Raw genomic sequence first — 57671 nt, forward strand, 5'->3', positions numbered from 1 at the left:
CCGCAAGCTGTCGCCGGCGCATCGGGTGCTGGTGGCCTCGCCGGATTACCTGGCGCGGCGCCCGCCAGTCCTTTCGCCTGAAGACCTGGCCCGCTGCAAGGGCATCCTGATCCGCTCGCCGCAAACCGGGCGCATTCGTTCCTGGCAACTCACCAGTATCGGGCGCGAACAGCGCCCATTGGTGCTCAAGCCCGGCATGACCATGAGCGACTCGGAAGCCGCCTGCTGCGCCAGCGCCCAGGGCCTGGGCATCGCGCTGGTGAGCATGCCGATGGCCGTCCCGTTCCTCGACAGCGGCGCGGTCGTGCGGGTGCTGCCCGACTGGTACGTCGATGACGGCACTATCTCGATCTACTACGCCGAACACAAACTGCTGCCGGGCAAGACCCGGGCGTTTGTGGACTTCATCATCGAGCAATTTGCCGAGCGCCAGCTGGGCCAGCGATTCAGCGCCATTTGACCCGCCCTTGAACCGCGGTGACGCCATCGCGGGCAAGCCCGGCTCCCACAACCGACCCCGTTCCAATGTAGGAGCTGGCTTGCCAGCATTACCCCGACCTCGCCCTACCGACCAAGCCTGCCCGACCGATCTCATTCCAATGTAGGAGCTGGCTTGCCTGCGATACCCCCACCTCGGCCTACCGATCAAACCTGCCCTGTCGACACCATTCCTATGTGGGAACTGGCTTGCCAGCAATACCCCGACCTCGGTCTACCGACCAAGCCTGCCCGGCCGACCCCATTCCAATGTGGGAACTGGCTTGCCTGCGATAGCCCCACCTCGGTCTACCGACCAAACCTGCCCGGCCAGCCGATAACTTTCTTCGGCCGCGGCGTGGCATACGTGCGAATCTTCGACGTCGACAACCCCAGCCGCACCAGGGATTCGGCGATGGTCACCGCCGCCGTCACGCCATCCACCACCGGCACCCCGGTGCGCTGGCGAATCTGCTCATCCAGCCCGGCCATGCCGCCGCAGCCCAGGCAGATCACCTCGGCCTTGTCCTCGCTGATGGCCAACTCTGCCTGGCGCACAATGGCTTCCATGGCCGCCAGCGGGTTTTCTTCCAGCTCCAATACGGCCATGCCACTGGCGCGCACCGAGGCGCAGCGCTGGTACAGGCCGGCGAGTTTCAGGCGGTCCTCGATCAGCGGCACGGTACGGTCCAGGGTGGTCACCACCGAATAGGCATGACCGAGAAACATCGCGGTGCTGGCGGCTGCTTCGGTGATGTCCACCACCGGCACGTTCAACAATTCCTGCAAGCCTTCACGGCCGTGTTCGCCGTAGCCGGCCTGGATCACCGCATCAAACGGCTGGTCGTAGGCCATCACGCGGTCCATCACGGCGATGGCGGCCAGGTAGCTCTCAAAGTTGCCCTCCACCGACTCCGCACCGAAGTACGGCGTGAGCCCGACAATCTCGGTGCCCGGTGCCGCCACAGCGCGTGCCTGCTGGGCAATGGTCTCGGTGATGGATTCGGTGGTGTTGACGTTGACCACGAGGATACGCATGGAAGGTCCTTGATTAATGACTGACGTTATCGACTGCAATGCTTTCGCCGCTGACATCGGCGTAGAACGCCTGGCGCTTGGCGATCAGCAGGTACAGCAACCCTGCAATACCGGCGCCAAACAGCCAGGAAAACGGCGAGACGCTGGCAAATCCCGGCAAGAGCGCCAACAGGATGGCGATCACCGCTGCAGGAATGAACGCCGCGACCGCGCGCATATTCACCCCACGGCTGTAGTAATAAACGCCTTTCGGGTCTTCGCTATACAGCTGCGGCACGTCCACCTGGCTTTTACGGATCAACCAGTAATCGACCATGATCACCCCGTACAACGGCCCCAGCAGCGCGCCCAGGCCAGAGAGGAAATACACGATCACCAGCGGGCTGTTGTAGAGATTCCACGGCAGGATCAGCACCGCCACGGTGGCGCTGATCAACCCGGCGCGGCGGAAGTTCAGGTACTTGGGCGCCAAGTTGCTCAGCACAAAGGCGGGCGCGACAAAGTTGGCCATGATGTTCACCGCCACGGTGACGATCAGGAATGCGAGGCAACCGAGCACCAGGAAAAACGTATTGGGGATGGCCGCGATGATTTCGGTCGGGCTTTCGATCACCCGGCCATTGAGCTGGAACTGCCCGCCGCAGAGCAGCACGGTGATCGCCGCGAACACCAGGATATTCACCGGCAGGCCCCAGAAGTTGCCGACCAGGATGGTCTTGCGGCACGGCGAGGAGCGGGCAAAGTCGCAGAAGTTGAGGATCAGCGTGCCGTAGATCGCCAGCCACAGCGCGCCACCGGCAAAGATATTGCGCCACATCTCGCCGCCGCTCAGCGGTTCACGGATCGACCAGGCAATATTGCCGCCCGCCTGGAAGTACATCCAGCCGGCCAGCGAGGCCACCGTCAGCAGAATCACCGGCCCGGCGAAGCCTTCATAGCGCCGCACCATCTCCATGCCGTAGGCCAGGATCACCAGCTGTACCAGCCAGATCGCGACAAAACACGCCCAGCCAAGGGACGACAGGCCCAGGATCGAGTTGTGGTCATAGGCGGCGAAGCCTGGATGAATGGCGGTAAGCAACACGCGGAAAACGACCGAGGCCAGGTAGGTCTGGATACCGAACCAGGCAATCGCAATCACCGCGCGGATCAGTGCCGGGATCTGCGCGCCATGGATGCCGAAACTGATACGGCTGATCACGGGAAACGGCACGCCGGTCTTCTGCCCCATGTACCCCGACAGGTTCATGAAGAAATACACCAGCGCTGCGCCGATCCCCAGGGACAACAGGATCTGCCAGCCACCCAGGCCCAGGGCGTACAAGCCAATGGCGAACGAGTAGTTGGCGATGTTGTGCACATCGTTGGTCCACAGCGCAAAGATGCTGTAGCGGCCCCAGCGCCGGCCTTCGACCTTGGTGGGCGCCAGGTCCTTGTTGTGCAGGCGCGGGCTCAGTACCAGCGGGCCGGGACCTGTAGTCTCGGGGCTCAGAGAGGAGGGCAGATCCAGTGCGATATTATTGGAGAGACTAGTACGCATTCCGGCAGGCTCCAGCACATCGGCAGGCAAGCCGCCGATGGCAAAGTGTATGTAGGTTTTGCATTTATTGTATACAAAGCGTTTTTCACCTTAAGCCACATGCGTGCCAGTTTTCGTTCTATGAAAACGGCGGGTAATTTCGTTTTTGCAGGGTTGGCAAATAACTAGCTGAATCTAAAGCGATATAAATTGACCGTTCGAACAGCTATTTATTTTTACGCTGCCTGGGGTCGATTCAGGAGGGGAAGGGAAGGGCGTGTCGAGGTGTTACGTTATGGTGCGGGCTCAGAAAGATTGCACACATAAATGGCACCGATGGTTACATCTGTGTGTACATGATTGCTGGCAACAAACAACAAATGTAGGGCGGGCTTGCTACGGCGAGCCCGCTCCCAGATTGTTAACCAAATCGGCCCTCAGGCCTTGCTGATGATGTTCCCGGCGTGCAGCCCGCATTCCTTCTGCGTGGCTTCCTCCCACCACCAGCGGCCTTCGCGCTCGTGCTGGTTCGGCAGCACCGGGCGGGTGCAGGGTTCGCAGCCGATGCTGATGAAGCCGCGTTCGTGCAGGCTGTTGTAGGGCAGTTCGAGCATGCGGATGTAGCCCCAGACTTCTTCGCTGGTCATCTGCGCGAGCGGGTTGAACTTGTACAGGGTGCGTTCGGGGGTGGAAAACGCCGTATCGATTTCGAGTGCCGCCACCTGGCTGCGTGTGCCAGGGCTCTGGTCACGGCGCTGGCCGGTAGCCCAGGCGCTGACGCCCGAGAGCTTGCGGCGCAACGGCTCGATCTTGCGCACGCCGCAGCATTCGCCATGGCCGTCCTTGTAGAAGCTGAACAGGCCTTTCGCTTTGACGAAAGGTTCCAGTTTGCTCTGGTCCGGCGAGATCAGTTCGATATCGATCTTGTAGAAATCGCGCACCTGCTCGATGAACCGATAGGTCTCCGGGTGCAGGCGGCCGGTGTCGAGGCTGAACACCTTGACGTTCTTGTTGAGCTTCCAGGCCATGTCCACCAGCACCACGTCCTCGGCGCCGCTGAAGGAAATCCACAGGTCATCACCGAACTGGCTGAAAGCCAGCTTGAGAATATCCTGGGCGGATTTGTTGGCGTAAGTCGCGGCGAGTTCAGCGACGTCGAAGGCTTGGTTCATCAGGACGGTTCCTACAGGTCAGTGGCGCTGAGCGCTCTATAGGGAAGTGATGGTATCAAAATCCGCCCTGCGTTGCGGCGGCGGGCTTGAATCGCTAGAGTTCGGCAGTCCTTTTTTGCTGGCTCAATTCAATAAAACCAATGGGAGCGTCTTGTGGAAATTGCCTGTCTTGACCTGGAAGGAGTGTTGGTTCCGGAAATCTGGATCGCCTTCGCCGAAAAAACCGGTATTGAATCTTTGCGGGCCACCACCCGGGACATTCCCGACTACGACGTGCTGATGAAGCAACGCCTGCGCATCCTCGACGAACACGGGCTGAAACTCGCCGACATCCAGGAAGTGATCGCCACCCTCAAGCCGCTGGACGGCGCCATTGAGTTCGTCAATTGGCTGCGCGAACGCTTCCAGGTGGTGATCCTGTCCGATACTTTCTACGAGTTCTCGCAGCCGCTGATGCGCCAGCTGGGCTTCCCGACGTTGTTGTGCCACCGCCTTATCACTGACGAAAACGACCGCGTGGTCAGCTACCAACTGCGCCAGAAAGACCCCAAGCGCCAATCGGTACTGGCGTTCAAGACGCTCTACTACCGCGTGATCGCCGCTGGCGATTCCTACAACGACACCAGCATGCTGGGCGAAGCCGACCGTGGGATTTTGTTCCATGCGCCGGAGAATGTGATTCGAGAGTTCCCGCAATTCCCGGCGGTGCATACGTTCGAGGATTTGAAGAAAGAGTTCATCAAGGCCTCGAATCGGCAGTTGAGCCTGTAACGACTATCCCTGGCAAACCGGCGCCTGCAGGTCATGTGTAATCCTTGTAGGCGCCGGCTTCACGGCGCAAGATTCTAGGCCCCGGCCAGCAGCCGCTCGTAAGGAATGCACAGGCCTTCATGCAAGCGCTTGATCATCGAAAGGCTCAGCTTGCGCTTGTGATTCAGCACTTCGGAGACTCGCCCGCTCGTCCCAATGAAGGGCTCAAGATCACGGGCGGTCATGCCCAGTTGCTCCATGCGAAATTTGATCGCTTCCACCGGGTCCGAAGGCGGCATTGGAAAATGCTCCGCCTCGTATTTTTCGATGAGTATGGCGAGAATTTCCAGCTCGTCACCCTCAGGTGAGCCCATCGCTGCTCCCCAGATCTGTTCCACGCGGGCAAGCGCAGCGGTCAGGTCCTCCTGGGAATGTATCGGTTTGATGTTCATCACACGGTCTCCGCATTGATCTGGTCGTAGTGCGAGTGAGTCCCTACGAAACGTATGAACCCAAGCTGTCGCTGATAATCGATCGCCATGATCACTCGATATTTGTTGCCACCCACGTTGAACACCACCCTGCCTCCCTTGAGAATGCTCGCGGTCCTGAGCTCGGCCTTGAGTGCTTGTGGCGTTGGGTAAACGGCCTTTTCCATATGACGATACAACTCGATCAGCGGCGTTTTGGCGTCTGCCTGGGCGGGATGGCTTTCCCAGAATATTCGTAAGGTAGAGAGGGCGATTATCCGCATCGCTGCAACCTCCCAATTTGGGAGATCATAGGTGCAGGTGGGAAGGGATGCAATCGCGGAAATGATTTCTGACGAGCTGGCAGTCGCTTCATGTGATCCTTCACAGTGGGCTGGTGGGCGGTTGACGCTATCCGCCCGCCCATGCGCCGTCCACAACGGCTCTGATTCAGGTTTTTGCCAGGGTGGCCAGGAGGCCGGAAAGACGGCCCTACAGGTTTTCCAAAGTGTGTAACAACACCCGTACCTTGGTCAGCGACTCTTGATATTCGGCCTCCCACTGCGAATCCGCGACGATCCCGCCGCCGCCCCAGCAGCACACCTGGCCGTCCTTGACCAGCAAACTGCGGATGGCGATGGAGCTGTCCATCTCGCCGCGCACGTCCAGGTACACCAGCGAGCCGCAGTACAGGCCGCGTCGGGTCGGTTCCAGCTCGTCGATGATCTGCATTGCGCGAATCTTCGGGGCGCCGGTGATGGAGCCGCCGGGGAAGCTGCCGGCGATCAGGTCGAGGGCATCCTTGGTGTCGGCCAGTTCGCCGGTCACGCTGCTCACCAGGTGGTGCACGTTGGGGTAGCTTTCCAGGCTGAACAGTTCCGGGACATGCACCGAGCCGGTACGGCAGGTGCGACCGAGGTCGTTGCGCAGCAGGTCGACGATCATCAGGTTCTCCGCGCGATCCTTGGGGCTGGCCAGCAGTTCGGCGGCGTTGGCCGCGTCTTCCTCTGGCGTGAGGCCCCGGGGGCGGGTGCCCTTGATCGGACGGGTTTCGACGCGGCGCTCGCTGATGTGCACGAAACGCTCCGGCGACAGGCTGAGTAGCGCGCCGTCATCCGGCAGGCTCTGGAACCCTGAGAATGGCGTGGGGCAGGCTTCGCGCAGCGCGCAGTAGGCCGCCCAGGGATCGCCGCTGCACGGCGCGCGGAAACGCTGGGCGAAGTTGACCTGGTAGCAGTCGCCGGCCTGGATATAGTCCTGGATGCGCACGATGGCTTGGCGATAAGCCTCGGCGCTGAGGTCCGGTGCCATTGGCCCCTGGAGTTTGAAGGTCGCGGCGGTGTCGACAACGCCCTGGCTGAACAGCGCCGTCAGCCGTTGGCGCTCGCTGTCGGCCAGCGAGGGATGAAACACCAGTTGGCTGGTCTGCTTCAGGTGATCACTGATCAGTGCCCAGGCGTACAGCCCAAAGCGGGCGTCCGGCAGGTGCAAATCGTCCACGGCCAGCTGCGGCATGTGTTCCAGGTGCCGGCCAAAGTCGTAACTCAGGTAGCCAATCAGGCCTCCGGCAAACGGCAGCTCCAGACCCTGGGGGATCGCCGCCTCACCCAGCTGTGTCAGGTTTTCGCGTAGACGCTGCAGGAAATCGCTGCCGCTTTCGTCAGGGTGGACCGTCAACGTCGCCAGTGGCCAGGCGCTGAGCACGTCGTAACGACCGCGCTCGGCTGAGGGGCGGCCGCTGTCGAGCAGCACCGCGCCAGGGGCATGGCGGATCGCCGCAAAATACTCGGCGGGGTTGGCCCGGTAGGGCACTGGGTGTACGGAGCAGGTCGACATGCGGGGTGGATCAGCCGTTGGCTTGGGGGGAGGGGATTGTAGTCTTCTGTAGGATCTCGTCCTAGGGGGGATGTCGGGGATAGTTAGATCGAGGACCTATCCTGAGCGCTTCATTGCTACCCAGGCTGCTATCGCCTGCAAGCCGGCGATGATGCCCTCAGCCTTCCACCAGCGGTATATGCCCGAACATCTCCTGCACAAACTTCACTCGCTCCTCGGCGGTTTCCGTCACGCCGGCGGCTTTGAGTGTTTCCAGTCGCGCTTCGACCGCGTGAGTGCGCAGGGTCAGGCCGCAGTCGTTGGCGATCTGGATATTCAGCCCCGGCCGCGCATTCAGTTCCAGAATCAGCGGGCCTTTCTCCTGGTCCAGCACCATGTCCACGCCGATATAACCCAGCCCGCACAGCTCATAGCAGCCGGCCGCGAGCTTCATGAAACCGTCCCAGTTGGGCAGTTGCACGCCATCCACCGCGTTGGTGGTGTCGGGGTGTTTGGTGATGATGTTGTTCAGCCAGGTGCCGCGCAAGGTCAGGCCGGTGGCCAGGTCGACACCCACACCGATCGCGCCCTGGTGCAGGTTGGCCTTGCCGCCGGACTGGCGGGTCGGCAGGCGCAGCATGGCCATTACCGGGTAGCCCATCAGCACGATGATGCGGATATCCGGCACGCCTTCGTAGCTGATGCTCTTGAAGATCTGGTCGGGCACCACGCGGTATTCGATCAGCGCGCGGTCGCGGTGGCCGCCCAGGGAATACAGGCCGGTGAGGATGCTGGAAATCTGGTGCTCGATCTCTTCATGACTGATGATCTTGCCTGACACCGTGCGGTAGCGGCCTTCAAAACGGTCCGCCACCACCAGGATGCCGTCGCCGCCGGCGCCCTGCGCCGGCTTGATCACGAAGTCGCTGCGCCCGCCGATGATCTCGTCGAGCTTGTCGATTTCCTTCTCGGTGGAAATCACCCCGTACATTTCCGGCACGTGGATGCCGGCAGCCATGGCCCGTTCCTTGGTAATGATCTTGTCATCCACGATCGGGTACAGGCTGCGCTTGTTGTACTTGAGCACGTAGTCGGCATTACGCCGGTTGATGCCCATGATCCCCCGCGCTTCGAGGGCCTTCCAGGTCTTCCAGAAGCCGAACATTACGAGTCAGCCTTCAAGAAAGCCTTGAAGCGCACCAGTTCGGTCAGGCGGTAGCCGCGATAACGCCCCATGGCCAGCATGAAGCCCACCAGGATCAGCAGGATCGCCGGGAAGGTGAACACGAAGTAGACCAGCTCCGGCACGCTCATGATCAGGTGCGCCAGGGAGGCGGCGAACAGCGTGCCGATCGCGACTTTCAGCGCATGGTTGGCGCCGCGTTCTTCCCAGGTGATCGACAGGCGTTCGATGGTCATGGTCAGGATCACCATCGGGAACAGCGCCACCGACAGCCCGCGCTCGAGCCCCAGCTTGTGGCTGAACAGGCTGATGGCGGCGATCAGCACCACCACGAAGGTCAGCACCACCGAGAGCCTCGGCAGCATCTGCAGCTTCAGGTGTTCCAGGTAGGAACGCAGCGACAGCCCCAGCGCGGTAATAATGGTGAACAGCACAATCCCGAAGCCCAACTGCGTCTCGCGGAACGCCAGGGCGATCAGCACCGGCGTGAACGTGCCGAGGGTCTGCAGGCCGATCAGGTTGCGCAGGATCAGGATCACCAGCACGCCGATCGGGATCATCACCATGATCATGAAGGTCTGCTGGGTTTGCAGCGGCAAGCCGTACAGCGAGTACTCGAGGAAGTTGGCGTCGGTGTTCTCGTCGGTCAGCTTGGCCAGGCGAATCGCGTTCATCTCGCTGTTGTTCAGGCTGAAGGTGACCATGGCTTTCTTGCCGCCATCCACGGTGATCAGGTTTTCATCGCCGGTCCACCACAGCAGGCGGTCGGCGGGCAGGCCTTGCTCGCCGGTCTCCGGGTTGAAGTACAGCCAGTCATTGCCGTTGAAGCTGCGCAGCCACAGTTCCGGGGCTTGCGGCTGGTCGGCCACCAGGCGAATGGTGTGGACTTTTTCCACCGGCACATGGGCGATGGACAGCAGCAACTCGACGATCTTGGCCTTGTGCGGCGTCGACGGGTCGCCCGCCAGCAGCAGCTTGACGTTGTCGTCGTTGAGGTTGTTGGTGCGCTTGATGGCTTCGCTGATAAAGGTCTCGACGTCGGCCGAGTGCTGGCGAATCGGCGCCAGCAGGGCTTCGGCGGCGATTTTTTCCGGGCCTTCCACGGCAATGCTGTCGCGGAAGGTCGGGCCCTTGACCTTGACCTTTTCGCCGCTGTAGCGCTTGGTCAATACCAGGCGATAGTAGAGGGTCTGGTTGCCCTTGGCCCGACGCGCCGACCAGGTGACCTTGCGGTTGCCGTCGATGCGATTGACGCTCACCCCATAGTTATTGGAGATGAAGCTTTCATTGAGGCTGACGAAGTCGCGGCTCAGCGGCGGCACGAACATCTGGATCTTTACCGGGTCCTTGGGGTTGGCGACGAACTCGACCTTGGCGTCGATGTTCCACAAGTCGTCAGTGGCGTCCTCGGTAACGGGAATCCCCAGCACGAAGATCTGGTAGGCGGTGACCGAAATACCCAGCACCACCAGGATGGTGATGAGGATTTTCAGGTGCAGGGTCAGAGAGCGCATTCGGTTTACTCGGCGGTATGAGCGTCGGCGGCGCAGGCGGGTTTGCCTGCTGCATATTTAAGACTGGGGTCGACCAGCGCATCAAAGCGTTTCAACGCTTCGGAGCCGATCAGCAGCGGGTATTGGAAGGCGCTGCGGTCAGTCAAGTTCACTTCGATGCTGCGTAAAGCGGTGCCCATGCAGATGTCGAGGGCAATCACCGGGCGGGCAGTGTAGTTCTTGTCCTCATCGGGGTCGTAGTCACCGGCGCGGCGCTTGATCTTGCTGACGCGGGCCAGGGGGCGTTCGATGGGATGGGAGTGGGCGGTGTCGATCGCCAGGTAGAAGCGCACCCAGGACTCGCCGTTGCGCTTGAAGCGCTTGATGTCACGGGCGCTGAGGGACGCGGTCTTGGCGCCCGTGTCCAGCTTGGCCGCGACCTCGAGGTCGATGCCGGCCAACTGGGCGTATTCGTTGAGGCCATACACGGTCTTCTCGGCGGCAATGCCAAGACCGGGGACGAACAGTAGGCAAAACAGGGGGAAGGGCTTGAGTCTCATAGATCCTGAGGCGGTGCAGTGCGATGTTCCATTCATGGCGACTGGCATTGCTGCTCAATCTCTGGTGCGCCGTTTCATCAAGCGATGTCAGGCAAATGCGGCGGGCATTCTAACATGATGCTTTTTTGGCGCCAGCGCTGGCAGCCGGCCATGCCGGGGGCGGGTGCATCAGGGGTTATTAGACGATTGTCGACAATGTGGATTTATTCTTTGACTAAGCAGGCCTGATTAGCTAGTTTTTGCGGCATTGCTTTTAAAGGTGTCGACAATATGCTGGGTCAGCCAGAAGCTCCGATAATCGCGTCGGACGAATCCCAAACGATGTCGGAGAACGTCTTTCGCCGTATCCAGGCCGCCATCGTCAAGGGTGAGATCGCCCCCGGCAGCAAGATCTCCGAGCCGGAACTGGCGCGCACTTACGGCATCAGCCGTGGCCCGTTGCGCGAGGCGATCCACCGCCTGGAAGGCCAGCGCCTGCTGGTGCGCGTGCCCCACGTGGGCGCCAGGGTCGTGTCGTTGAGCCATGCCGAGCTGATCGAACTGTATGAAATCCGCGAGTCGCTGGAAGGCATGGCGTGTCGCCTGGCCGCCGAGCGCATGACCGACGCGGAAATCGAGGAGTTGCGCCAGGTGCTGCACACCCATGAGCGCGACGAAGCATTCCAGGCCGGCCTCGGCTACTACCAGCAGGAAGGCGACTTCGATTTTCATTACCGGATAATTCAAGGCGCCGGTAATCGCACCCTGACCCAAATGCTCTGCGGCGAGCTGTACCAATTGGTGCGCATGTACCGCATCCAGTTTTCCGCCACCCCCAATCGTCCACGCCAGGCCTTCGCCGAGCACCATCGCATCCTGGATGCGATTGCCGACCGCGATGGCGAACTGGCCGAATTGTTGATGCGCCGGCACATCGGCGCTTCCAAACGCAACATTGCCCGTCATTTCCCCGACGGCGCCCCCCTGAAGAGGTGAGTCATGAGTTCTAACAACAAAAGCACTCCAGGCCAGCGTTTCCGTGACGCGGTCGCCAGCGAGCAGCCGCTGCAGGTGGTCGGTGCAATCAACGCCAACCACGCGCTGCTGGCCAAGCGCGCCGGTTTCAAGGCGATCTACCTGTCGGGTGGCGGGGTGGCTGCCGGTTCCCTGGGCGTGCCGGACCTGGGCATCACCGGCCTGGACGACGTACTCACCGACGTGCGCCGCATCACCGACGTGTGCGACCTGCCGCTGCTGGTGGACGTGGACACCGGCTTCGGCTCCTCGGCGTTCAACGTGGCGCGCACCGTCAAGTCGATGATCAAGTTTGGCGCCGCCGCCATCCACATCGAAGACCAGGTGGGCGCCAAGCGCTGCGGTCATCGTCCTAATAAAGAAATCGTGTCGCAGCAGGAAATGGTCGACCGCATCAAGGCCGCCGTGGATGCACGCACCGATGACAGCTTCGTGATCATGGCGCGCACCGACGCGCTGGCCGTCGAAGGCCTGGAATCGGCCCTGGAGCGTGCCGCCGCGTGCATCGAGGCCGGCGCCGACATGGTGTTTCCGGAAGCCATCACCGAGTTGGACATGTACAAGCTGTTCGCCTCCCGCGTGAAAGCCCCGATCCTGGCCAACATCACCGAGTTCGGTGCGACCCCGCTGTACACCGTCGAACAGTTGAAATCTGCCGATGTTTCCATCGTGCTGTACCCGCTCTCGGCTTTCCGCGCCATGAACAAGGCCGCCGAGAATGTCTACACCGCGATCCGTCGCGACGGCACCCAACAGAACGTGATCGACACCATGCAAACCCGCATGGAGCTTTACGATCGCATCGACTACCACACCTTCGAGCAGAAGCTCGACGCACTGTTTGCCGCGAAAAAGTAATGCCTGCCAACCCTGCAGGAGCCGGCAAACCGGCTCCTGCAGGGTCGAGGTTGACGAACGCCTCCCGAATAAATTCAAGATTGGAGAACAGACATGGCTGAAGCAAAAGTACTGAGTGGCGCTGGCCTGCGTGGCCAGGTGGCCGGGCAGACCGCACTGTCGACCGTGGGCCAGGCGGGTGCCGGCCTGACCTATCGCGGCTACGACGTGCGCGAACTGGCCGCCGATGCGCAGTTTGAAGAAGTTGCCTACCTGCTGCTGTACGGCGAGTTGCCGACCAAAGCCGAGCTGGCCGCCTACAGCGCCAAGCTGGGCAAGCTGCGCGACCTGCCGCAAGCGTTGAAAGAAGTGCTGGAGCGCATCCCCGCTGACGCACACCCGATGGACGTGATGCGCACCGGTTGCTCGTTCCTGGGCAATATCGAACCCGAAAAAGACTTCAGCGTGCAGCGCGACGTGACCGATCGCCTGCTCGCCGCGTTCCCGGCGATCATGTGCTACTGGTACCGCTTCAGCCACGACGGCAAGCGCATCGACTGCGTGACCGACGAGCCGACCATTGGCGGCCACTTCCTGCACCTGCTGCACGGCAAGAAGCCGAGCGAGCTGCACGTGAAAGTCATGAACGTGTCGCTGATCCTCTACGCCGAGCACGAGTTCAACGCCTCGACCTTCACCGCCCGCGTGTGTGCCTCGACCCTGTCCGACCTGTATTCCTGCGTCACCGCCGCCATCGGCTCGCTGCGTGGCCCGCTGCACGGCGGCGCCAACGAAGCGGCGATGGAAATGATCGAGCGCTTCGGTTCGGCCGAGGAAGCTGTCGAAGGCACCCTCGGCATGCTGGCGCGCAAGGACAAGATCATGGGCTTTGGCCACGCGATCTACAAAGACAGCGACCCGCGTAATGAAGTGATCAAGGGCTGGTCGAAAAAACTCGCCGACGAAGTAGGCGACAAGGTGCTGTTCCCGGTGTCCGAAGCCATCGACAAGACCATGTGGGAGCAGAAAAAGCTGTTCCCGAATGCCGACTTCTACCATGCCTCGGCATACCACTTCATGGGCATCCCGACCAAGCTGTTCACGCCGATCTTCGTGTGCTCGCGCCTCACTGGCTGGGCTGCGCACGTGTTCGAACAGCGCGCCAACAACCGCATCATCCGTCCAAGCGCCGAGTACATCGGCGTCGAGCAGCGCAAGTTCGTGCCAATCGAACGTCGCTGAGTGAGGCACCCGGCGATCCGGGAATGGGTATGAGGTCAAATGTGGGAGGGGGCAAGCCCCCTCCCACATTTTGATCACATTCCAATTCTGGATCTGCTTCGGTTCTTCTTTTGTAACTACCGTGACCGAGTCCTGACGATGAACACTGAATTTCGCAAACCGCTCCCCGGCAGCCGCCTGGATTTCTACGACGCCCGCGCGGCCGTCGATGCAATCAGCCCCGGTGCCTACGCCACCTTGCCCTACACCTCCCGCGTGCTTGCGGAGAACCTGGTCCGCCGTTGTGACCCGGCGACTCTCAACGCCTCCCTGAGCCAATTGATCGAGCGCAAGCGCGACCTCGATTTCCCGTGGTTTCCGGCGCGTGTGGTGTGCCATGACATCCTCGGCCAGACCGCGCTGGTGGACCTCGCCGGCCTGCGCGATGCCATCGCCCTGCAAGGCGGCGACCCGGCCCAGGTCAACCCGGTGGTGCCGACTCAACTGATCGTCGATCACTCCCTGGCGGTCGAAGCCGGTGGTTCTGACCCGGACGCCTTCGAGAAAAACCGCGCCATCGAAGACCGCCGCAACGAAGACCGTTTCCACTTTATCGAGTGGACCAAAAAGGCCTTCAAGAACGTCGACGTGATCCCGCCGGGCAACGGCATCATGCACCAGATCAACCTGGAGAAAATGTCCCCGGTAATCCAGGTGCGCGACGGCGTGGCCTTCCCCGACACTTGCGTCGGCACCGACAGCCATACCCCGCACGTGGATGCCCTCGGCGTGATCGCCATCGGCGTCGGCGGCCTGGAAGCCGAGAGCGTGATGCTCGGGCGTGCATCGTGGATGCGCCTGCCGGAAATCATCGGTGTAGAGCTGACCGGCAAGCTGCTGCCGGGCATCACCGCCACCGACATGGTGTTGGCGTTGACCGAGTTCTTGCGTCAACAGAAAGTCGTCGGTGCGTGGCTGGAGTTCTTTGGCGAAGGCGCCTCGAAGCTGACCCTGGGCGACCGCGCGACCATCTCCAACATGGCGCCGGAATACGGCGCCACCGCGGCCATGTTCTATATCGATCAGCAGACCATCGCCTACCTGAAACTCACTGGCCGCGAAGACGAGCAAGTCACCCTGGTCGAGCAGTACGCTCGCCACACCGGCTTGTGGGGCGATGACCTCAAGGGCGCGCAATACGAGCGCGGCCTGACGTTCGACCTGTCCAGCGTCGTGCGCAATATGGCCGGCCCGAGCAACCCGCACGCCCGCGTCGCCACTCGCGACCTGGCCGCCAAAGGTATTTCCGGCCAATGGGATGAAGTGCCGGGGCAAATGCCCGACGGCGCGGTGATCATCGCCGCCATCACCAGTTGCACCAACACCAGCAACCCGCGCAACGTGATCGCTGCCGGCCTGCTGGCGCGCAACGCCAACAAGCTCGGCTTGACGCGCAAACCGTGGGTCAAGTCGTCGCTGGCCCCGGGTTCGAAAACCGTGGCCATGTACCTGGAAGAAGCCGGCCTGGGCCATGAGCTGGAAAAGCTTGGCTTCGGCGTGGTGGCCTTCGCCTGCACCACCTGCAACGGCATGTCCGGTGCACTCGATCCGGTGATCCAGCAAGAGATCATCGACCGCGACCTGTACGCCACCGCCGTGCTGTCGGGCAATCGCAACTTCGACGGGCGCATCCACCCGTACGCCAAGCAAGCGTTCCTGGCCTCACCGCCGCTGGTGGTGGCGTATGCGATTGCCGGCACCATCCGTTTCGACATCGAAAAGGATGTGCTGGGCTTGGACGCCGAGGGCAAGGAAATTCGCTTGCAGGACATCTGGCCAAGCGATGAAGAAATCGACGCCGTGGTCAAGGCCTCGGTCAAGCCGGAGCAGTTCCGCGCCGTGTACATCCCGATGTTCGCCATCCACGAAGACAGCGGCCCCAAAGTGGCGCCGCTGTACGAGTGGCGCCCGCAGAGCACCTATATCCGCCGTCCGCCGTATTGGGAAGGCGCCCTGGCCGGCGCCCGTCCGCTCAAGGGCATGCGTCCGCTGGCGGTGCTGCCGGACAACATCACCACCGATCACCTGTCGCCGTCCAACGCGATCATGCTCGACAGCGCCGCCGGCGAATACCTGGCGAAGATGGGCCTGCCGGAAGTCGACTTCAACTCGTACGCGACGCACCGTGGCGACCACCTGACCGCGCAGCGCGCGACGTTCGCCAACCCGAAACTGTTCAATGAAATGGTGCAGGAGAACGGCAAGGTCAAGCAGGGTTCGCTGGCGCGTATCGAGCCGGAAGGCCAGGTCACGCGGATGTGGGAAGCCATCGAAACCTACATGGAACGCAAGCAACCGCTGATCATCATTGCCGGCGCCGACTACGGCCAGGGCTCGTCCCGCGACTGGGCAGCCAAGGGCGTGCGCCTGGCCGGTGTGGAAGCGATTGCCGCCGAAGGCTTCGAGCGCATCCACCGCACCAACCTGGTGGGCATGGGCGTGTTGCCGCTGGAGTTCCTGCCGGGCACCGACCGCCACACCCTGCAGATCGACGGCAGCGAAACCTATGACGTGGTCGGCGAGCGCACCCCGCGTGCGCGGCTGACCCTGGTGATCAACCGCAAGAATGGCGAACGTGTCGAAGTGCCGGTGACCTGCCGCCTGGACACCGCCGAAGAAGTGTCGATCTACGAGGCGGGCGGCGTGTTGCAACGTTTTGCCCAGGACTTCCTGGAATCGGCGGCGACCGCCTGAAGAGGATAACCATGGCACACGCAGCGCAAATCAAGATCCCCGCCACCTACATGCGTGGCGGCACCAGCAAGGGCGTGTTTTTCAGCCTCACGGACCTGCCCGAAGCGGCGCAGGTGCCGGGCGCCGCACGCGATGCCTTGCTGTTACGGGTCATCGGCAGCCCCGATCCCTATGACAAACAGATCGATGGCATGGGCGGCGCCACGTCGAGCACCAGCAAGAGCGTGATCCTCGCCAAAAGCACCCGCGCCGATCACGACGTGGACTACCTGTTTGGCCAGGTCTCCATCGACAAGCCGTTTGTCGACTGGAGCGGCAACTGCGGCAACCTGTCGGCGGCAGTCGGCTCGTTCGCGATCAGCGCCGGGTTGGTCGACCCGGCGCGCGTGCCCCACAACGGCGTGGCCGTGGTGCGGGTATGGCAGGCCAATATCGGCAAGACCATCATCGCCCACGTGCCGATCACTGACGGCGCGGTGCAGGAGACCGGCGATTTCGAGCTGGATGGCGTGACCTTTCCGGCTGCCGAAGTGCAGCTGGAGTTCATCGATCCGGCGGCGGAAGAGGAGGGCGGTGGTGGCTCGATGTTCCCTACCGGCAACCTGGTCGACGACCTCGAAGTTCCGGGTATCGGCACCTTCAAGGCGACATTGATCAACGCCGGCATCCCGACGATTTTCATCAATGCCGAAGACCTCGGCTACACCGGCACCGAGCTGCAGGGCGCGATCAACAGCGACCCCAAGGCGCTGGCGATGTTCGAAACCGTGCGCGCTCATGGCGCGTTGCGCATGGGCCTGATCAAACACCTTGACGAAGCCGCCCAGCGTCAACACACGCCGAAGGTCGCGTTTGTGGCTAAACCTGCGGATTACGTGGCGTCCAGCGGCAAGGCGATCAAGGCCAGCGATGTGGATTTGCTGGTGCGCGCACTGTCCATGGGCAAGCTGCACCACGCGATGATGGGCACCGCCGCGGTGGCGATCGGCACGGCGGCAGCGATTTCCGGCACGCTGGTCAACCTCGCTGCAGGCGGCATCGAGCGTAATGCCGTGCGCTTCGGGCATCCGTCCGGCACCTTGCGCGTCGGCGCGGAAGCGACCCAGGTGAACGGTGAGTGGGTCGTGAAAAAAGCCATCATGAGCCGCAGTGCGCGGGTATTGATGGAAGGCTGGGTGCGCATTCCCGGCGACGCTTTCTAACATCAACACCGCTCCCTTGTGGGAGCGGGCTTGCCCGCGATGACGGCGTGTCAGGCCACACTTATCTGAACTGACAAACCGCTATCGCCGGCCAGCCAGCGCCTGCAAAGGGGGCGAGGATTTGCGTAGGACCAAGGCAGGCAATCAGACCTGCCATGACACATCAACCTGACCCTGAGGATGGAACAACCCCTAACTTTTGGAGAACTGCCATGAGCGCCAACGTCGACCAGAACAACCGCCCCGACTACGACCAGGTGTTGCAGGACATCGCCGACTACGTCCTCGATTACCGGATCGATTCCGAGGCGGCACTGGACACCGCCCGCAACTGCCTGATGGACACCCTCGGTTGCGGGCTGCTGGCCCTGCGTTTCCCCGAGTGCACCAAGCACCTGGGGCCGATGGTCGAGGGCACGGTGGTGCCGTTCGGCGCGCGGGTGCCGGGCACGTCGTTTCGCCTCGACCCGGTCAAGGCGGCCTGGGACATCGGTTGCATCGTGCGCTGGCTCGACTACAACGACACCTGGCTCGCCGCCGAGTGGGGCCACCCGTCGGATAACCTCGGCGGCATCCTGGCCGTGGCCGATCACCTCTCGCAGAAACGCGTGGCCAATGGCGATACGCCGCTGACCGTGCGCGCGGTGCTGGAAGCGATGATCATGGCGCATGAGATCCAGGGCGTGATTGCCCTGGAAAACTCCTTCAACCGCGTCGGCCTTGACCATGTGCTGCTGGTGAAAGTCGCCTCGACGGCCGTCACCGCCAAGCTGATGGGCGCCAATCGCGAACAACTGCTGGCGGCGCTGTCTCACGCCTTTGTCGATGGCCAGGCCTTGCGCACCTACCGCCATGCGCCGAACGCCGGCTCGCGCAAATCCTGGGCGGCGGGGGACGCGTCGAGCCGTGGCGTACGCCTGGCGGACATCGCCCTGCGCGGTGAGATGGGCATCCCCGGTGTGCTGAGTGCGCCGCAGTGGGGGTTCTACGACGTGCTGTTCAGCCACACCAACAAGGACCTGGCCCTCAAGCCCGCAGACAAGCGCGCGTTCAGCCTGTCCCAGCCGTATGGCACCTATGTGATGGAGAACGTGCTGTTCAAAATCAGCTTCCCCGCCGAGTTCCACGCGCAAACCGCCTGCGAGGCGGCGGTGACCTTGCACCCGCAGGTCAAGGAGCGCCTGTACCAGATCGAACGCATCGTGATCACCACTCATGAGTCGGCGATTCGCATCATTTCCAAAGTCGGCCCACTGGCCAACGCCGCCGACCGTGATCACTGCCTGCAATACATGACCGCCGTGCCGCTGGCGTTCGGCAACCTGGTGGCCGAGCAGTACGAAGATGAATTCCACGCGGCGCACCCGATCATCGATGAGCTGCGCGACAAGATGGTCATCGTCGAAGACCCACGCTACAGCCGCGAATACCTGGAAGCCGACAAGCGCTCGATCGCCAACGCGGTGCAGGTGTTTTTCAAGGACGGCTCCAGCACCGAGCAGGTCGCGGTGGAATACCCGATCGGTCATCGTCGGCGTCGGGTGGATGGCATTCCGTTACTGGAGGACAAGTTCAAGGCCAACCTGGCCACACGCTTCACCGCGCAGCGCAGCGCCGAGATTTTTGCCTTGTGCAAAGACCAGGCACGGCTTGAAGCCACACCGGTAAACCGGTTTGTCGATTTATTCGTGATCTAGCCAGCGTGTCGGCCCCGGCTTGTGTGGGAGCCGGGCTTGCCCGCGATGGCATCGCCTCGATACTTCTGGGGCACCGAGGTGAATTCATCGCAGGCAAGCCAGCTCCCACAAGGGGTCGGTGTCGTGCAGACGGGCTTGCAGGCATGCCGGTAAACCGGTTTGTCGATTTGTTCGTGATCCAGGCAGCGTGTTGGCCCCGGCTTGTGTGGGAGCCGGGCTTGCCCGCGATGGCATCGCCTCGATACTTCTGGCATACCGAGGTGAATGCATCGCAGGCAAGCCAGCTCCCACAAGTGGTCGGTGTCGTGCAGACGAGCTTGCAGGCCACCGGTAAACCGGCTTGTCGATTTGTTCGTGATCCAGGCAGCGTGTCGGACCCGGCTTGTGTGGGAGCCGGGCTTGCCCGCGATGGCATCGCCTCGATACTTCTGGCATACCGAGGTGGATTCATCGCAGGCAAGCCAGCTCCCACAGGTGGTCGGTGTCGTGCAGACGGGCTTGCAGGCATGCCGGTAAACCGGTTTGTCGATTTGTTCGTGATCCAGGCAGCACCATCGATCCAATGTGGGAGCGGGCTTGCTCGCGAATGCGGTGGACCAGTCAGCTCATGTGTCGCTGACACACCGCCTTCGCGAGCAAGCCCGCTCCCACTTTTGGAGGTACGTTCGTCTCGACGCTTACATGCTGCCTTCCACATCGTCCAGGCTGAACGTCTCGGTGTGGTCGTCATAGGAGAAGATCTCCGCATAGCGCCCCCACGCCACTACGCTTTCCAGGGTTTTTTCGACGAATGCTTCGGTCATCGAGTCTTCCAGTTCCTGCTCGAAGCGCACCCGTGGCGCCCGGTGGCCGCTGCGCTCGAGTAAGACTTGATGAATGCGCGCGGCCAATGGCACGTGCCGGATGAGATGCTCGGCGAACAAGGTCTTGCGTTCCTGGGTGCCGTAGTCGGCGAACAGCTTGCCGGCGTCGGTCAGGGTGATGTCGGCGCCCTTGAGTTCGGCGAAACCCAAATGCTCCAGCATCTCCGCCACCGGGAACAGGTCGTCGACTTCAAGCAAGCGCCGTTCGGCCACGGTGGGCAGGCCGGCGTGGCCGTTGTAGGGCTCGGCGGCCAGCGTTTCGATCAGGCCGGCCATCAGGTTGGTGGAAACTTCCGGCAACAGGCTGCCCATTTTCAATTCGGGAAGGCCGCGGCTGGCATCGGCGCTGCGCCGGTCGGTCATCAGCGCGTAGATGTCGTCGACCATTTGCCGGAAGGTCGGGTCCAGCCGGTTGCGCGGGTGCGCGAACGGCACCTTGATTTCGGCGACCACCCGGCCCGGGTTGGACGACAGCACCAGGATGCGGTCGCACATCAGCACCGCTTCTTCGATGTTGTGCGTCACGATCAGGATCGACTTGATCGGCAACTGCTTGCCGCTCCACAAATCCAGCAAATCGGTGCGCAGGGTTTCGGCGGTGAGTACGTCCAGGGCCGAGAACGGTTCGTCCATCAACAACAGCGTCGGGTTGACCACCAGCCCGCGCGCAAACCCCACACGCTGGCGCATGCCACCGGACAACTCGCGCGGGTAGGCGTTTTCAAACCCGTCCAGGCCGATCAGGTCGATAGCTGCCAGGGCACGCCGGCGGGTTTCCTTGCGCTCGACTTGCAAGGCTTGCAGGCCGGCTTCGACGTTTTCCAGCACGGTCAGCCAGGGAAACAGCGCAAAGGTCTGGAACACCATGGCCACACCTTCGGCCGGGCCGTTCAGCGGCGCGCCGTTGTAGAGCACTTCGCCCGAGGACGGCTGGATCAGGCCGGCGATGATGCGCAGCAACGTGGATTTGCCGGAGCCTGAGCGACCCAGCATGCCGACAATCTCGCCTTCGTGCAGGCTCAGGTCCACACCGCTGAGGACCTGCAGTTCATCCTTGCCTTTGCCGAACACCCGGTTCACGTTTTTCAGCGAATAGATTTCCGGAGTGTCGGCGGTGTGTACGGTGTCGGTAGTCATCGCAGCGAATCCCATCAATTCAAGCGGAGTTTGTTTTCAGCCATGGCGTACATCGGCCGCCAGACCGCACGGTTGAACGCCACCACAAAGATCGACATCACCACCACGCCCAGCGCGATTTTCGGAAAATCGCCGGCCGCCGTGGTCTGTGCTATGTAGGCGCCCAGGCCGTGGGCAACCACGGTGTCCTTGCCCCAGGACACGTACTCGGAAACGATGCTGGCGTTCCACGCTCCGCCTGACGCGGTAATGGCGCCGGTGACGTAGTACGGGAAGATGCCCGGCAACATCACCTTGCGCCACCACAGCCAGCCGCGAATGCGGAAGTTGGCCGCCGCTTCCTTATAGTCGTTGGGGAAGGCACTGGCGCCGGCGATCACGTTGAACAGGATGTACCACTGGGTGCCGAGCACGATCAGCGGGCTGAGCCAGATATCCGGATTGAGGTCGTAGTGCAGGATCACAATCACAAACACCGGGAACAGCAGGTTCGCCGGGAAGGCCGCAAGAAACTGCGCCAGTGGCTGGATTTTTTCCGCCAGCGCCGGTCGCAGGCCGATCATTACGCCCAGCGGCACCCAGATCAGCGACGCAATCAGGATCAGCCCCGCGACGCGCAGCAGGGTGATCAGGCCCAGCACAAACACGTGCCCGACTTCGCTGAAGGTCACCTCGGTGCCGACATACCGCACGATGTGGTAGAGCGCATAGGCGGTGAGCACCGCGATCAGCGCGCCCCACACCCAGTCGATCACTTTGGACCGCGTCGCACTGGCCGCCGGCGTTGCCGTGCGCACGCCGCGCGACAGGCTGAAGCGCCTGTTGCCCAGGCGGCTGATAGTGCGGGTCACCGGGCGCAGGATGCGTTGGACCACGCGCGTGCGCTGGACCAGATTGAGCACCCAGGATTGTGGCGCAATGCCCTGGGAGGCGGTGGTCTCCATGCGGAACTTGTCGGCCCAGGCGACCAGCGGCCGGAACAGGAACTGGTCGTAGATCAAGATCACCGCGATCATCGCCAGGATCACATAGCCCACCGCGTGCAGGTCTTTCTGGGCGATGGCCAGTGCCAGGTACGAACCCACGCCAGGCAGGGTGATGGTCTTGTCGCCGACGGTGATCGCCTCGGAGGCAACCACGAAGAACCAGCCGCCGGACATGCTCATCATCATGTTCCAGACCATGCCCGGCATGGCGAAGGGCACGTCGAGTTTCCAGAACTTCTGCCAGCCGGACAGCCGCAGGTTGGTGGACACCTCGACCAGGTCATGGGGCAGCATGCGCAAGGACTGGTAGAAGCTGAACGTCATGTTCCAGGCCTGGCTGGTGAAAATCGCAAAGATTGCCGCGAATTCGGCTCCCAGCACGCGGCCGGGGAACAGCAACAGGAAGAACGTCACCGTAAACGAGATGTAACCGAGCACGGGCACCGACTGCAGGATGTCGAGCACCGGCACCAGCAGTTTTTCGGCACGCCGGCTCTTGGCCGCGAGGGTGCCGTAGAGCAGGGTGAAAACCAGTGCCGCGACCATCGCCGCGAGCATGCGCAGGGTGGTGCGCATCGCGTATTCCGGCAGGTTGGCCGGGTCGAGGGAAATCACGTCGCTCTGCAGGGTGGCGATGGGAGCCCACGTCTCCCGGGCGGTGATGGAGAAAAACAGCAAGAAGCCGATCACCAGCGGCAGGGCGACCAGGTCCCAGCGGTTGGGGAGCAAGCGCAACGTGGACGCGGGGATGTAATGACGGAATACTTTTTTCATCGGCCGTTGCTCATAGGCAGTCATTCCAGCAGCGTTCAGGGTCAGAGGGGCGTTATGGGGATGAGCGTAGCTTTTGTACGAACGACTCACCGAGAAGGGGCGGACGCTCTTCTCCGTGAGTCAAGGGCATCGCGACGATGCTGGCGGAATTGTACGTTTCTGAATGTTACAAGCGCATAAATTTGCTGTCAGTTTGCTGTACGAACCGCGACCTGGGCAGCGGCACCCCGGTCGCGACTCGACGGTTACTCAAAGCGCAGGATCACCCGGCGGTTGTGCTTGCTCTTCTTCTCGATCTTTTCGCAGAACACCCGGCCGATTTCCTCGGTGTTGATCACATGGGTGCCGCCGCACGGCTGGATGTCAATACCGCCAATTTCAATCACCCGTACCGAGCCCTGGATCACCGGCGGTGCGACCGCCTGGGTGCGGGTGATCTGCAGCAGGGTGGCGTATTCCGAAGCGGGCATCGACAGGGTTTTCACCTCGTGGGCCTGGGCGATCAGCGCGTTCAGGTCGCGGGTGAGGGTGTCCTTGTCGAGGGTCATTTCCGGCAGGTCGAAATCCAGACGGCCCTTGTCGGCACTGATGCTGCAGCCGGTCACCGGCGCGTCGATGAGCGAGCACAGCAGGTGCAGGCAGGTGTGCATTTTCATGTGTTGATAGCGGCGTGCCCAATCGATGCCGGCGTCCACCTGTACCCCGGCGATCAATGGGGCCGGGCAGTGCTCCACCTGGTGCCAGATGATCGAGCGCTGCACCGCGTCGCGCACCGTGCCGATGACCTCGACCCGAGTGCCGTCTGCCAGGGTGAAGTGGCCGGTATCGCCCGGTTGCCCGCCGCCCGTTGGATAGAACAGCGTGTGCTCCAGGGCGATGCCGTGTTCGCTGACGGCGATCACCCGCGCGCTGAAGGCGTTCTGGTAGGGCGCGCTGTCAAACAGCGCGAGGGTTTCCATGGTGTGCACGGACATGTTCAACCTCCGACAATCAGTGGGCTGGCTTGCAGCAGGTGGCGCACCATCGCGCTCAAGCCAGGGGGAGAGAGCAGGGTGATTTCAAATTCCGGCCCGCATACTTTGAGGTTCAGCGGCAGGCGCGGCAGTTGATTGCCCGACTCGATGCGGTGCAGGCGAAACTGCAGGTGATGGCGCTCCTTCACCGTGGGTTCGAGCATCAGCCCCGGCAAGGCGTGGAAGTCGGCGTCCAGCACCGTGACCTTGTGGCTGGCATTTACCTCGCCGACCACGTGCAAACGCTCATCGAGGGCGAAGGCGCCGAGGTAGTTGCTGTGGTCCGACTCATCGTTTTTCTGCAGCTGGATCTGGTTGACCACCTTGACCTTGGTGCCGGCCGGAACGTCCTGGGTGATCACGCAGGAGGGGCTGATAAACACGTTGTCGCCGATCAGCACATAGCCCAGCACGCGGGCGCCGGAGCCGACTTCGACGTTGTTGCCCAGGCGCGGATGGCGCTTGCCATCGGGGTTGTTGGCGATGCCGCGCGCGCCCAGCGTGACGCCGCAGAGGATGTAGCAGTCGTTGCCGATCTCGCAGGTCTCGCCGATCACCGTGCCGTAGCCGTGGTCGAGCACGAAGCGCCGGCCGATGCGCGCCGCTGGGTGGATCTCGGCGCCGGAGAGGACCTTGCCCTGGTTGCTCAGCTTGAGGGCGATGCGCGAGAACACACCGTTCATCTGGTCAGGAAAATTCCACACCAGGTGGGCGAGGCGGTAGTACAACACCGCCTTGAACGAGGCGTAGGACTCCAGGATCAACTCGCCACGCCCGCGCGACGCCGGGTCACGGTAGGCATAGGCGATGAGGTCCTCGGCCACCGCCTGGGCGGCGTTCTGGATCAACGGCGCCAGGTGCGGCTCCAGTTGCTTCATCTGCGCCGGCGTGAGCGTCTTGATGAGGTGGGTGAGTAACTCATCGTGCAACTGTTGCATGTCGATAAAGCCGCCCATGAAGGCACCCCCGTATGCTGGATGGTTGTCGATTATTCGAAACTGGGCAGGTAGCTGTCGGCATTGTCGTAGACCATGGTCAGCACCACCGTTTCGGGCGGCAGTTCGGGGGCGAGCCTGGCGATGGCCACCATGTTCGCGGCAGAGGACAGGCCCAGGCTGATGGCGTCGGTGCGCATGATGCGTTTCATCATGTCGATGCATTCCTGGCGCGATACCTTGAGCATGCCGTCGAGAATGTCCAGGTTGAGGATGCTCGGGATCAGCCCGATCGACAGGCCCTGGATATGGTGCGGCGCGTGCTGGTTTTTCAGCAGGTCGCACTCTTCCGGCTCCACGCCCATCACGCGCATGGCTGGCCACGCGTCCTTCAGGGTTTCGCCGATGCCGGTGATATGGCCGCCGGTGCCGATGCCGCTGACGAAATAGTCCACCCGGCGATCACCGAAGGCGCGGAGGATTTCCCGTGCGGTGGTGTCGCGATGGGTTTGCGGGTTGGCGCCGTTGCGTTGCTGGTTGAGCATCACGAAGCTGGGGTTTTCGAGTTGCAGCTCCATGCACTTTTCGCCGTGGGAATTGTTGCCCAGGCGGCTGTCCGACAGCACCACCTTGGCGCCGTACAGGCGCAGCAGCTTCTGCTTTTCCGGGCTGTAGTTGTCGGGGATCACCAGCACCACTTTGTAGCCGAGCACATTGCCGGCCATCACCAGGCCGATGCCGGTATTGCCGCCGCTGGGCTCGATGATGGTCTGCCCGGAGTCGCGGATCAGTACGCCCCGGCGCTCAGCGTCGAGGATCATGCCCAGGGCGATGCGCGCCTTGTGGCTGCCGCCGGGGTTGAGGGATTCGAGTTTGGCGTAGACCTCGATGCCGAGGTCTTCGGAAAACTGCGCCATGCGCACGATCGGCGTGTGGCCGATGGCGTCGAGGATTGAGTTATGCAGCATCAGGTAGGAGCCCATGGCCGGAGGTCAGTACAAAGGCATGTCGGGTTCGACGTCGCGAACCCAGTGTTTCATGCCGCCTTGCAAGACTTTGGTGTTGGCGAAACCCGCCGCCAGCAGGGTGCTGGCCGCTTGCTCGGCACGGGTGCCGGCGTAGCAGATCAGGTAGTGGGTATTGTCCCGGCTGAGGCTGTCGAGGTGGCCATCCAGTTCGGCCAGGGGGATATGCACCACCCCCGGTAATTTGCACACCTCCAGTTCGCTGGCATCGCGCACGTCCAGCAGGACGTCGGCGCTGCGGTGGTGTTCGAGCACCTGCTTGAGCACGCGAGGCTTGATGTAGCGCTCTTCGGCCAACGACGGTTGGCTCGGCATGGCGTCGGCACAGACCGCGGGCGCCCGGGTTTCAGTGTGGCGCAGCTCGGAGCAGCAGGGACAGTCGGCGCGGCGCTTGAAACGGATCTCGCTGAACTTCATCGCCAGCGCATCGAAGCGCATCAAGCGGCCGGACAGCGGCTCGCCGATGCCGATGAGCAATTTGATCGCCTCGGTGGCCTGGATCATCCCGACCACCCCCGGCAGCACGCCGATCACCCCGCCGGCGCTGCAGTTGGGGGCCAGTTCCGTCGGGGGGGCGCTGGGGAACAGGCAGCGATAGCACGGCCCACCTTTATAGTTGAGCACGCTGATCTGCCCGTCGAAACGGTAGATAGCACCGTATACGAGCGGCTTGCCCAGTTGCACGCAAGCATCGTTGACCAGGTAGCGAGTGTCGAAATTGTCGGTGCCGTCGATCACCAGGTCATAGGCGCCGACCAGTTCCAGGGCGTTGTCGGCCGTCAAGGCGGTATCGTGGGCGTTGATCTGGATATGACGGTTGAGGTCCTGCAGGCGCTGCCTGGCGGATTCGACCTTGGGCATGCCCAGGGTGCTGTTGCCGTGCACGATCTGGCGTTGCAGGTTGCTGCTTTCCACCACGTCGAAATCCACCAGGCCCAGGGTGCCGACGCCAGCTGCCGCCAGGTACAGGCTGATGGGCGAGCCCAGGCCGCCGGTGCCGATGATCAGCACCTTGGCTTTTTTCAGGTTCAACTGGCCTTCGCGACCGACGCCGGGCAGGGTGATGTGGCGCACGTAACGCTGTACTTCTTCATTACTCAGGGTGTCGACGTCGATGCCGCCGGACGTGGCGAGCAGCACTTCGATCCTGGCCTTCTCCGGCAACCGGTCATCGGCGCCGATCAGTTCTTCCTCGGCGGTAAACAGGAAGTGTTCCTTGAGCTGGTTGTTGGCTTCGTGAAACAGGTGCGGGCGCAGCTGTGGGTGGCTGCTGCAGAGGTTTTCAATGACTTCGCGCAATGTCGATCCGGTGCCCTCGAGGGTCGATTCCGGCAGCTTGGCCACGCGAACCAGAATGTCGGGGAAAGAGACAGCGTTCATGGACAACTCCGTGTGCAGGTCGTTGAAGGGGTGAGGAGCGAAATGCTGGCCGTCCCAGGCAAACAGCTTGGAGCCCAGGGCCTGGCCCTGGCGGACATCGACCACCAGGTAACTGACCGGGTAGATCGGCTCGCCCATGAACAGGGCCTTGTCCTGGTCCTCGTCGCTGAAATAGGCGCCAACGTCCGGATGGGAGTGGTAGATCACCACCACCGGGTTGTCGCTGCGAAACGCTTTGTTCATCAGCAGCGTATCGGCGACTGAAAACGTGTAGCCGTTGGCGGCGCTGCGCGCATACATCTCGGGGTTCCTGCGGTGCAGCTCATTCTGGATATTGCTGCCCAGGTACACGCTGCCATCGGCAAACACGAAGCCACAGCATTCCTCGGGGTAGCTGCGGCTGGCGTGGGCGTAGATCTGTTCGAGGGCAAGGGGGCGGAGGACGTCCATGTTTCTCTCGCGTTGTGGTGGGAGGGCCGGGCCGGTCAATTTTTCTTGGCCAGGAGTTTTTCAATCGGCAATTTGGTGATCGCAAAGCCGGCCAGGAGGATGGCCGAGTACAGCATCAGGTCGCGGGAAATCGCCACGCCTTCGTACCAGGCGCCGATGATCACCGCGAACACCGGGAAAATGATGAACACGAACGACAGAATGATCGGGCTCAAGCGCTTGAGCAGCATGAAATACACGATGAAGCCGCCCACCGACGCCACCAGCCCCAGGTAGAACAGCGCGCTCCAGGAGCGCAGGGTGATGGCATCGAAGGTCGGTGCTTCAAAAAACAGGCCGGCCACGAACAGCATCAACCCGGCGATGCCGATGGGCAGGGTGTTGTAGGTGATCACGCTGATGGCGCTGCCTTTCTGCTTGGTAATGACGTAGCACAAGGCATGCATGATCGCGGCGGTCAGAATTGCCAGCACCCCGAAGAACTCGGCGTGGTCCAGGTGCAGGCCCTGGCTCTTGATAATCATGTAGAGGCTGCCGAAACCGATGCCGATGCCGACGACCTGGGAAAAGTAGATGCGCTCGCGCAGGAACAGCGCCGAGAAAATCAGGATAAACACCGGCATGCAGCTGAACAGCAGGGCGGTGAGGCCCGACGACACGTGCATTTCACCGTAGTTGAGCAGGTAGTACGGCACGCTGAAGTAGGACAGCGTCACGAACACGAAGAACCAGCGGCTCTCGCGGGGAAACAGGATCGGCTCGCGGCGTACCAGGGCAAAACACAGGAACAGCGGGAAGGCGATCAGGAAGCGCAGGCCGGCGGAGGTCAGCGGCGGCACGCTCTCCACGGCAATCTTGATCCCCAGCCAAGTGGTGCCCCAGCTCAGGCACACGATCAGGAACATCACGCTGGTGACCAGTGCGGCCAACCACTGTTTTTGGGTTTTTGTTTTCGCGGTGTTTTCGAGAACGGCGGACATTGGCATCGTTTATTGCTTCCCTGAGCCGAAATTGAACTCTATATTGAGCTTGTAATGAGTTGTAAAATTCGGCGATTGAACCCGTAAAAGCACACTATTAGGGCGAAAGATGGCTGTCAAAACAAATATTGACATGGTGTCAATTATGCGTGAGGGGTTGTCCAACGGGCAGGGCGTGAAGTACAAGCGCCTGTCCGATGTCATGGAACGGGGCATCCTCGAAGGCTTGATTGAACCCGGACGAAAACTGCCGCCCCATCGGGTGCTTTCCGACAATCTCGGGGTGACCATCGGTACCATCAGCCGGGCCTACGGCGAACTGGAACGCCTCGGGCTGGTAGTGGCGCGGGTGGGTGACGGCACATTCGTGCGCAAGCGTGGGATGGAGCGCCAGCGTGATGAAGGCTTTCGCAATTTCAGCGAGGAGCCGCGCCAGTACTTCGACATGAGCCGCAACATGCATATTCCGGGGCAGGAAACCGCCTTCCTGGCCCAGAGCCTCCAAACCCTGTCGACCAATGCCAAGTTCCTCCAGGACATCAGCGCCTATACCCCGGATGCCGGCCTGCCGCGTTATCGCGATGCGGGCGCGCAGTGGTTGGTGCAGCGCGATTTTCACCCGATCCCCGAACAGGTTATCTGCGTCAACGGCGGCCAGCATGGCCTGCTCTGCGCGATGATGGCGCTATTGCGCGCCGGCGACACGGTGGTGACCGAACAACTTACTTACCCAGGGCTGATCACCGCCGCGCGCATGCTCGGCGTGCGCTTGATCGGCCTGGAGATGGATGAGGAAGGTGTGCTGCCGAGCGCGCTGGATGAAGTCTGTCGTAATCACCGGGTGTCGGCGCTGTATTGCACGCCGACCATCCAGAACCCGACCACGGCGGTGTTATCGGTGGCGCGGCGCGAAGCGCTGGTGAAGGTGTGCCGCGAACACAATCTGCTGATCCTCGAGGACGAAGCCCACGGCGTCCTGGTGGAAGACCGGCCGCCACCCCTCAGTCATTTCGCCCCTGAGCGTACGATTTTGATCAGCAGTTTGAGCAAGGCGGTGTCGGCCGGGCTGCGTGTGGGCTATGTGCATGCGCCACCGGCGCTGGTCAGCCGTATCTCGGCGGCGTTGCGTTCCACTTGTTGGATGGCCACGCCGGTGACCCTGGAGCTGGCCACCCAGTGGATCGAGAACGGCACGGCGGAATACCTGCTGCGCCAGCAGATCAATGAGATCAGCCGGCGCAAGGCGTTGGTGCAGGATTTGTTGGCGGGCCTGCAATACCGCACCCACCTGAACAGCCCGCATTTCTGGATCGAAGTGCCGGAGCCGTGGCGCGCGTCGGAAATCGAGGCGGAGCTCAAGCAGAACAACTACCTGATCGCCACCGCCGAGGCCTTTGCCGTGGGACAGACGGCGGTGCCGCAGTTTATCCGCGCGAGCATCTGCAATACGTCGGGGGAGGATCAGCTGTTGCGGGCGGGGTTTGATGCGCTGGCCACCGCGCTGGGGCAGGGCGGCGGGCGCTTTCACCTGTAGATGACGGCGGTCCTTGTGGCGAGCGGGCTTGCCCCGCGTTGGGCTGCCTGGCAGCCCCAAAACCCGTCGCTGAGGACCGTCTGACACTCCGCATTCATCATGATGGGGGCTGCTACGCCGCCCAACGCGGGGCATGCCCGCTCGCCACAGTCAGCGCCTGCCTGTCATTACTTGAAGCGCCGTTCCACGCCCTTCTCCACCAAAATCTTCGCCGAAATCTCTTCCACCGAGAAATGCGTGGAATTGATATGCGCAATGTTCTCGCGGCGGAACAGATTTTCCACTTCGCGCACTTCGAATTCGCACTGGGCATAGCTGGAGTAGCGGCTGTTGGGCTTGCGTTCGTTGCGGATCGCGGTGAGGCGGTCCGGGTCGATGGTCAGGCCAAACAGCTTGTGCGAATGGGCGCGCAGGGCGGTGGGCAACGTCAGGTGCTCCATGTCGTCCTCGGTCAGCGGGTAGTTGGCCGCACGGATGCCGAATTGCATGGCCATGTACAGGCAGGTCGGGGTCTTGCCGCAACGCGACACGCCGACCAGGATCAGGTCGGCCTTGTCGTAGTAGTGCGTGCGGGCGCCGTCGTCGTTGTCGAGGGCGAAGTTCACCGCCTCGATACGCTCCATATAGTTGGAGTTATGCCCGATGGAATGGGACTTTCCGACCGAATAGGAGGAGTGTTCACTCAACTCCTGCTCCAGTGGCGCCAGGAAGGTCGAGAAGATGTCGATCATGAAACCATTGGAGGTTGCGAGGATCTCACGGATGTCTTGATTGACGATGGTGTCGAAAATGATCGGGCGAAAGCCGTCTTTTTCAGCCGCCAGATTGATTTGTTGTACCATGGCCCGCGCTTTATCCACGCTGTCGATGTAGGGCCGCGTGAATTTGGCGAAGGTAATGTTTTCGAACTGCGCGAGCAGGCTTTGACCCAGTGTTTCGGCTGTAATGCCGGTGCCGTCGGAGATAAAGAAAGCAGATCGTTTCATTTGAGCCCTGGGCCTTAAGCTGATGGCGAATCTTGGATATGATAGGCGCGATTTTGCCGTCCCGCAGTGGGCCGCATTCTCACTTATTTTCCAGGTCCAGGCCACAAGCGCTGGCGTTAGCTCCTACTGAGCCGCCGGCGTCCTGAGCTTTTCCAACACAGAAAGTGGAGAGATCACCTTGGTAGAGTACGTAGTTTCCCTCGATAAGCTCGGCGTCCATGATGTAGAGCACGTGGGGGGCAAGAACGCATCCCTCGGCGAGATGATCAGTAATCTTGCAGGCGCTGGTGTGTCGGTGCCCGGTGGTTTCGCCACCACGGCCCAGGCTTACCGCGATTTCCTTGAGCTGAGCGGCCTCAACGCTCAGATCCACGCCGCGCTGGACGCTCTGGACGTCGATGACGTCAACGCCCTGGCCAAGACCGGTGCCCAGATCCGCCAATGGATCATGGATGCCGAGTTCCCCGAGAAGCTCAACGAAGAAATCCGCAGCGCCTTCGCGACGCTCTCGGCCGGCAACCCGGACATGGCGGTTGCCGTGCGCTCCTCGGCCACCGCCGAAGACTTGCCGGACGCCTCCTTCGCCGGCCAGCAGGAAACCTTCCTTAATATCCGTGGCGTGGAAAACGTGATCCGCGCGGCCAAGGAAGTGTTCGCCTCGCTGTTCAACGATCGCGCCATTTCCTACCGCGTGCACCAGGGTTTCGACCACAAGCTGGTGGCCCTGTCTGCCGGCGTGCAGCGCATGGTGCGTTCGGAAACCGGCACCGCCGGCGTGATGTTCACCCTGGACACCGAATCGGGTTTCCGTGACGTGGTGTTCATCACCGGCGCCTACGGCCTGGGCGAAACCGTCGTACAAGGCGCGGTCAACCCCGACGAATTCTACGTACACAAGGGCACCCTCGAAGCGGGTCGCCCGGCCATCCTGCGCCGCAACCTGGGCAGCAAGGCCATCAAGATGATCTACGGCGACGAGGCCAAGGCCGGTCGCTCGGTGAAAACCGTTGAAGTCGACAAGGCCGAGCGCGCGCGCTTCTGCCTGACCGACGCTGAAGTCAGCGAGCTGGCCAAGCAGGCGATGATCATCGAGAAGCACTACAAGTGCCCGATGGACATCGAATGGGCCAAGGACGGTGACGACGGCAAGCTGTACATCGTGCAGGCACGTCCGGAAACCGTGAAAAGCCGCACTTCGGCCAACGTCATGGAACGCTACCTGCTCAAGGAAACCGGCACCGTGCTGGTGGAAGGCCGTGCCATCGGCCAGCGCATCGGCGCCGGCAAGGTGCGGATCATCAAGGACGTGTCCGAGATGGACAAAGTCCAGCCAGGCGACGTGCTGGTTTCCGACATGACCGACCCGGACTGGGAGCCGGTGATGAAGCGTGCCAGCGCCATCGTCACCAACCGTGGCGGGCGTACCTGCCACGCGGCGATCATCGCGCGTGAGCTGGGGATTCCTGCGGTAGTGGGTTGCGGCAACGCGACCCAACTGCTCAAGGACGGCCAGGGCGTGACCGTGTCCTGCGCTGAAGGCGACACCGGTTTCATCTTCGAAGGCGAACTGGGCTTCGACATCAAGCAAAACTCCATCGACGCCATGCCTGACCTGCCGTTCAAGATCATGATGAACGTCGGCAACCCGGACCGCGCCTTCGACTTCGCGCAGTTGCCGAACGCCGGTGTGGGCCTGGCCCGCCTGGAATTCATCATCAACCGCATGATCGGCGTGCACCCCAAGGCCCTGTTGAACTACGACGGCCTGCCGCTGGACATCAAGGAAAGCGTCGACAAGCGCATCGCCGGCTACAACGACCCGGTGGGCTTCTATGTCGAGAAGCTGGTGGAAGGCATCAGCACCCTGGCAGCGGCGTTCTACCCGAAAAAGGTCATCGTGCGGCTGTCGGACTTCAAGTCCAACGAATACGCCAACCTGATCGGCGGCAAGCTCTACGAGCCAGAAGAAGAAAACCCGATGCTGGGCTTCCGTGGCGCCTCGCGTTACATCAGCGAAGCGTTCCGTGACTGCTTCGAACTCGAATGCCGCGCCCTCAAGCGCGTGCGTAACGAGATGGGCCTGACCAACGTCGAGATCATGGTGCCCTTCGTGCGCACCTTGGGCGAGGCGAGTCAGGTGGTGGATCTGCTGGCCGAAAATGGCTTGTCCCGGGGCGAAAACGGCCTGCGCGTCATCATGATGTGCGAATTGCCGTCCAACGCGATCCTGGCCGAGGAGTTCCTGGAATTCTTCGACGGTTTCTCCATCGGTTCCAACGACCTGACCCAGCTGACCCTGGGCCTGGACCGCGACTCCGGGATCATCGCCCACCTGTTCGATGAGCGTAACCCGGCCGTCAAGAAGCTGTTGGCCAACGCCATCCAGGCCTGCAACAAGGCCGGCAAGTACATCGGGATTTGCGGCCAAGGCCCTTCCGATCACCCTGACCTGGCCAAATGGCTGATGGAGCAGGGCATCGAAAGCGTCTCGCTGAACCCCGATTCCGTGCTGGAAACCTGGTTCTTCCTGGCCGAAGGCCAAGCTTCGGCTTAAGGTCGATACGTCAAAAGTGCCGGTCACCCGTCAAGGGTGACCGGCATTCTTATCTGTGCAGGGCGGAACTCCTTCCGGACGCCGCCCTTTTTTGTGCAAGAGCATTATGCAAAGCAGCAGCAATCTGTTTCCCGTCGCCTTGATCAGCGCTGAACGTCGTGGCGACCTGAGTGAAGATGTGTATCGCCTCAAACCCGGCAACAGCCCCGACGGTACCGTCGAGTTGGCCGTTACCCGTTTGGGCTTGGCCGATGTCCCGGAAAACCGGGGCATCCCGGTCATTTTGTTGCATGGCAGTTTTTCCAATCGGCGCTTCTGGTATTCGCCCAAAGGGATCGGCCTGGGGGCTTACCTGGCGCGCCAGGGATTCGACGTGTGGATCCCGGAAATGCGCGGCCATGGGCTGTCGCGGCGCAATCACGACTACGCCAGGAACCGCGTCGCCGATTACGCGCGTTACGATTTGCCGGCGATTGGTGCGTTTGTGCGCGAGCAAAGTGCGCAGATCCCGCATTGGATCGGCCACTCCCTCGGCGGCACGACTCTGGCGGCGGCCCTCGGCGGGCAGCATCTTGGCGCGCCGGCGGTGGCCTCGGTGGCCCTGTTTGGCTGTCAGGTCAGTCGCACCCACTGGCCGTTGAAAATCCCGCCGGTGGAGTGGACCGGCCGTTTGCTGCTCAGGCGTTTTGGTCAACTGTCCGGCTCGCGGCTCAAGCGCGGCCCGGAGGACGAGCCGGCAGGCGTGCTGGTCGAAGCCATGCGTTGGAATGGCCTGTTTGGCCGCTTTGGCGAAGGCAAGCAGGATTGGTGGAAAGGCCTGGCCGACGTTGACGTGCCGCTGCTGGCCGTCAGTGCTGCAGGCGACCACCAGGACCCCGATTGGGCCTGCCGCAAGTTGTTCGAACAAATCGGTTCGCAGCATCGCCAGTACCTGTGCCTGGGGCGTCAGCAAGGTTTTACCGGTGATTTCGGGCATGTGGAGATGCTGGTCAGCAAAGCCGCACAAATAGAAGTGTGGCCGCTGGTGGCGCAATGGCTGAAAGATCCGCTGACACCGTTGTTCGGCGCCCCGGCCGAGGTCGCGGCCAGCGTTTGACGCAACGCTCTGCCAAGGGCGTTTCACTCGTGTGTGGTTGCGGCTAAGATATGACGCGGTAAACGCTTCTGGTCATATTCAGTCGCGCAGTGGCTATTGCGTTGCGGCCAGGCGGATGGGATGTTTCGCACCTGCTTCGGCCCGTGCTTCTTTCGAAAGACACTTCTTTGACGGAAAGGAATTTTTCAATGAACCATTACGTGACCCCCGACTTGTGCGACGCCTACCCGGACCTGGTGCAGGTGGTCGAGCCGATGTTCAGCAATTTCGGCGGCCGAGACTCTTTCGGTGGCGAGATTGTCACCATCAAGTGCTTCGAAGATAACTCCCTCGTCAAGGAGCAGGCCGACCAGCCGGGCGCTGGCAAGGTGCTGGTGGTGGACGGCGGCGGTTCCCTGCGCCGCGCGCTGCTGGGCGACATGATCGCCGAAAAAGCCGCGAAAAACGGTTGGGAAGGGCTGGTGATCTACGGCTGCATCCGTGACGTCGACGTTATCGCCCAGACCGACCTGGGGGTACAGGCCCTGGCCAGCCATCCGATGAAGACCGACAAGCGCGGCATCGGCGACTTGAACGTGGTGGTCACCTTTGCCGGTGTGACGTTCCGCCCGGGCGAGTACATCTATGCGGACAACAATGGTGTGATCGTCTCGCCAAGCCCGCTGAAAATGCCTGAATAAACCGCAATAGACGACAGGGGTAAGGATGTTCGAGGAAGAAAACGCGCAGTGGGGGCTGGTGCATGCCCTGGTGCTGGACGGTAAAGGCGGTGCGCGTTCGATTGCCCGGACTGAGCTCGACGACTTGCAACTGCAGCCCCAGGAAAGCCTGTGGCTGCACTGGGACCGCAGTCACCCGCAAACCCAGACCTGGCTGCGCAAATCCAGCGGCTTGAGCGAGTTTGCCTGTGACCTGTTGTTGGAGGAGAACACCCGCCCGCGCCTGTTGCCGCTGCCGGACTCGGAATTGCTGCTGTTCCTGCGCGGGATCAACCTCAACCCGGGGGCTGAGCCAGAAGACATGGTGTCGGTGCGCATCTTTGCGGCCGCCAGTCGGGTGATTTCGTTGCGTTTGCGCCCGCTGCGCGCCACTGACGAACTGCTGGTGCAGTTGGGGGATGGCAAGGGGCCGAAAACCGCGTCGGAACTCATCCTTTATATGGCGCAGTACCTGACAAACAAGGTCCAGGATCTGGTCACGGACTTGTCGGAAATCGTCGATGCCGAGGAAGAAAAACTCGATACCGACGAACGGTACACGCCGGAGCATGGCAGCGTCTTGCAGATCCGCCGCCGAGCGGCCGGGCTCAAGCGATTCCTGTCGCCGCAGCGGGAAATTTTTGCCCAGCTTACGCGGATCAGGTTGCCGTGGTTTTGTGATGACGATGCCGACTACTGGAACGAATTGAACAACAGCCTGACCCGCTACCTGGAAGAGCTCGAATTGACCCGGGAGCGCGTGGGGCTTGTGCTTGAGACCGAAGACCGGCGCTTGAGCGTACGCATGAACCGCACCATGTATCGCTTCGGAATCATCACCGGGATCTTCCTGCCGATGAGTTTCCTGACCGGTTTGTTGGGTATAAATGTTGGCGGGATACCGTTCTCCGCCAGCCCCTATGGATTCGTGATTGCGTGCCTGTTGATGGTGTCGGTCGCGCTCGGACAATGGTGGCTATTTCGACGATTGCGCTGGGTTTGAGCTGAATATGACCTGAACGTAGGAAGGGTCCTATGTGACCCCAAGAATTTTACCCTCGTCTTTTAAAACACTTGCGAGAGGTCTTTATGCACGATCCGTTCGAACAGTCTTTGCGTGACATGCTCAATGCGTCGCCGTCCAACCGTGACGACGACGCCTGCCTGGGCCGCGTGTTGAAAACCGCCAACCGTCAGGTGGGGGCGGGGGACTTGTTCGGTCTGCTCGGCCGTTGGCTGCCGGCGTTGATGATGGCCCTGAACAACGGTTCGGCCCACGTATCACCGGTTTCCCGTCGTAAACCTCTTGCTCGCACTGCTGATAAGGCTGATTGAATATGGAACTTGATCTCTGGACCCAGAGCCTGGTCACCGCGATGACCGCATTGTGGACCAAGGTGGCGAATTTCATTCCCAACCTGTTTGGTGCCCTGGTCCTGGTATTGCTGGGCTTTGTCGTGGCCAAGCTGCTCGACACCCTGCTGTCCAAATTGCTTGCGAAATTGGGCCTGGATCGCTTGATGGCAGGCACGGGCCTGACCAAGCTGTTGGGCCGTGCCGGGCTGCAGGTGCCGATCTCTACCCTGATCGGCAAGATCGTCTATTGGTTCGTTTTGCTGATTTTTCTGGTTTCCGCGGCCCAATCACTTGGACTTGAGCGAGTTTCAGCTACGCTCGACATGCTGGCGCTGTATTTGCCGAAGGTTTTTGGCGGCGCGCTGGTACTGCTGGTAGGTGTTTTGCTGGCGCAACTGGCCAATGGGCTGGTGCGCGGCGCCGCCGAAGGCGTGGGGTTGGACTATGCTGCTGGCCTGGGGCGTATCGCCCAGGGGCTGGTGATCATCATCAGTATTTCGGTCGCGATCAGCCAGTTGGAGGTCAAGACTGACCTGCTCAACCACGTGATTGTGATTGTTTTGATTACCGTTGGTCTGGCCGTTGCGCTGGCCATGGGGTTGGGAAGCCGGGAAATTGCCGGGCAGATTCTTGCGGGAATCTATGTGCGTGAGTTGTATCAGGTAGGGCAACAGGTGCGTGTAGGCGAGGTCGAAGGGCAAATCGAGGAGATCGGCACAGTCAAGACAACAGTGCTGACCGATGACGGCGACCTGGTGTCGCTGTCCAATCGGATTCTCCTGGAGCAGCAGGTCAGTAGCCGCTAATCCGGCAAACCCTGCTAATGTACGCCGCCGCAAACCCGGCTGACCGGGCTGTGGCGGACATTGACCTGACTGTCGGCACGACTTGTTTTGAATAAAGCCCAAACGCTGTCCACGCGCTATGACCCCCGTGAGCTCTCTGATGAGGAGTTGGTCGCGCGCTCGCACACGGAGCTGTTTCACGTAACTCGCGCGTACGAAGAATTGATGCGCAGATATCAACGCACTTTGTTCAACGTTTGTTCAAGGTATTTAGGGAACGATAGAGATGCGGATGATGTCTGTCAGGAAGTGATGCTCAAGGTGCTGTACGGCCTGAAGAACTTCGAGGGCAAATCGAAGTTCAAGACATGGCTATACAGCATCACGTACAACGAGTGCATCACGCAGTATCGGAAGGAACGGCGAAAGCGTCGCTTGATGGACGCCTTGAGTCTGGACCCCCTTGAGGAAGCGTCTGAAGAAAAGGCGCCGGCACCCGAGGAGAAGGGCGGGCTCGATCGCTGGTTGGTGCATGTGAACCCGATTGACCGTGAAATTCTGGTGCTACGATTTGTCGCAGAGCTTGAATTTCAGGAAATCGCCGACATCATGCACATGGGTTTGAGTGCTACAAAAATGCGTTACAAACGTGCTCTAGATAAATTACGTGAGAAATTTGCGGGCGAGACTGAAACTTAGTGCGTGGCAAATATCTCTTACGTGTAGGCAAGTTCTGTTAGACTTGTCGCCGAGTTGTCCCCCGGTTTGTGGGACTGCTTTACAATCACCAGATGGGGATTTAACGGATGAAACTGAAAAACACCTTGGGCTTGGCCATTGGTTCTCTTATTGCCGCTACTTCTTTCGGCGTTCTGGCACAAGGCCAAGGCGCAGTTGAAGGCGAGCTGTTCTACAAGAAGCAGTACAACGATAGCGTCAAGCACATCGAAGACGGCTTCAATCCTGGCGCTCGCATCGGTTACTTCCTGACCGACGACCTGTCCTTGAACCTGTCCTACGACAAGACCAACCACACCCGTTCGAACGACGGTACTGGTAACCAGAAGATCAAAGGCGATACCGGCAGCCTGGTTGCCCAGTATCACTTCGGTCAAGCTGGCGTAGACAGCCTGCGTCCATACGTAGAAGGCGGTTTCGGTCACCAGAGCCGTACCAACGTTCAGGCTGACGGCCACAGCGGTCGCGACCAGACTACCTTCGCTACCGTTGGTACTGGCGTGAAGTACTACTTCACCAACAACCTGTACGCTCGTGCCGGTGTTGAAGCTGACTACGGTCTGGACAACGGCAAGTGGGACTACTCCGCACTGGTTGGCCTGGGCGTAAACTTCGGCGGTAACGCTGGCGCAGCCGCTCCAGCTCCTACCCCAGCTCCAGCTCCAGAGCCAACTCCAGAGCCAGAAGCTCCAGTTGCTCAGGTTGTTCGTGTTGAGCTGGACGTGAAGTTCGACTTCGACAAGTCCGTTGTTAAGCCTAACAGCTACGGCGACGTGAAAAACCTGGCCGACTTCATGGCTCAGTACCCAGCTACCAACGTAGAAGTTGCTGGTCACACTGACTCCGTAGGTCCAGACGCCTACAACCAGAAGCTGTCCCAGCGTCGTGCTGACGCTGTTAAGCAAGTCCTGGTTAAAGACGGCGTGGCTCCTAGCCGCATCACCGCAGTAGGTTACGGCGAATCCCGCCCAGTTGCTGACAACGCAACTGAAGCTGGTCGTGCTGTTAACCGTCGCGTAGAAGCGTCGGTTGAAGCTCAAGCTCAGTAATTACTGAGTGGTAGAAAAAAGCCCGGCTTAGGCCGGGCTTTTTTTCGCCTGCGATTTGGCATCAGCCGTGAAAAAGTCCATACAGCAGCACCAGGTTGATCAGCAGCGACAGCAGCGCCAACGTCCGCCAGACCTTCAGCGGCTCTCGCTCCAACAGCGGCCTGGGGCGAACACTCAGCTCGCGACGATCGGCCTGTTCCAGCGTCAACAACCATTCCTCGGCGGTTTCATAACGTTGCGCAGGCTGGGCGGCCACGGCTCGCTCCAGGCTGAGGGGTAGCCAGTCCGGCAGATCGGGGCGATAGCGGCTGGCGCTGACGGCCTGATTGAATCGGGGTCTTTGGAAGGCTTCGATTTCACCGTAGGGATAATGCCCGGTCAGCAGGTAATACAGGCACACACCGACGCTGTATAAATCCTGTTGAGCCGTAGGGCGCTCACCATTGAATGCCTCGGGGGCGATGAAACTCGGGGTGCCTGGCAGTGCGTGAGCACGATCTTCCGAGAGTCCCGGGCAGTAGGCCAGGCCGAAATCCAGCACGCGCAGCTCACCGTCGTCGCCCAGCAGCAGGTTTTCCGGCTTGATGTCGCGGTGCAGGATCTGTCGCCGGTGCAGCATGCCTACCGCGCGCAGCAAGCGTTCGGCCACCGATTGCCACTGCGCCAACGGCAATGGACCATGTTGCTTGAACAGTTCGGCCAGGGTGTGTCCCGGGTATTCGCGCATGACGTAATACAGATGCTGACGCGCGCTGGCGGTGTGCACTTCAGGAAATGCGCGACCGGCCACGCGGCGCAAAAACCACTCCTCGGATAACAGTGCCTGTCCGGCGTCGTGGTCATCGTCGCGATTCAGCGGCAGGGTTTTCAGCAGCCAGGGTTGCTGCTGCGCATCGCGCACACGGTACAGCACGGATTGTCGGCTGTGCGCGAGCACGCTTTCCACTTGCCAGCCCTCGAACTGCTGCCCGGCTTTCAAGGGCGGGGGCAGTGGCCATTGCTGCAACTGCACCAGCGCATCGCCGAGGGTGGCTGCGCCGAGGGTGTCGATGCGCACCAGCAGGGCGCTGGCATTGTCCTGGCTGCCTGCCAGGTGCGCAGTATTCACCAGCGTGTTGACCGCCCAGTCCAGGTCGGTTTGTTCGCGCAGGATCGCACGGATGCTGTGATCGCCCAGGGTTGCCCATACGCCGTCGCTGAGCAGCACAAAGCACTCGCCTTCGCGCAATTGGCCGTCCAGGAAGTCCACCACCAGGTGTTGATCCAGGCCCAGCGCACGTTTGAGCACATGCTGCATACCCGGCTGCTCCCAGACGTGGTCTTCGCTGATGCGCTGCAACTCGCCGTCCAGCCAGCGGTACACCCGGCAATCGCCGACATGGGCGAGGGTAAAACGTTGCCCGCGAAACACCAGGGCGCTGAGGGTCGTGAGCAAGGGCTGGCCACCGCCATTGGCCTGTAGCCAGCGGTTCTGCGCCAACAGTAAGCGCTCCAGAGACTGAGCCACGCCCCAGGTCGGCGGCGTGGCGTAGTAGTCCAGGGCCAGGGCCTGCACGGTCGAGCGCGCGGCCAGGCCGCCATCGGCGCACTGGCTCACCCCGTCGGCGATGGCACACAGGTAGCCTTTGCTCGCCGCCAGTTCCGCCACGGGGGTGACGACGCGCAGGGCGTCCTGGTTTTCCGCCCTAGGGCCGATGACGCTGGCGTGGGCGACGCTCAGTCGCAGGCTCATCAGACGCGTGCGGCGGTCACGGCGGCCGAACCCCAGGTGGTTCTCCAGCGCCGCTTGACGCCGTGCAGGCCGAACCAGGCCAGTACACCCAGGCTGGCGAACAACCACAAGGCCATCTGATAGCTGCCGGTGCCTTGCTTGATTGCACCCATGCCCGCTGCCAGGGCGAAACCGCCGATGCCGCCGGCCATGCCGATCAGGCCGGTCATCACGCCGATTTCGCGCCGGAAACGTTGCGGCACCAGTTGGAATACCGCGCCATTTCCGGCGCCCAGTCCAAGCATGGTGCAGACAAACAAGGCGAGCGCCGCGTAGGAACTGGGCAAGTTGAAGCCGACCGCCGCGATGCAGATCGCCGCCACGCTGTACATGCCCAGCAAGGTGCGGATTCCGCCGAAGCGATCCGCCAGGGCGCCGCCCAACGGGCGCATCAGGCTGCCGCCGAACACGCAGGCCGCGGTGTAGTAGCCGGCCGTTACCGGGCTCAGGCCATACTGGTCGTTGAAGTAGCCGGGCAGGGCGCTGGCCAGGCCGATGAAGCCGCCAAAGGTCACGCTGTAGAAGAACATGAACCACCAGCTGTCGCGGTCGCCAAGTGCCTTGAAATAGTCAGCCATGGATTTGGCTTGCGGCCGCTGCGGCGCATTGCGCGCCAGCCAGGCGAAGACCACCAGGGTCAGCACCAGTGGAATCAAGGCAAAACCGAACACGTTGCTCCAGCCAAACGCAGCTGCCAGCACCGGGGCGAGCAGGGCGGCGAACACCGTGCCCGAGTTGCCGGCACCGGCAATGCCCATGGCCTTGCCCTGGTGTTCAGCCGGATACCACTGCGACGCCAACGGCAGCGCCACGGCGAACGATGCGCCAGCCATGCCGAGGAACACCCCAAGCAGCAACGCTTGCTCGTAACTGTGGATGCCGAGTTTCCAGGCGCCAAACAACGCGGCAATCACAATCACCTGGCCGATCAGTCCGGCGGTCTTGGGCGACAGCTTGTCGGCCAGCATGCCCATCAGGAAGCGCAGTACTGCACCCGCGAGGATCGGAGTCGCGACGACCAGGCCGCGTTGTTGAGTGGTCAGGTGCAGGTCGGCTGCAATTTGCACCGCCAGTGGACCCAGGAGGTACCAGACCATGAAGCTCAGGTCGAAATACAGGAACGCGGCAAACAGGGTCGGGGTGTGCCCGGATTTCCAGAAGCTTGATTTCATCACGCACCTCAACGGTTGGGAGTCTTGTAAAAAGGCCTGGTGATGGAACAGCCGGCTAAGGCCGCCCCACCTTGCCCCGGAAAAGGGGGACAAAACGAAAAAACGCCGCCACCGGGTTCGCGAGGGCAAACCGGGTGTGCGACGTCTTTGTCGTGGAGGGGCAACCGCCGTTGGCTACCTGTGATGATTCTTTAGCAAGAGCTGCGCCACATCAGCCGAGCAGCTCGTTCATGGCGATAATCTGCTCTGCCACCTGAATCAGCTTCTGCTGGCGGCTCATGGCCTGGCGGCGCATCAAGGTGTAGGCCTCTTCTTCATTGCACGCCTTCATTTTCATCAGCATGCCCTTGGCCAGCTCGATGCGCTTGCGCTCGGCCAACTGCTGGTCACGCGCCTGCAGCTGGGCGCGCAAGGCCTGGTCGCTTTCGAAACGCGCCATGGCCACGTCGAGGATCGGTTGCAGGCGCTGGGCCTGGATACCTTCGACGATGTAGGCGCTGACCCCGGACTTGATCGCCTGGCGCATCACATTCGGGTCGTGCTCGTCGGTGAACATCACGATCGGCCTGGGCTGGTCGCGACTGACCAGCACCACTTGCTCCATCACATCGCGGCCCGGCGACTCGGTATCGATCAGGATCACGTCCGGGCGCACCGTTTCGACGCGCGCCGGCAGGTCGATGGTCAGGCCGGACTCATCGATCACCTCAAAACCGGCCTCGATCAGCGCCGCCCTGAGGCGGCCGACCTTGCGCGGGGTGTCGTTGATCAACAGGATTCGCAGCATTGGGGGCCTCCTCTCAGCGCAAGGCATGGCGGCTGGCATGATCAGCCATGGCGTGCAGGCGGAAGCTGCGCGCGTAGCCCGCGGGGTCGGAGCCGTCCCAGATTTTGCCGTCGATCAGTTGGCTGCTGCGCATGTCCTGGCCGTTATCAGTGATACCCAAGGCATCGGCGGCCTGGCGATACAGCGCCAGTTGTTGCACCTGGCGGGCCACGCCCAGGTAGTCGGGATCTTCGCGTAGCAGGCCCCAGCGCCGGAACTGGGTCATGAACCACATGCCATCGCAGAGGTAGGGCAGGTTGACCTCGCCACCGGCAAAAAAACGCAGGGCGTGGGGGTCTTGCCACTGGTTGCCCAGGCCGTCGTCATAAGCGCCCAGCAGGCGCGGTTCGATGCAGTCGAGTGGCGCATCGAGGTACTCGCGGCCGCTGAGCAACTGCGCGGTGGAGCGGCGGTTTTCATTGTTCTGCTCGATAAAGCGGCTGGCCTCCAGGATCGCCATCACCAACACGCGGGCGGTGTTGGGGTATTGATCGACAAAGGCCTGGGTGCAGCCGAGGACCTTTTCCGGATGGTTCGGCCAGATCGCCTGGGTGGTCGCCAGGGTGAACCCCTGGTTCTGCTTGACCGCGCTGGCGCACCAGGGCTCGCCGACGCAGAAGCCGTCGATGCGTCCCGCCTGCAGGTGCGCAACCATTTGCGGGGGAGGAACCACGACGCTGTCCACATCCTGCAATGGATGAATGCCCTGGCTTGCCAGCCAGTAATACAGCCACATGGCGTGGGTGCCGGTAGGAAAGGTCTGGGCGAAGGTGAGTTTTGTTCGGCTTTGGTGCACGTGGCGGTCGAGCGCTTCAGGAGTGATCACGCCTTGCTGCTGCAAGCCGTGGGACAGGTTGATGCTCTGGCCGTTCTGGTTGAGCCCCATCAGCACCGCCATGTCGGTGGGCGCGACGCCGCCGATGCCCAGGTGCACTGCATAGATCAGCCCATAAAGGCTGTGGGCGGCATCCAGTTCACCGCTGACCAGTTTGTCGCGCAGGTTGGCCCACGAGCTTTGGCGCTTGAGGTTCAGGGTCAGTCCGTAAGGTTGAGCGAAGCCCTGGGTGGCAGCCACCACCAGCGATGCGCAATCGCTCAAGGCCATGAAGCCCAGGTCGAGGCTGCTTTTCTCCGGGGCATCGCTGCCGTTGACCCAGGCCAGCGGGTCGCTCGCCGGGCTGCTGCCTACCGAATCGTTCATCAACACCTACCTTTTCGTTCACAAAAAAGCGCCGTTCCCTCAGATGGCGCTGCAAGCCATTGCGGGTAACGACGCCTTTGTCCGTAAGCGCACTCCACCATTGGTGTGCGCTCTGATACAGAGTTCCAAGCAAGGCACATGCCACGGGCTGGCAGGCGCAGTCTGCCGTCAACTTTCCATCAAGATTGAAACCGGCCTGGCTTTCAGTATGGCCGCAATCTCAATGCCAGGCCCACCCAGGAACCCCCACGGTGCACGCTGACTTTCCCGCAACGATCCCACGCCTACGGTGTTGCCGCTGGCTCCTGTTGGCCGCACTGATGCTGGCCAATGTGGTTGCCTGGGGCGAGCACTACCAGGCGCAGGATGACAGCCTGCATACCGTGTTTACCGCGCTGTCGTTGCCTTTGGGCCTGCCCATCGTCGTCAGCCGCGAGGTCGCGCGCAAACGTTTCAGCGGGGTGCTCGACCTCGATGCACCCCAGCAGACCCTGGAGGCGCTTGCGTTGCAGCAGGGGCTGATCTGGTACAGCGACGGGCAAGTGCTGTACGTCTATGACGCTGGCGAGGCCAAAAGCTCCGCGGTGACGTTACGGCACATTTCCATCGACAGGCTGCGCGCCCTGATGCGCCGCTCGGGTCTCGACGAGTCACGCTATCCGCTGCGCGCGAGTGGTGGGCGGACATTCTATGTGTCCGGACCACCGAGCTATGTCGACCAGGTGCTGCACCTGGCCCGGATGATGGATCGGCAAAGGGCTGACCTGCGTGTGGGGACCCAGGCATTCGGCGTGGTCCAGGTGCTCAACAGTGCGGTGGCGGACCGGCAGTACGGCTCCAGCGACCGGCCCGTCACCGTGCCGGGGATGGCGTCGATGATCGAGTCCGTGCTGTCCAGTGAACTGAAGGGGGCACTGGCAGACAAGAGCCTTGCCGTCATCGCGTACCCGGATACCAACAGCCTGCTGATCAAGGGCAAGCCTGCGCAGGTGAGCTTCATCCAGGCACTGGTGGCGGAACTGGACCTGCCCAAGCGGTCGATCGAGGTTTCGCTGTGGCTGGTGGACGTCGACCAGGATGAATTGAAAAAGCTCGGCCTGGCCGGGGATGACAACGCCAGGCCAATGACCACTCAACTCCTGAAGCCCTCGGATGATAACCGCTTGATGGCGCACATCGCGGCGCTGGAGCGTAAACGGCGGGCGAGGGTGGTGACGTTGCCGGTGATGATGACCCAGGAGAATGTGCCGGCAGTGTTCCAGGACAACTACACGTTCTACCTGCCGGCCCCCGGTGAGGAAGAGGCGAGCTGGAAACCGGTGCGTTACGCCACCCAGGTCAGTGTCTTGCCACGTTTTGCCGAGGCCAACCAGATCGAGATGCTCATCGACATTGAGGACGGCCGCCCGATGACCCAAGCCGGACGGCACGCCAGGCCCACTGCGGTCGGGCAAGTGGGCGTGGGCAGTGTGGTGCGTGTCGAGCCAGGCAAACGGTTGTGGCTGGGCGTGTTTCGCCGCGATACCGGGGAGCAGCGGCGTGGTACGGGGCCGATGCGCAGGGCCGAAGTACGCCTGTTTGTCATTCAGGCGCAGGCCGTGGGCAGCGAGGTGAAGACGCTGGCAGGGGGTGTCGGGCCACCTCCGTTGACAGCGTCGCAATACGAGCGAGTGCAACGTGCTTTTGTGCGCCCGGGTCGTGATATCTCACCATGAATAAGGCGTTACCCCATGCATCTGGAAATCCTACTGCAGGAACAACTGATCAGCCGCAGGCGCCTGGCAGCGTTCGCCCCAGGGAAGGTGTTGCCCTTGGCGCCCGAGATCATTCACTGCGTGGAAGTACGGGTTAACGGCCAGTTACTGGCCTTGGGCGAATTGGTGCAATTGGAGGACAGGTTAGGGGTGGAGCTGCATGAGGTGTACCAGGAATGGGCGCCTGGTTGGGCTGGATAGAGAAATGTCTGACGTGGAGGTTACGAAAGTCGCGGAATGTACGGGCTTTTTCCTAGCGTTAGCCATGAGGCAGGTTTTTATAGTCGTGCCGTGGGCGTAGGCGCCATTACTCGAAATAGGGACTTGAATGTCAGCTGTTGAATGCCGAGGTAGGTATGGCCGTCGTGGGTAATCAATTGACGAGGACTCCCCTGGTTTTCGCTCAATGGACCCTGCACGGCGATGGTCGTCTGACTGGCGAGCACGCGGATGTTCAGTTGCCGCCAAAGGAGTGGCACGTTTTGCGCCTGCTGCTGGCTTCCGGCGGCGTGTTGATGACCAAGGATCGCTTGTTGGAACTGGCATGGCCCCAGGGAGAGGTGGCCGAGGAGTCGCTGACCCGCTGCATTTATTCACTGCGCAAATACCTGGGGACCGACAAGGGGTTCATCAAGACGATCTACGGTCGCGGGTACCGCTTCACCTGTCCGGTCAGGCTTGAGGCGCAAGCTCCAGGCGGGATGGAGCAGGTGTGCTCGGCCTGCGGTCAAGTCAGCCCTGTGCAGTCAGGGCATGAGCGGATAAAACATGCTTAGGTTGTGCATCAAGGGCTTGCTGCTCGGCCTGTTGATGAGCAGCCATCGGGCCCTCGCCTATTGCTGGGAAGAAACGGCCAGTCGTTATGGTATCGAGCCGGAATTGCTGCAGGCTATCGCCGACGTGGAATCGGGTTACCGTGCGGACGTGATCAGCCCTGCCAACCGTAATGGCACTCGGGATATCGGGCTGATGCAGATCAACAGCATCCATTTGCCTCGCTTGCTCAAACAGGGGATTACCGAGGAGCGCTTGTTGAGTGAGCCATGCCTGTCAGTCGAGGTGGGGGCTTCGATTCTTGCCGAGTTCATCCAGCGCTTTGGCTACAACTGGACAGCCGTGGGTTCCTACAATGTGGGACCCGGGCCCGGGCCGCAGCGCGAGGCATTGCGCCTGCGCTATGCGGAAAAAATCTGGACGCGTTATGAAGCCCTGGTCACGCAGCGCTATTGATGTTTGGGCGGCATGCCTCGCGCGTAGCCCGTCAGCCCGGCTATAATCGGCGCCACCTTTCGCCGCCATCCGAGTCTAGCCCGCCCATGTATACCCTGGCCCGCCAGCTGTTGTTCAAACTCTCCCCGGAAACCTCCCACGATCTGTCGCTGGACTTGATCGGTGCCGGTGGGCGTCTTGGGCTCAATGGCCTGGTATGCAAGGCTCCGGCGAAAATGCCGGTCTCGGTGATGGGCCTGGAGTTCCCCAACCCGGTCGGCTTGGCTGCTGGCCTGGACAAGAACGGCGCCGCTATCGATGGCTTTGCGCAGTTGGGTTTCGGCTTTGTCGAAATCGGCACTGTGACCCCACGGCCTCAGCCAGGTAACCCCAAGCCCCGAATTTTCCGCCTGCCGGAAGCCGAGGCGATCATCAACCGCATGGGCTTCAACAACCTCGGTGTCGATCATCTGCTGTCGCGAGTTCAAGCGGCGAAGTACAAGGGCATCCTGGGGATCAATATCGGCAAGAACTTCGATACCCCGGTAGAACGCGCGGTCGATGATTACCTGATCTGCCTGGACAAGGTCTACGCCCACGCCAGCTATGTCACCGTCAACGTCAGTTCGCCCAACACCCCGGGCCTGCGCAGCCTGCAGTTCGGCGACTCGCTCAAGCAATTGCTCGAAGCCCTGCGTCAGCGCCAGGAAGACCTGGCCGTGCGTCATGGCAAGCGCGTGCCGTTGGCAATCAAGATTGCCCCGGACATGAGCGATGAAGAAACCGTGCTGGTGGCCCAGGCCCTGGTTGATTCAGGCATGGACGCGGTAATCGCGACCAACACCACCTTGAGCCGTGTCGGTGTCGAAGGCCTGGCCGATGGGGATGAGGCGGGCGGCTTGTCGGGCGCGCCGGTGCGTGACAAGAGCACGCACATCGTCAAGGTGCTGGCTGCCGAGCTGGCAGGGCGGCTGCCGATCATCGCGGTAGGCGGTATTACCGAAGGCAAACACGCGGCCGAGAAAATCGCCGCTGGCGCAAGCCTGGTGCAACTCTACTCGGGCTTCATCTATAAAGGCCCGGCGCTGATCCGTGAGTCGGTGGACGCCATTGTGGCGAGCGGGCTTGCCCCGCGTTGGGCTGCGCAGCAGCCCCAATAAGCCCAGAGATGCAGCGCCCGGTGTCCGGGCCTGCCGCGCAACCCAACACGCGGCAAGCCTGTTCGCGAGAATAAAAAAGGGCTCCTCAAAAGGAGCCCCCTGGGCCGAAGCCCGCCGCCTGGATAGGGCGTGCGTGGTTAAGTCGTTGCGTATTCGTGGTGATGTCGGAATTAAAAGCCCTTGATTAGCCGACGGCGTGAAGTTCGTTGAGTCTGTGGATGCCCGCAGTGCCAGTCATACCGTCCCAGTTGTCGCCACGTCCTTCTCGCCAGCCGTTGATCCAGGCTTGGCGTACCGACGGTAGAGTAAATGGGCAAAGCTCACGGGATTTGCCATGAACGCCATATTGATATCCGCGTAAAAATGCTCTTTCCAACGGATCACGCTTAAGTCTTCTCATAGGGTGTTTCCCTCACTTGTTGACTGTCTAGATATCCTTCGGCCTCGTCCGAGGCCGGGCAGAGTTTTTCTGCCGTTGGTGGGCTCGCTGCCGGCGTGGCGAGCCTATGTGTCGGCGTCGTTACGGCGCCAACCTGTGTTGAGTTCTAACCAATAGGTCACATGGATTCAATGATCGTTTTGTCATAAGCACGTAACGATAACGATGCTATAGCCATAAGCTGGGCTGGCTTTTCGCCCCATTTATTCGGCAAAGCCAGCTATGATGCACCCTGCAAAGAGGACAGGTTTAATCCTTTAGTGAGAATGCCCGCTCGTTGCAGTCGGTTATTATTCGACGAAGGGTCGGAATATTTCGTTTTGTTACTGCTTTGTTGTTTGGAAACTTCTCTCTGCCCCGTCGATAAAGGCTCAAGCGCCCGTCAGACGGGGTGGGACGGCACATTCGTGCCACGCGAGCACTCTTCAAGAAAAGTGCTTGATTGAAAACCGAACCGGCGATGCGTCGCCCGTTCATTTATTGCTGAAAAGCCTGGAATGCCCATGTCGGACCGTTTTGAACTCTTCCTCACTTGCCCCAAGGGCCTCGAAGGCCTGCTGATCGAGGAAGCCGTCGGGCTTGGCCTTGAGGAAGCCCGCGAGCACACCTCGGCCGTGCGCGGCATGGCCGACATGGAAACCGCCTACCGCCTGTGCCTCTGGTCGCGCCTCGCTAACCGCGTGCTGCTGGTGCTCAAGCGCTTCCCGATGAAGGACGCCGAGGACCTCTACCACGGCGTGCTGGATATCGAATGGGCCGACCACATGGTCCCGGACGGCACCCTGGCCGTGGAGTTCAGCGGCCACGGCTCGGGCATCGACAACACGCACTTCGGCGCCCTCAAGGTCAAGGATGCGATCGTCGACAAGCTGCGCACCCCGACCGGCGAACGTCCGTCCATCGACAAGATCAACCCGGACCTGCGCATCCACCTGCGCCTGGACCGTGGCGAAGCCATCCTGTCCCTCGACCTCTCCGGCCACAGCTTGCACCAGCGCGGCTATCGCCTGCAGCAGGGCGCCGCGCCGTTGAAGGAAAACCTGGCCGCTGCGATCCTGATCCGTGCAGGCTGGCCGCGTATTGCTGCCGAAGGCGGCGCGTTGACGGACCCGATGTGCGGCGTGGGTACCTTCCTGGTGGAAGGCGCAATGATCGCCGCCGACATGGCGCCCAACCTGAACCGCGAGCTGTGGGGTTTCACCACCTGGCTCGGTCACGTCCCGGCGCTGTGGAAAAAACTGCACGCCGAAGCTGCCGAACGTGCGGCCATCGGCATGAACAAGCCGCCGTTGTGGGTGCGTGGCTATGAAGCCGACCCACGCCTTATCCAGCCTGCGCGTAACAACATCGAGCGCGCCGGTCTCAGCCACTGGATCAAGGTGTACCAGGGCGAAGTCGGCACCTTCGAGCCGCGCCCGGACCAGCACCAGAAAGGCCTGGTGATCTGCAACCCGCCGTACGGCGAGCGCCTGGGTGACGAAGCCAGCCTGCTGTACCTCTACCAGAACCTCGGCGAGCGTCTGCGCCAGGCGTGCATGGGGTGGGAGGCGGCAGTGTTCACCGGCGCGCCGGACCTCGGCAAGCGCATGGGCATCCGCAGCCACAAGCAGTACTCGTTCTGGAACGGCGCCTTGCCGTGCAAATTGCTGCTGATCAAAGTCAATCCGGATCAGTTCGTCACTGGCGAGCGCCGTACCCCGGAACAGCGCCAGGCCGAGCGTGAGCAAGCCGCCTACGACCAGGCCCCGGCCGAGCCGCAAGAGCGCCAGTACAACAAGAACGGTAACCCGATCAAGCCGGCCCCGGCCCCCGTGGTCGAGCAGGCGCGCCTGAGCGAAGGCGGGCAGATGTTCGCCAACCGCCTGCAGAAAAACCTCAAGCTGCTGGGCAAGTGGGCCAAGCGTGAAGGCGTGGATTGCTATCGGGTGTACGACGCCGACATGCCGGAATACTCGATGGCCATCGACCTGTACCACGACTGGGTGCACGTGCAGGAATACGCCGCGCCGAAGTCCATCGACCCGGAAAAAGCCTCGGCGCGCATGTTCGATGCCCTGGCCGCGATTCCCCAGGCGCTGAACATCGACAAGAGCCGCGTGGTGGTCAAGCGTCGCGAGCGTCAGAGCGGCACCAAGCAGTACGAGCGCCAAAGCGCCCAGGGCAAGTTCACCGAGGTCAGCGAAGGCGGCGTGAAGCTGCTGGTCAACCTCACCGACTACCTGGACACCGGCCTGTTCCTAGACCACCGCCCGATGCGCATGCGCATCCAGAAGGAAGCGGCCGGCAAGCGCTTCCTCAATCTGTACTGCTACACCGCCACCGCCAGTGTGCACGCTGCCAAGGGCGGCGCGCGCAGCACCACCAGCGTCGACCTGTCCAAGACCTACCTGGATTGGGCTCGTCGCAATTTCTCGCTCAACGGTTTTTCCGACAAGAACCGCCTGGAGCAGGGTGATGTGATGGCGTGGCTGGAGGCCAGCCGCGATGAGTTCGACCTGATCTTCATCGACCCGCCGACCTTCTCCAACTCCAAGCGCATGGAAGGCATCTTCGACGTGCAGCGTGACCACGTGCAGTTGCTCGACCTGGCCATGGCCCGCCTGGCACCGGGTGGCGTGCTGTACTTCTCGAACAACTTCCGCAAGTTCCAGCTCGAGGACAACCTCAGCGAACGCTACGCGGTCGAGGAAATCAGCGACAAGACCATCGACCCGGATTTTGCGCGTAATGCGAAGATCCATCGGGCGTGGAAAATCACCGCTCGCTGATGGTTGCACCAAAAAGCCGCAAGCCTTGAATATTCGGGACTTGCGGCTTTTTTATGCTGGTCAAATACCGGTCCCATAGCTATAACTTAACGCCTAGCCAAAGTGACACCCCCGCACACTGGCGTTGTGAGTGTTGCCTATGCCGTTGAACGCCGTCCGCCCGAAAATCCTAGGCTTTATCAGTGAGCAGGCATCGGCTTGGCTGGTGGCGTTGGTGGTGTTATTGGCAGGGTTCGCGCTGACCGCAATCGTCGCCTGGGCGGCTTCCGATCTCTATCAGCAACAGGTGCGCCAGCGCTTTCAGTTGCTGGTCAACGAACGGTATACCCGTCTGCAGGAGCGCTTCGAAGACCAGGAGCAGCGCCTGAACAGCCTGCGGCGGTTCTTCGTCAATTCCGATGATGTGTCCCGCGATGAGTTCGACGGTTTCGCCCAGCCCTTGTTGTTGCGCGCCCGTGCCTATTCCTGGGCGCCGCGGGTATTTCGCAAGCAGCGCCGGCAATTTGAACAAGAGGTGTCGCGCCTGCGCGGTACCCCGTTTGTTATCCGTGAGTTGAGTTCGGCCGGCGAGTTGGCCCCGGCGCCCGAGCGCGACGAATACGTGCCGGTGCTCTACAGCCAGACCCAAAGCCTGTTGGGCGCACCGTTGGGTTTTGACCTGCTGGCTCAACCGCTGCGGCGCTCGGCGCTTGAGCGTGCGCAATCGAGTGGCAAGCTGGCAGTGTCGCAACCGATGCAGTTGGTCGGTGTAGAACCTGGCTACTCAACCGGGGTATTGCTGGTGGCGCCGGTCAGCACCCCGGCGACTTCCGGGCAGTCGCCGAATGAACCCTACGGCTACGTGATGGCGGTGATCAGCATGCGCCAGTTGGTCGCCGATGGGTTGCCCAAGCCGGACCGCGACAATCTGGTGATGCAGATTGTCGATACCTCCGATGTGCAAAAGCGCGTGCTTTTCGAGTCCGAGAATGCCGTGGGCGACAGCGACCTCATCGGCGCGCGCCGCCTGACCCTGGGCGATCACGTGTACGCCTTGAGCCTGCGCCCGAGCCAGGTGTTCGACCAGGCCAACCATTCTTCACTGACCACGATCCTGAGCATGGGCGGCTTGCTCAGCCTGCTGCTCAGCAGCCTGCTCTATGTACTGGTGAGCCAGCGCCAGCGCGCGTTGAAACTGGTGGAGCAACGTACCGTGCAGTTGCGCCAGCGCGAGCAGGAGCTGCGCGGGGCCCACGGTCAATTGCGCAGCGTGCTGAATGCCGCCACCCAGGTTGCGATCATCGCCACCGATCTGCGCGGGGTGATCAACACTTTTAACGCCGGGGCCGAGCAGATGCTGGGGTTCAAGGCCGACCAGGTCATGGGCACGCACACCCTCGAAAGCCTGCACCTGGCCTCGGAACTGGAAGCGCGCGCCAGCAGTTTGAGCGTGATGTTGGGCAAGCGCATCCCGGCGAGCCAGGCGATGCTGGTGGAAAGCCCCGACAACCTGCACGAAGCCCGCGAGTGGACATTGCTGCGCGAGGACGGCAGCCCATTGACCGTGAACATGTTGGCCACCGTGCTGCTGGATGACCATGGCCTGTGGATCGGCCACCTGGCCATTTACCTCGATGTGACCGAGCAGAAGCGCGCCTATGAGGCACTCGCTGCGCGCGACCGGCTGCTCAAGAAGCTCAGCGCGCATGTGCCCGGCGGCATCTTCCAGTTCACCTTGGAGCCGCAGGACAATTGGAAATTCATCTACGCCAGCGACGGCATGCGCGACATCTATGAGATCGAGCCTGGCGTGTTGCAGCAGGATGCGACGAAGGTCTTCGAGCGGATCCATCCGCTGGATGCGGAGCGCGTGCGCACCTCGATTCGCCTATCGGCGTTGCAGTTGAGCCATTGGCGCGAAGAGTACCGGGTGCTGTTGCCACAACGCGGCCTGCGCTGGATTCGTGGCGAAGCCACGCCAGAAGAATTACCCAGCGGCGGTACGCTGTGGCATGGCTACGTGTCGGATATTTCCGATCTCAAGCGGGTAGAGGAGGAACTGCGCGCGCTGTCCATCACCGATTCCCTCACCGGGATTCACAACCGACGCTACTTCCAGGATCGCCTCAAGGCCGAGATGGTCAGGCTCAACCGCGCTTCAGGGGCGTTGTCGGTGATCATGCTCGATGTCGACCACTTCAAGCGCATCAACGATCAGCATGGGCATGCGGTGGGCGACGGGGTGCTGCAGGAATTGTGCAAACGCATCAGCCAGCGCCTGCGCCGCAGCGATGTGTTCTGCCGCCTGGGGGGCGAGGAGTTCATGGTGCTGTGCCCCAACACCCAGGGCGAGCAGGCTTACAGCCTGGCGCTGGAGCTGTGGCAATCGCTGCGCAATGCGCCGATGGCGCCGGTGGGCATCGTCACCGCCAGTTTTGGCGTGGCCAGTTGGCGGGTCGATGAAGGTATTGATGGGCTGCTGTTGCGTGCCGACTCGGCGGTGTATGTGGCCAAGCAGGCCGGCAGGGATCGAGTCGAAACGTGTGGCAGCGGGCTCGCCCGCGACAGCGGTCTATCAGCCACCGGGTACAGCGACTGATAGTGCCGAGCGCGGGTAAGCGCTTGTTGCGCGGTCTAAAGCACCGGGGCGGGCGCCGCCAGTTTCGGCTGGCGATACAGGTCCAGCAGCACTTGATCCAGCACCGACGAAGCGCCCCACGGCTTCGGATCGTTGAGGATCGCCACCACTGCCCAGGTGTTGCCGTTGTTGTCGCGGCTGAAGCCGGCGATGGCCCGCACGGTGTTCAGGGTGCCGGTCTTGACGTGGGCTTCGCCGCGCATGGCGGTGGTCTTCAAGCGTTTACGCATGGTGCCGTCGGTGCCGGCAATCGGCAGCGAGCTGATGTACTCCGCGGCGTAGGGGCTTTTCCACGCGGCTTGCAGCATGGCGGCCATCTCGCGGGCGCTGACGCGTTCGGCCCGTGACAGGCCGGAACCGTTCTCCATCACCAGGTGCGGCGCGGTGATGCCTTTCTTCGCCAGCCATTGGCGCACGACGCGTTGCGCGGCCTTGGCATCGTCGCCGTCGGCGTCGTTGCGAAACTGCGCGCCCAGGCTCAGGAACAACTGCTGGGCCATGGTGTTGTTACTGTATTTGTTGATGTCGCGGATGATCTCCGCCAGGTCCGGCGAAAACGCACGGGCGAGGACCTTGGCATCCTTGGGCACCGGTGCCTGGATGTCACGGCCCTGGATGGTGCCGCCCAGTTCCTGCCAGATCGCCCGCACCGCGCCGGCGGTGTAGGTCGCGTGGTCCAGCAGCGACAGATAGGTCTGCGAGCTGCAGCCGTCGGCCAGTTGGCCGCTGACGGTGACCGTCACGCTGCCATCCGCCGCGGTAACCGGGTTGTAGCGCACGTCGCCGGTGCACTGCTTGGCGTTGGACACCTTGACCTGGTTGTCGATGCGGATGCTGGCAATCGGCGGCTCGACCGACACCAGTACCCGGCCGGAATCGTTGCGGGTCACGAAGCGCAGGGCCTTGAGGTTGACCAGCAGGGCGTCGGGCTTGACCAGGAACGGCTTGTTCTCGTCGTTGCCATCATCATTGAATTCGGGCAATTGCGGCTGGTTGAAGAAGCTGCGGTCCAGCACCAGGTCGCCGGTGACTTGCTGCACGCCATTGGCGCGCAGGTCGCGCATCAGCAGCCAGAGCTTTTCCATGTTCAGCTTGGGGTCGCCACCGCCCTTGAGGTACAGGTTGCCGTGCAGCACGCCACCGCTGAGGGTGCCGTCGGTGTAGAACTCGGTCTTCCATTGATGGTTGGGACCGAGCATTTCCAGGGCCGCGTAGGTGGTGACCAGCTTCATGGTGGAGGCCGGGTTCACCGAGACATCGGCGTTGAAGACCGTGGGGGTGCCCGGGCCGTTCAGGGGGATCATCACCAGGGACAGCGCGGTGTTTTGCAGCTTGGCCTTGGCGAGTGCCTGCTGGACATTCGGGGGCAGGGTATTGGTGGTCGGGGCAGCGGAGGTGGAAAAGGCCAGTGGCAGAAGAAAACCGGCAAGCACTACTGAACGCAACGATTTGATCATAAGAAATAAAACCCTACTGCTGAGGAGGGTGAAAAAGGCGAGGGGTAAATAAGAAAAATCCCTCAATGGTCATGAAAGTGTCGGCATTATGCCCCAAGGTGGATCCAGTTGTAGCTGAACGATAGCTGGTAATCGGCGTTTTTTTCACCGGCAATTTGCCGCCTGTCCTAGAGAGTCGGGCAATCGTCACCTTAAACTGCTAAAGTGCCGCCCGTTATTACTTATGAGGATTGTTCCAATGGCGACTAACCGTTCCCGGCGTCTGCGCAAAAAACTGTGCGTTGATGAATTTCAAGAGCTGGGTTTCGAACTGAACCTGGATTTCAAAGAAGGTTTGGATGATGAAGCGGTTGACGCGTTCCTCGAAGCATTCCTGACCGAAGCGATGGATGGCAATGGCCTGGACTACGTCGGCGGCGATGACTTCGGTCTGGTGTGCAAAGCCACTCGTGGTTCGGTCACCGAAGAGCAACGTGCAATCGTTGAAGCGTGGCTCAAGGCCCGCCCAGAGCTGACTCGCGTTGAAGTAAGCGCGCTGTTGGACGCCTGGCATCCAGAAACGCCGATCAACCCGGCGGTCTGATGTCATGAAAAAAGCGACCCTGCGGGGTCGCTTTTTTGTGCCTGGCGTTTAAGCAATCAGGCCTTGCGCCAATTCAGGATCAGCAGCGTCAACACCCCCGCGACAATCCCCCAGAACGCCGAACCGATCGAAAACAACGTCAGCCCCGACGCGGTGACCATAAAGGTGATCAGCGCCGCTTCGCGTTCCTTCGGCTCATTCATGGCGATGCTCAAGCCGTTGATGATCGAGCCAAACAGCGCCAGGGCCGCAATCGACAGCACCAGCTCCTTGGGCAAGGCTGCAAACAACGCCGCCAGCGTCGCGCCGAATACCCCGGCAATCCCGTAGAACACACCACACCAAACCGCCGCCGTATAGCGCTTGTTGCGGTCTTCGTGTGCATGCGGCCCGGTGCAGATCGCCGCGCTGATCGCCGCCAGGTTGATGCCGTGGGAACCGAACGGTGCCAGCACCAGCGAGGCCAGGCCGGTCGCGGTGATCAGCGGTGAGGCCGGCACGTTGTAGCCGTCGGCGCGCAACACGGCGACGCCGGGCATGTTCTGCGAGGTCATCGCCACCACGAACAGCGGGATGCCGATACTGATCGTCGCCGCCAACGAGAAGTGCGGCGTGGTCCATACCGGCGTTGCCACTTCGAGATGAAAGCCGCTGAAATCCAGGAGTCCCATCAAGCCGGAAAGCACGCTGCCGATCACCAGCGCGGCCAGCACCGCATAGCGTGGCGACAGGCGCTTGATGATCAGGTACGTGAAAAACATCCCCAATACCAGGCCGGTGCGGTGCTGCGCGGCGACGAAGATCTCGCTGCCGATCTTGAACAGGATGCCGGCGAGCAGGGCCGCTGCGAGTGACGCCGGGATGCGCTTGACGAGCTTTTCGAAGCTGCCCGTCAGCCCGCAGAGCGTCACCAGCACCGCGCAGGTGATGTAGGCACCGATGGCTTCGCCATAACTCACGCCGCCCAGGCTGGTGATCAGCAGCGCGGCGCCGGGGGTGGACCAGGCGATGGTGATCGGTGTGCGATAGCGCAGCGACAAGCCGATGCTGCACACCGCCATGCCAATGGAAATCGCCCATATCCACGAAGAAATCTGCGCTGTGGTCAAGCCGGCGGCCTGGCCGGCCTGGAACATCAGGACCAGGGAGCTGGTGTAGCCGGTCATCATGGCG

At 61.7% G+C, this 57671-nt stretch carries 49 protein-coding genes (2 of these 49 running past the window's edge); 25 read left to right on the forward strand and 24 right to left on the reverse strand.

The genetic code is table 11. The features are described 5' to 3' along the window. A protein-coding gene (locus C9990_RS07545) for a LysR family transcriptional regulator (protein ID WP_106802927.1) crosses the window boundary here: on the forward strand, positions 1-460 show its final stretch. 464 nt of this gene lie to the left of the window's left edge; only the last 460 of its 924 coding nucleotides appear in the window; the start codon falls outside the window, past its left edge; its stop codon occupies positions 458-460. A 326-nt stretch (positions 461-786) separates the two neighbouring features. On the opposite strand, the gene C9990_RS07550 is transcribed toward C9990_RS07545, so the two are convergent. The 3 genes from C9990_RS07550 to C9990_RS07560 all read right to left on the reverse strand — a co-directional run bounded on the left by C9990_RS07550 (position 787) and on the right by C9990_RS07560 (position 4206). After that, a complete protein-coding gene (locus C9990_RS07550; protein WP_106802928.1) occupies positions 787-1515 on the reverse strand; it encodes an aspartate/glutamate racemase family protein in 729 nt (242 codons plus the stop codon). A gap of 13 nt (positions 1516-1528) precedes the next feature. Continuing rightward, positions 1529-3055 carry an NCS1 family nucleobase:cation symporter-1 gene (locus C9990_RS07555; RefSeq protein ID WP_065909477.1) on the reverse strand — a complete coding sequence of 509 codons (1527 nt, stop codon included), beginning with the start codon at positions 3053-3055 and terminating at the stop codon, positions 1529-1531. 416 nt (positions 3056-3471) lie between these two features. Next, positions 3472-4206: a phosphoadenylyl-sulfate reductase gene (locus C9990_RS07560; RefSeq protein WP_106802929.1), complete on the reverse strand. Its 735-nt coding sequence runs from the start codon at positions 4204-4206 to the stop codon at positions 3472-3474. A gap of 153 nt (positions 4207-4359) precedes the next feature. On the opposite strand from C9990_RS07560, the gene thrH reads away from it, so the two are divergent. Next, positions 4360-4977: a bifunctional phosphoserine phosphatase/homoserine phosphotransferase ThrH gene (gene thrH, locus C9990_RS07565; protein ID WP_106802930.1), complete on the forward strand. Its 618-nt coding sequence runs from the start codon at positions 4360-4362 to the stop codon at positions 4975-4977. 74 nt (positions 4978-5051) lie between these two features. Here the strand turns inward: thrH and C9990_RS07570 are convergent, their stop codons facing one another. The 6 genes from C9990_RS07570 to C9990_RS07595 all read right to left on the reverse strand — a co-directional run bounded on the left by C9990_RS07570 (position 5052) and on the right by C9990_RS07595 (position 10477). Next, positions 5052-5408 (reverse strand): type II toxin-antitoxin system HigA family antitoxin, encoded by a 357-nt coding sequence (locus C9990_RS07570; RefSeq protein ID WP_106802931.1) that lies wholly within the window; start codon positions 5406-5408, stop codon positions 5052-5054. Continuing rightward, complete coding sequence (locus tag C9990_RS07575; protein WP_065909487.1) at positions 5408-5710, reverse strand: type II toxin-antitoxin system HigB family toxin; 303 nt, start codon at positions 5708-5710, stop codon at positions 5408-5410. Before C9990_RS07575 ends, C9990_RS07570 begins: the two co-directional genes overlap by 1 nt. A 208-nt stretch (positions 5711-5918) precedes the next feature. After that, positions 5919-7262, reverse strand: coding sequence for an aminodeoxychorismate synthase component I (gene pabB, locus C9990_RS07580; RefSeq protein ID WP_106802932.1), 1344 nt, complete (start codon positions 7260-7262; stop codon positions 5919-5921). 157 nt (positions 7263-7419) lie between these two features. Continuing rightward, entirely contained in the window at positions 7420-8406 is a 987-nt protein-coding gene (locus C9990_RS07585; RefSeq protein ID WP_106802933.1) for an alpha-L-glutamate ligase-like protein, read from the reverse strand. Then, positions 8406-9938, reverse strand: coding sequence for an inactive transglutaminase family protein (locus C9990_RS07590; protein WP_065909494.1), 1533 nt, complete (start codon positions 9936-9938; stop codon positions 8406-8408). The genes C9990_RS07585 and C9990_RS07590 overlap by 1 nt, the downstream gene beginning before the upstream one ends. A gap of 5 nt (positions 9939-9943) precedes the next feature. Continuing rightward, positions 9944-10477, reverse strand: a complete 534-nt coding sequence (locus C9990_RS07595; RefSeq protein WP_065909496.1) for an ATP-dependent zinc protease — start codon at positions 10475-10477, stop codon at positions 9944-9946. A 270-nt stretch (positions 10478-10747) separates the two neighbouring features. On the opposite strand from C9990_RS07595, the gene C9990_RS07600 reads away from it, so the two are divergent. The 6 genes from C9990_RS07600 to prpD all read left to right on the forward strand — a co-directional run bounded on the left by C9990_RS07600 (position 10748) and on the right by prpD (position 19202). Beyond that, positions 10748-11452, forward strand: coding sequence for a GntR family transcriptional regulator (locus C9990_RS07600; protein ID WP_065909498.1), 705 nt, complete (start codon positions 10748-10750; stop codon positions 11450-11452). Between the two features lie 3 nt (positions 11453-11455). After that, positions 11456-12349: a methylisocitrate lyase gene (prpB, locus tag C9990_RS07605; RefSeq protein ID WP_065909500.1), complete on the forward strand. Its 894-nt coding sequence runs from the start codon at positions 11456-11458 to the stop codon at positions 12347-12349. A gap of 93 nt (positions 12350-12442) precedes the next feature. After that, positions 12443-13570 carry a 2-methylcitrate synthase gene (gene prpC, locus C9990_RS07610; protein WP_065909502.1) on the forward strand — a complete coding sequence of 376 codons (1128 nt, stop codon included), beginning with the start codon at positions 12443-12445 and terminating at the stop codon, positions 13568-13570. A gap of 138 nt (positions 13571-13708) precedes the next feature. Then, positions 13709-16303: a Fe/S-dependent 2-methylisocitrate dehydratase AcnD gene (acnD, locus tag C9990_RS07615; protein WP_106802934.1), complete on the forward strand. Its 2595-nt coding sequence runs from the start codon at positions 13709-13711 to the stop codon at positions 16301-16303. An 11-nt stretch (positions 16304-16314) separates the two neighbouring features. Continuing rightward, entirely contained in the window at positions 16315-17505 is a 1191-nt protein-coding gene (prpF, locus tag C9990_RS07620) for a 2-methylaconitate cis-trans isomerase PrpF (protein ID WP_106802935.1), read from the forward strand. Positions 17506-17717: 212 nt separating this feature from the next. Beyond that, positions 17718-19202, forward strand: coding sequence for a 2-methylcitrate dehydratase (prpD, locus tag C9990_RS07625; RefSeq protein ID WP_106802936.1), 1485 nt, complete (start codon positions 17718-17720; stop codon positions 19200-19202). Positions 19203-19879: 677 nt separating this feature from the next. Here the strand turns inward: prpD and C9990_RS07635 are convergent. From C9990_RS07635 to C9990_RS07665, 7 genes are all read right to left on the reverse strand, one after another. Then, complete coding sequence (locus C9990_RS07635) at positions 19880-21202, reverse strand: AAA-associated domain-containing protein (protein WP_106805608.1); 1323 nt, start codon at positions 21200-21202, stop codon at positions 19880-19882. A 14-nt stretch (positions 21203-21216) separates the two neighbouring features. Next, positions 21217-22962: an ABC transporter permease subunit gene (locus tag C9990_RS07640; protein WP_065909509.1), complete on the reverse strand. Its 1746-nt coding sequence runs from the start codon at positions 22960-22962 to the stop codon at positions 21217-21219. Between the two features lie 245 nt (positions 22963-23207). After that, positions 23208-23936, reverse strand: coding sequence for an alanyl-tRNA editing protein (locus C9990_RS07645; RefSeq protein ID WP_065909512.1), 729 nt, complete (start codon positions 23934-23936; stop codon positions 23208-23210). Between the two features lie 2 nt (positions 23937-23938). Then, on the reverse strand, positions 23939-24931 hold the full coding sequence (locus C9990_RS07650; RefSeq protein WP_065909514.1) for a serine O-acetyltransferase: 993 nt from the start codon (positions 24929-24931) through the stop codon (positions 23939-23941). A gap of 32 nt (positions 24932-24963) precedes the next feature. Further along, positions 24964-25878 carry a PLP-dependent cysteine synthase family protein gene (locus C9990_RS07655; RefSeq protein WP_065909869.1) on the reverse strand — a complete coding sequence of 305 codons (915 nt, stop codon included), beginning with the start codon at positions 25876-25878 and terminating at the stop codon, positions 24964-24966. A 24-nt stretch (positions 25879-25902) separates the two neighbouring features. Beyond that, entirely contained in the window at positions 25903-27765 is a 1863-nt protein-coding gene (gene moeB, locus C9990_RS07660) for a molybdopterin-synthase adenylyltransferase MoeB (RefSeq protein WP_106802938.1), read from the reverse strand. Between the two features lie 35 nt (positions 27766-27800). Continuing rightward, positions 27801-28694 carry a DMT family transporter gene (locus tag C9990_RS07665; protein ID WP_162946161.1) on the reverse strand — a complete coding sequence of 298 codons (894 nt, stop codon included), beginning with the start codon at positions 28692-28694 and terminating at the stop codon, positions 27801-27803. A 160-nt stretch (positions 28695-28854) separates the two neighbouring features. Between C9990_RS07665 and C9990_RS07670 the strand changes: the two genes are divergently transcribed. Next, positions 28855-30279, forward strand: coding sequence for a PLP-dependent aminotransferase family protein (locus tag C9990_RS07670; protein WP_106802939.1), 1425 nt, complete (start codon positions 28855-28857; stop codon positions 30277-30279). Positions 30280-30446: 167 nt separating this feature from the next. On the opposite strand, the gene C9990_RS07675 is transcribed toward C9990_RS07670, so the two are convergent. Continuing rightward, positions 30447-31265 carry a pyruvate, water dikinase regulatory protein gene (locus C9990_RS07675; protein ID WP_034128357.1) on the reverse strand — a complete coding sequence of 273 codons (819 nt, stop codon included), beginning with the start codon at positions 31263-31265 and terminating at the stop codon, positions 30447-30449. 178 nt (positions 31266-31443) lie between these two features. Here C9990_RS07675 and ppsA point away from each other — a divergent pair, with 178 nt between their 5' ends. The 8 genes from ppsA to C9990_RS07715 all read left to right on the forward strand — a co-directional run bounded on the left by ppsA (position 31444) and on the right by C9990_RS07715 (position 39541). Next, on the forward strand, positions 31444-33819 hold the full coding sequence (ppsA, locus tag C9990_RS07680) for a phosphoenolpyruvate synthase (RefSeq protein WP_106802940.1): 2376 nt from the start codon (positions 31444-31446) through the stop codon (positions 33817-33819). 106 nt (positions 33820-33925) lie between these two features. Next, positions 33926-34915: an alpha/beta fold hydrolase gene (locus tag C9990_RS07685; RefSeq protein WP_106802941.1), complete on the forward strand. Its 990-nt coding sequence runs from the start codon at positions 33926-33928 to the stop codon at positions 34913-34915. 188 nt (positions 34916-35103) lie between these two features. Beyond that, the gene (gene rraA, locus C9990_RS07690; RefSeq protein WP_032887592.1) at positions 35104-35595 is read left to right on the forward strand and encodes a ribonuclease E activity regulator RraA; all 492 of its coding nucleotides are present in this window, start codon (positions 35104-35106) and stop codon (positions 35593-35595) included. 25 nt (positions 35596-35620) lie between these two features. Next, positions 35621-36616 (forward strand): zinc transporter ZntB, encoded by a 996-nt coding sequence (locus C9990_RS07695; RefSeq protein ID WP_106802942.1) that lies wholly within the window; start codon positions 35621-35623, stop codon positions 36614-36616. A gap of 86 nt (positions 36617-36702) precedes the next feature. After that, complete coding sequence (locus C9990_RS07700; RefSeq protein ID WP_005790375.1) at positions 36703-36948, forward strand: hypothetical protein; 246 nt, start codon at positions 36703-36705, stop codon at positions 36946-36948. A gap of 2 nt (positions 36949-36950) precedes the next feature. After that, entirely contained in the window at positions 36951-37775 is an 825-nt protein-coding gene (locus C9990_RS07705; RefSeq protein ID WP_003175519.1) for a mechanosensitive ion channel domain-containing protein, read from the forward strand. Positions 37776-37862: 87 nt separating this feature from the next. After that, positions 37863-38453: an RNA polymerase sigma factor SigX gene (sigX, locus tag C9990_RS07710; RefSeq protein WP_003193286.1), complete on the forward strand. Its 591-nt coding sequence runs from the start codon at positions 37863-37865 to the stop codon at positions 38451-38453. Positions 38454-38560: 107 nt separating this feature from the next. Continuing rightward, complete coding sequence (locus C9990_RS07715) at positions 38561-39541, forward strand: OmpA family protein (RefSeq protein ID WP_015885346.1); 981 nt, start codon at positions 38561-38563, stop codon at positions 39539-39541. A 61-nt stretch (positions 39542-39602) separates the two neighbouring features. Here C9990_RS07715 and C9990_RS07720 read toward each other — a convergent pair whose 3' ends face one another. The 4 genes from C9990_RS07720 to C9990_RS07735 form a co-directional block, all read right to left on the reverse strand. Next, positions 39603-41273, reverse strand: a complete 1671-nt coding sequence (locus tag C9990_RS07720) for a bifunctional protein-serine/threonine kinase/phosphatase (protein WP_106802943.1) — start codon at positions 41271-41273, stop codon at positions 39603-39605. Then, complete coding sequence (locus C9990_RS07725; protein ID WP_106802944.1) at positions 41273-42484, reverse strand: NarK/NasA family nitrate transporter; 1212 nt, start codon at positions 42482-42484, stop codon at positions 41273-41275. Before C9990_RS07725 ends, C9990_RS07720 begins: the two co-directional genes overlap by 1 nt. A gap of 211 nt (positions 42485-42695) precedes the next feature. After that, positions 42696-43271, reverse strand: coding sequence for an ANTAR domain-containing response regulator (locus tag C9990_RS07730; RefSeq protein ID WP_065909533.1), 576 nt, complete (start codon positions 43269-43271; stop codon positions 42696-42698). 13 nt (positions 43272-43284) lie between these two features. Further along, the gene (locus C9990_RS07735) at positions 43285-44511 is read right to left on the reverse strand and encodes a CmpA/NrtA family ABC transporter substrate-binding protein (protein WP_106802945.1); all 1227 of its coding nucleotides are present in this window, start codon (positions 44509-44511) and stop codon (positions 43285-43287) included. 320 nt (positions 44512-44831) lie between these two features. Here C9990_RS07735 and sctC point away from each other — a divergent pair, with 320 nt between their 5' ends. From sctC to C9990_RS07760, 5 genes are all read left to right on the forward strand, one after another. Then, a complete protein-coding gene (gene sctC, locus C9990_RS07740; RefSeq protein ID WP_106805609.1) occupies positions 44832-46226 on the forward strand; it encodes a type III secretion system outer membrane ring subunit SctC in 1395 nt (464 codons plus the stop codon). A gap of 15 nt (positions 46227-46241) precedes the next feature. Beyond that, entirely contained in the window at positions 46242-46466 is a 225-nt protein-coding gene (locus C9990_RS07745; protein WP_106802946.1) for a FliM/FliN family flagellar motor switch protein, read from the forward strand. A 155-nt stretch (positions 46467-46621) separates the two neighbouring features. Continuing rightward, a complete protein-coding gene (locus tag C9990_RS07750) occupies positions 46622-47041 on the forward strand; it encodes a winged helix-turn-helix domain-containing protein (protein ID WP_106802947.1) in 420 nt (139 codons plus the stop codon). After that, the gene (locus C9990_RS07755; protein WP_065909539.1) at positions 47034-47495 is read left to right on the forward strand and encodes a transglycosylase SLT domain-containing protein; all 462 of its coding nucleotides are present in this window, start codon (positions 47034-47036) and stop codon (positions 47493-47495) included. The genes C9990_RS07750 and C9990_RS07755 overlap by 8 nt, the downstream gene beginning before the upstream one ends. 86 nt (positions 47496-47581) lie before the next feature. Then, positions 47582-48634: a quinone-dependent dihydroorotate dehydrogenase gene (locus tag C9990_RS07760; protein ID WP_106802948.1), complete on the forward strand. Its 1053-nt coding sequence runs from the start codon at positions 47582-47584 to the stop codon at positions 48632-48634. A 184-nt stretch (positions 48635-48818) separates the two neighbouring features. Here the strand turns inward: C9990_RS07760 and rmf are convergent, their stop codons facing one another. Continuing rightward, entirely contained in the window at positions 48819-49034 is a 216-nt protein-coding gene (gene rmf, locus C9990_RS07765) for a ribosome modulation factor (protein WP_002553055.1), read from the reverse strand. A gap of 542 nt (positions 49035-49576) precedes the next feature. Here rmf and rlmKL point away from each other — a divergent pair. Together rlmKL and C9990_RS07775 are read left to right on the forward strand one after the other, a co-directional pair. After that, positions 49577-51841, forward strand: a complete 2265-nt coding sequence (rlmKL, locus tag C9990_RS07770; RefSeq protein WP_065909542.1) for a bifunctional 23S rRNA (guanine(2069)-N(7))-methyltransferase RlmK/23S rRNA (guanine(2445)-N(2))-methyltransferase RlmL — start codon at positions 49577-49579, stop codon at positions 51839-51841. 139 nt (positions 51842-51980) lie between these two features. Beyond that, the gene (locus C9990_RS07775) at positions 51981-54419 is read left to right on the forward strand and encodes a diguanylate cyclase (protein ID WP_106802949.1); all 2439 of its coding nucleotides are present in this window, start codon (positions 51981-51983) and stop codon (positions 54417-54419) included. Between the two features lie 35 nt (positions 54420-54454). On the opposite strand, the gene dacB is transcribed toward C9990_RS07775, so the two are convergent. Beyond that, complete coding sequence (gene dacB / locus C9990_RS07780) at positions 54455-55915, reverse strand: D-alanyl-D-alanine carboxypeptidase/D-alanyl-D-alanine-endopeptidase (RefSeq protein WP_106802950.1); 1461 nt, start codon at positions 55913-55915, stop codon at positions 54455-54457. Between the two features lie 238 nt (positions 55916-56153). Between dacB and C9990_RS07785 the strand changes: the two genes are divergently transcribed. Beyond that, entirely contained in the window at positions 56154-56498 is a 345-nt protein-coding gene (locus tag C9990_RS07785) for a YggL family protein (RefSeq protein ID WP_106802951.1), read from the forward strand. 56 nt (positions 56499-56554) lie between these two features. Here the strand turns inward: C9990_RS07785 and C9990_RS07790 are convergent, their stop codons facing one another. Then, positions 56555-57671 carry the 3' portion of a benzoate/H(+) symporter BenE family transporter gene (locus C9990_RS07790; RefSeq protein WP_106802952.1) on the reverse strand. The gene runs 74 nt beyond the window's last position, so 1117 of the gene's 1191 nt are visible here — the last part of the coding sequence; the start codon falls outside the window, past its right edge — the gene reads right to left on this strand; its stop codon occupies positions 56555-56557.

The sequence above is a fragment of the Pseudomonas sp. S5D5 genome (assembly GCF_003013355.1).
GTDB classification, from domain to species: Bacteria; Pseudomonadota; Gammaproteobacteria; order Pseudomonadales; family Pseudomonadaceae; genus Aquipseudomonas; species Aquipseudomonas aylmerensis.

Coding starts and splice junctions, on each gene's coding strand:
- C9990_RS07735 (WP_106802945.1), bottom strand. CDS start 44,511: ATGAACGATTCGGTAGGCAGCAGCCCGGCGAGCGACCCGCTGGCCTGG.
- C9990_RS07715 (WP_015885346.1), top strand. CDS start 38,561: ATGAAACTGAAAAACACCTTGGGCTTGGCCATTGGTTCTCTTATTGCC.
- C9990_RS07705 (WP_003175519.1), top strand. CDS start 36,951: ATGGAACTTGATCTCTGGACCCAGAGCCTGGTCACCGCGATGACCGCA.
- C9990_RS07760 (WP_106802948.1), top strand. CDS start 47,582: ATGTATACCCTGGCCCGCCAGCTGTTGTTCAAACTCTCCCCGGAAACC.
- C9990_RS07785 (WP_106802951.1), top strand. CDS start 56,154: ATGGCGACTAACCGTTCCCGGCGTCTGCGCAAAAAACTGTGCGTTGAT.
- C9990_RS07720 (WP_106802943.1), bottom strand. CDS start 41,273: ATGAGCCTGCGACTGAGCGTCGCCCACGCCAGCGTCATCGGCCCTAGG.
- C9990_RS07750 (WP_106802947.1), top strand. CDS start 46,622: ATGGCCGTCGTGGGTAATCAATTGACGAGGACTCCCCTGGTTTTCGCT.
- C9990_RS07595 (WP_065909496.1), bottom strand. CDS start 10,477: ATGAGACTCAAGCCCTTCCCCCTGTTTTGCCTACTGTTCGTCCCCGGT.
- C9990_RS07645 (WP_065909512.1), bottom strand. CDS start 23,936: ATGTCCGTGCACACCATGGAAACCCTCGCGCTGTTTGACAGCGCGCCC.
- rmf (WP_002553055.1), bottom strand. CDS start 49,034: ATGAGAAGACTTAAGCGTGATCCGTTGGAAAGAGCATTTTTACGCGGA.
- C9990_RS07555 (WP_065909477.1), bottom strand. CDS start 3,055: ATGCGTACTAGTCTCTCCAATAATATCGCACTGGATCTGCCCTCCTCT.
- C9990_RS07640 (WP_065909509.1), bottom strand. CDS start 22,962: ATGAAAAAAGTATTCCGTCATTACATCCCCGCGTCCACGTTGCGCTTG.
- C9990_RS07725 (WP_106802944.1), bottom strand. CDS start 42,484: ATGAAATCAAGCTTCTGGAAATCCGGGCACACCCCGACCCTGTTTGCC.
- prpB (WP_065909500.1), top strand. CDS start 11,456: ATGAGTTCTAACAACAAAAGCACTCCAGGCCAGCGTTTCCGTGACGCG.
- moeB (WP_106802938.1), bottom strand. CDS start 27,765: ATGGACGTCCTCCGCCCCCTTGCCCTCGAACAGATCTACGCCCACGCC.
- C9990_RS07585 (WP_106802933.1), bottom strand. CDS start 8,406: ATGTTCGGCTTCTGGAAGACCTGGAAGGCCCTCGAAGCGCGGGGGATC.
- C9990_RS07600 (WP_065909498.1), top strand. CDS start 10,748: ATGCTGGGTCAGCCAGAAGCTCCGATAATCGCGTCGGACGAATCCCAA.
- C9990_RS07560 (WP_106802929.1), bottom strand. CDS start 4,206: ATGAACCAAGCCTTCGACGTCGCTGAACTCGCCGCGACTTACGCCAAC.
- acnD (WP_106802934.1), top strand. CDS start 13,709: ATGAACACTGAATTTCGCAAACCGCTCCCCGGCAGCCGCCTGGATTTC.
- prpF (WP_106802935.1), top strand. CDS start 16,315: ATGGCACACGCAGCGCAAATCAAGATCCCCGCCACCTACATGCGTGGC.
- rlmKL (WP_065909542.1), top strand. CDS start 49,577: ATGTCGGACCGTTTTGAACTCTTCCTCACTTGCCCCAAGGGCCTCGAA.
- pabB (WP_106802932.1), bottom strand. CDS start 7,262: ATGTCGACCTGCTCCGTACACCCAGTGCCCTACCGGGCCAACCCCGCC.
- C9990_RS07775 (WP_106802949.1), top strand. CDS start 51,981: ATGCCGTTGAACGCCGTCCGCCCGAAAATCCTAGGCTTTATCAGTGAG.
- C9990_RS07730 (WP_065909533.1), bottom strand. CDS start 43,271: ATGCTGCGAATCCTGTTGATCAACGACACCCCGCGCAAGGTCGGCCGC.
- C9990_RS07550 (WP_106802928.1), bottom strand. CDS start 1,515: ATGCGTATCCTCGTGGTCAACGTCAACACCACCGAATCCATCACCGAG.
- C9990_RS07635 (WP_106805608.1), bottom strand. CDS start 21,202: ATGACTACCGACACCGTACACACCGCCGACACTCCGGAAATCTATTCG.
- C9990_RS07675 (WP_034128357.1), bottom strand. CDS start 31,265: ATGAAACGATCTGCTTTCTTTATCTCCGACGGCACCGGCATTACAGCC.
- prpD (WP_106802936.1), top strand. CDS start 17,718: ATGAGCGCCAACGTCGACCAGAACAACCGCCCCGACTACGACCAGGTG.
- C9990_RS07685 (WP_106802941.1), top strand. CDS start 33,926: ATGCAAAGCAGCAGCAATCTGTTTCCCGTCGCCTTGATCAGCGCTGAA.
- C9990_RS07590 (WP_065909494.1), bottom strand. CDS start 9,938: ATGCGCTCTCTGACCCTGCACCTGAAAATCCTCATCACCATCCTGGTG.
- C9990_RS07755 (WP_065909539.1), top strand. CDS start 47,034: ATGCTTAGGTTGTGCATCAAGGGCTTGCTGCTCGGCCTGTTGATGAGC.
- prpC (WP_065909502.1), top strand. CDS start 12,443: ATGGCTGAAGCAAAAGTACTGAGTGGCGCTGGCCTGCGTGGCCAGGTG.
- C9990_RS07745 (WP_106802946.1), top strand. CDS start 46,242: ATGCATCTGGAAATCCTACTGCAGGAACAACTGATCAGCCGCAGGCGC.
- dacB (WP_106802950.1), bottom strand. CDS start 55,915: ATGATCAAATCGTTGCGTTCAGTAGTGCTTGCCGGTTTTCTTCTGCCA.
- C9990_RS07700 (WP_005790375.1), top strand. CDS start 36,703: ATGCACGATCCGTTCGAACAGTCTTTGCGTGACATGCTCAATGCGTCG.
- sctC (WP_106805609.1), top strand. CDS start 44,832: ATGCTGGCCAATGTGGTTGCCTGGGGCGAGCACTACCAGGCGCAGGAT.
- C9990_RS07695 (WP_106802942.1), top strand. CDS start 35,621: ATGTTCGAGGAAGAAAACGCGCAGTGGGGGCTGGTGCATGCCCTGGTG.
- C9990_RS07655 (WP_065909869.1), bottom strand. CDS start 25,878: ATGCTGCATAACTCAATCCTCGACGCCATCGGCCACACGCCGATCGTG.
- rraA (WP_032887592.1), top strand. CDS start 35,104: ATGAACCATTACGTGACCCCCGACTTGTGCGACGCCTACCCGGACCTG.
- C9990_RS07650 (WP_065909514.1), bottom strand. CDS start 24,931: ATGGGCGGCTTTATCGACATGCAACAGTTGCACGATGAGTTACTCACC.
- C9990_RS07575 (WP_065909487.1), bottom strand. CDS start 5,710: ATGCGGATAATCGCCCTCTCTACCTTACGAATATTCTGGGAAAGCCAT.
- C9990_RS07670 (WP_106802939.1), top strand. CDS start 28,855: ATGGCTGTCAAAACAAATATTGACATGGTGTCAATTATGCGTGAGGGG.
- C9990_RS07570 (WP_106802931.1), bottom strand. CDS start 5,408: ATGAACATCAAACCGATACATTCCCAGGAGGACCTGACCGCTGCGCTT.